Genomic DNA, 47,488 nt, shown 5'->3' on the forward strand with positions numbered 1-47,488 from the left:
CGAGGACCATGAGCACTTCCGGTCCATGGTCGAAGAGTTCGTCCGGCACGAGATCTCCCCGTATGTGGAGGAGTGGGAGCAAGCGGGCCGTATCGAACCGAGTTTGCAGTCCAGGGCGGGCGAGCTGGGACTCCTCGGGCTCTCGGTACCCGAGATGTACGGCGGCGGCGGCGCCCGCGACTACCGGTTCCGCTGTGTGATCATGGATGAACTCGCGCAGGCGGGCGCGGCCGCGGTGAACGCCGCGTTGGGAGGTTTCGACGATCTCGTCGGCCCGTATCTCGTCGATCTCGCCACCGAGGAGCAGAAGAAGAGGTTGCTGCCCCGGCTGTGTTCGGGTGAACTCCGCAGCGCGATCGCCATGACCGAACCGGACGCCGGAAGTGACCTGCGCGGCATCCGCACCAATGCGGTGCGCGACGGCGGCCACTGGGTCCTCAACGGCAGCAAGACCTTCATCACGAGCGGGGGCCGGGCCGATGTGGTGGTGACCTTCGCCCGGACCGGCGAGCGGGAGTTCAGCCTGTTCCTCGTGGAGAACGGGACACCGGGTTTCGTGCGCGGCCGCCACCTGGACAAGCTGGGGCAGCGGGGTGAGGACGTGTCCGAGATGTTCTTCGACGACGTACGTCTCCCTGCGGACAACCTCCTGGGCGTGGAGGGAGCCGGATTGCGGCACCTGATGGAACGGCTGCCGAAGGAACGTATGTCCATCGCGTACTACGGCCTGGCCGCGGCCGAGGCCGCCCTCTCCTGGACACTCGCGTACACCAAGGAGCGGAGGGCTTTCGGCCGGCGCGTGGCCGACTTCCAGAACACCAGGTTCGCGCTCGCCGAGCTGTCGACGGAGATCGACGTGACCCGCGCCTATGTGGACCGTTGTGTGCTCGCCCTCAACGAGGAGACGTTGACCGCCGTCGATGCGGCCAAGGCGAAGTGGTGGGCCACCGAACTGCAGAACCGCACCATCGACCGCTGTCTCCAACTCCACGGCGGCTACGGCTATATGCGGGAGTACCCGATCGCCCGCGCGTACGCGGACGCCCGTGTCACCACCATCTACGGGGGCACCACGGAGATCATGAAAGAGATCGTGGGCCGGGACCTCGTCGGCGAGGACGTTCCGGTACTTCACTGATCGTGCCCGCCGCCGCCATCATTCACCCCTGTTTTCCCCACGCTGCCGCATGCGGGCCCACCCGGCGGCCGGGCCCGCATGCGGCAGGCGCGTCAGGACCGGCCGATCACCAGGCCGGTCCTGACCCGCTCCTGACCGGCGTCCGCCTCGCATGCTCTGCCCCGGCTTCGGGCACTGCGAAGTTGCCCGAATCGAGACGCCGGTGCGCGACGGTGAGGCGACCCGGTAGCGGGCGCGACCCTTTGCCGTGCAGGTACATCCACCCGCGGCGGACTCGATACGGGAGCGCTTCACACGGCCCGCCCGACGACCCCGGGGGCGCCGGCGGACTGCCGGATGCCTGGCCGGCCGGCCCGAACGTCCGGGTGCGGAGCGGAGCGGAGCGGTGCAGTCGCAGGCCCGAGGGCCCGCCGGATCAGCGATACGGTCGACCGCCGCGACACGCCCGGCTCCTCGGCCATTGCCCGGGTGGACCAGTGTGTGGCGCGCTTCGGCGTCGACTCCGGCGCCCTGATGGCCACCGCGGCGACCTGCTCATCCGTGAACGTTCCGGGCCGCCGGGCCGTGGCATGTCACCCGGCCCGGCGAACCCGTTCCTCGTCCGACAGGATCAACTCGGCCTTCGGCCGCCCCATACGCGCCATCCCACAAGCCCGAGCCGGGTCGGCATCGGCAGATGGTCTCGGGCCTGTCCTCGAAGTCCCGCCTGCCCGGCGGCACCCGGCACGCACGCGCGGCTTCGAGGACAGGCCCCGGCACCATCGCCCGGCGGGGCGGTGGTGCGCTCGCGTCAGGTGTTGTTGAGCCTGCGGCGCAGGACCTTCCCGGCTGGTGACTTCGGGATCGCGTCGATGAACTCGACGGCCCTGACGCGTTTGTAGGGAGCGACACGGGCGGCCACCCAGTCCAGCAGGTCCTGGGGGTCGATCGGTCGCTTGGCCACAACGAACGCCTTCGGTGCCTCGCCGCCGGTCGGATGCGGCATCCGGACGACGGCGGTGTCGGCGATGTCGGGGTGGGTGCGCAGTACGGCCTCAAGTTCCGCGGGCGCGATCTGGTAGCCCTTGTACTTGATCAGTTCTTTGAGCCGGTCGACGATGAAGAAGCGGCCCTGTTCGTCGATCCGGGCGATGTCGCCGGTGTGCAGCCAGTCGTCGGTGAAAGTCGCCGCGGTCGCTTCCGGGTCGGCCAGGTATCCGGCCATCACCTGCGGGCCACGTATCCACAATTCCCCGGCTTCTCCGGGCAGTGCGTCCTCGCCACTGAGCGGGTCGACCAGCCGGGCTTCGGTCGCCGGCAGCAGTCGGCCGACGGAGCCGGGGGGCGTCTCCGCGAAGTCCTCGTCGTACGCGCAGTGCGTGGCGGGGCTGGTTTCGGTCATTCCATACCCCTGGCGGATCAGGCATCCGATGCGCTCCTCGGCGGCGGCTGCCAGACCTTCGTCCAGGGGAGCGGCTCCGGACACGGCTCCCCGCATGGCGGACAGGTCGTACTCGTCGACTTCGGCCGCCTGGGCGAGATCGAGAATCATCGGCGGGGCGAGGTGGCCCCGGGTGACGCCGTAGCGCTGGACGGCGCCCAGGTAGGCACGGAGCCGATAGCGCGGCAGGGTGACAACGGTCGCGCCGACGCGTAGTGCGGCGCCGAGGAGGACGGTCAGGGCGTAGACGTGGAAGAAGGGGAGTACGGCGCACAGCACGTCGTCCTCGTTCGTACGCCAACTGAGCCTGAGCTGTTCGAGATTGGCGACTACGTTGCGGTGCGTCAGCATCACACCCTTCGACGTGCCCGTGGTCCCGCTGGAGTACGGGAGGAAGGCGAGCGCGTGAGCGGGATCGCAGGTGAACGCCGGTGGTGTCGGCCGGGCGTCTGCCACGAGATCGTCCCAGGATCCGCGGTGCGGATGGGAGCCGAGGACGAAGACCATGTCCACCCCGGCTTGTTGAGCCGCCTCGATCCCCTTCTCGGCGAAGGCCTGCGCGACGATGAGCACGCGCGTCCGCGAATCCTTGAGCTGTCTGACGATCTCTTCCGTCGTCAGCACAGGATTGAGCGGCGAGACCACCGCCCCGGCCCGGAGCACGGAGTGGAGGGCCACAGCGAATCTGGGCTGGTTGTGGCTCATGACCGCGACGACGTCACCCGGCAGAACGCCTGCCGCGCTGAGACCGTTCGCGCCGCGGTCCGTGTGCCGTACGAGTTCGCCGTAGGTGAGTTCTTCGCCGGTGTCCGCGTCGATGAGCGCGGTCTTGTCCTCTCGGGAGAACGCACCGGCAAGCACATGGTCAGAGAGGTGCGCACTCGGGACGCTGAGTCCGGAGATGTGACTGCGATAGATCACGTCGGCTCCTGAGAGAGAGGAGGATGAAAAGAAAGCTAGACACTTACTTCACGCGCGTCAATGAAGTGTTAACTATTTCCCTCGAAGTCTTCCGTGGCACAGTGCATCCGACGGGATCACTGCCGGGCGGCGGAAGGGTGCGTTCATGGCGGGCACGGGGGCCGAGGCGATGGCCGGGCATCGAAGGCGCCCGCAGCAGTTACTGCTGGCCCTCCTGGGCACGTTTGTCGTGGACCGGCGGGACGAGCCGGTGGCGTCCCGGGTCTTCATCCACCTCCTGGGGAATCTCGGGGTCGGCGAGATGGCGACGCGCGCGACGCTGAGCCGCATGGTCGACAAGGACCTGCTGGAGAAGCGGAAGGAGGGGCGGACGGCGCTCTTCGGCCTGACCGGCAGCGCGGAGCGGATGCTCCGCGACGCGGGCGAGCGGGTGCGCTCACGGACTCCGTTCACACCTTCCGAGGACACCTGGACGCTGTTCACCTTCTCCCTGCCCGAGTCCCGCCGCGAGGTGCGGGATCAGCTGCGGGCCCGCCTGGTGTGGGCCGGCTTCGGCTGTCTGCGCGACGGGCTGTGGATCGCACCGGGCCGCGCCGACCTCGACCGGGTGGTGTCAGGGACCCCTTTGGCCGAGGCCGTGGCCGAGTCGGGCGGATTCCTCGCCCAGCCCCTTCCCTCCACACCCATGGCGGCCTTCGTGGAACGCGCCTGGGACCTGACGGCTCTGCGTGCCGAGCACGACCACTTCCAGCGGAGGTGGAGCACGAGCCGGACACCGGAAGGGAACGCGGCCACACAGCTCACCTCCCTGACCGCCGACTGGCTGCACCTGCTCCGCACCGATCCCGGTCTGCCCGCCCGGCACCTGCCCGCGGACTGGCCGTCGGCGAAGTCCTCGGACATCTACCGGCAGCTCCGGGGCCGGCTGGAGAAGGCCGCGTACACGGCGTTCGACGAGCTGGTGGCTTCCGCGACGCCACCGAGCGGATCGCGGGCCTCACGCGCCTGAGCCGACGAGCGAGCCGATGCGAGGAGCGCCGACCCCATCTTATGCAACAAGTTGCAAAAAAGCGGGTGGGCCTCTAGAACTGATGGCACACAGCGATGAAGGAGCCGTACCGATGAACGAGTTCCCGCACCTGCTGAGCCCGCTCGATCTCGGGTTCACCGTGCTTCCCAACCGTGTGCTCATGGGCTCGATGCACCTCGGCCTGGAGGAGGCCGAGCGTGGCTTCGAGCGGATGGCCGCCTTCTACGCCGAGCGGGCCCGGGGCGGAGTCGGGCTCATCGTCACCGGCGGGATCTCGCCGGACGAACGAGGCGGGTCCGCTCTCGGCAGCGCGAAGCTCACGACCGAGGCCGAAGCCGAGCAGCACACACTCATCACCGAGGCGGTGCACAAGGAGGGCGGCCGGGTCGCGCTCCAGTTGCTGCACGTCGGCCGATACGCCCACCATGCCGAGCTGGTCGCCCCAAGCGCGATCCGTGCCCCGATCAGCCCGTACACGCCGCGCGCGCTGGCCGACGACGAGGTCGAGGAGACGATCGAGGGATTCGTCCGGGCGGCTGGACTCGCCAAGGCGGCCGGCTACGACGGCCTTGAGATCATGGGCTCCGAAGGCTATTTGATCAATGAGTTCATCGCCGCCGCGACCAACCACCGCACCGACCGCTGGGGCGGCTCCTACAAGAACCGGATACGCTTCCCGGTGGAAATCGTGCGCAGGGTGCGCGAACGCGTCGGATCCGAGTTCATCCTGGTCTACCGGCTGTCGATGCTCGACCTCATGCCCGGTGGCAGCACCCTGGACGAGGTTGTGACGCTCGCCAAGGCGGTGGAGGCCGCGGGCGCCACGATCATCAACACGGGGATCGGCTGGCACGAGGCCCGCGTTCCCACCATCGCCACCCTGGTACCCCGCGCCGCCTTCTCCTGGGTCACCAAGGAACTCATGGGCGCGGTCTCCGTCCCACTGGTGACCAGCAACCGCATCAACACCCCCGAAGTCGCGGAGCGGCTTCTCGCCGACGGCTGCGCGGACATGGTCTCGATGGCCCGGCCGTTCCTCGCGGACCCGCACTTCCTCACCAAGACGCGCTCAGGACACACCGACACCATCAACACCTGCATCGCCTGCAACCAGGCATGCATCGATCACACACTCAGCAAGAAGGTCACCTCCTGCCTGGTCAACCCGCGGGCCTGCCATGAGACAGAACTGGTACTCACCCCCGTCCGCCGCCGCAAGAGACTGGCGGTGATCGGGGCCGGGCCCGCCGGTCTGGCGCTGTCGGTGGCCGCCGCCGAACGCGGCCACGACGTCACACTGTTCGAGGCCGCTGACGAGATCGGTGGCCAGCTCAACCTCGCCCGGCGGGTTCCCGGCAAGGAGGAGTTCGACGAAACCCTGCGCTACTTCCGCGTCCAGCTCGCCGCACACAGAGTGAACGTCCGTCTGGGCACGCACGTCACCGCCGAGAACCTCAAGGCCGGCTCCTACGACGAGATCGTGATCGCGACGGGTGTGACCCCCCGCGTTCCGGAGATACCGGGCGGCGACCGCCGGGAGGTCGTCAGCTACTGGGACGTGCTGCACGGGCGGACCCCGGTGGGACGACGGGTGGCGATCATCGGAGCAGGCGGCATCGGCTTCGACATCGCGGCATACCTCACTGATCCAGGAGACAAGGCGAGCCTCCGTCCGGACGCCTACTTCCAGCGCTGGGGTGTCGACACCGCGTACCGCACCGGTGGGGGCCTGCGCTCCCCTCGGCAGTCAGCCACGCGTCGAGCGGTCCACCTCCTCCAGCGCAAGCCCGGCAAGGTCGGCGCCAACCTCGGCACCACCACCGGATGGATCCACCGAGCCGAGCTGAGGCACCGCGGCGTCACCGTGATCGCGGGGGTGACGTACCGGCGCATCGACGACGAGGGACTGCACATCACGGTCGACGGGGACGAGCGCGTCATCCCCGTCGACACCGTGGTGCTGTGCGCGGGCCAGAACGCGAACCGGGCCCTGTACGAGGAACTGCGCGACGCGGGATTTCCGGTCCATGTCATCGGAGGCGCGGACGTGGCCGCCGAGCTCGACGCCAAGCGAGCGATCCGCCAGGGAACGGAGCTGGCGGCGGCGCTGTGAGAGTCTTGCCGGGCGCTTCTAGGATTCCGCCATGTCCCTGAAACACGCGATCCTCGCCGCCTTGATGGAACGTCCCTCCTCCGGGCTGGAGCTGGCCCGGAGGTTCGACCGGTCCATCGGCTTCTTCTGGACGGCGACTCACCAGCAGATCTACCGTGAGCTGGCGCGCCTGGAGGACCACGGCCTGATCCGCGCCATACCGACAGAGCGCCCAGGCCAGGGGCAACGCAAGGAGTACGAGGTGCTCTCCGGGGGGCGCGAGGAACTGACGGCATGGGTGGCCCTCACCGATGCCCCCAGACCCTCCCGCGAACCGCTGATGCTGCGGCTGCGCGCGGCCGCCGTCCTCGGGCCGGGCTCCGGAGACACTCTGGTTCTCGAACTGGAACGCCATCTCGAACTCCACCGACAACAACTGTCGGAGTACGAGGACATCGAGAAGCGCGACTTCCCTGAGCCGATGGTGGCCGCCGCGGAATCCGATCGCCTGCGCCACCTCGTCCTCCAGGCCGGTATCGGCATGGAGAGGTTCTGGGTCGCGTGGCTGGACCAGGCCCTGACGAGCCTGCGGGAGTAGTCCTCGTCGGCGGCCGGCATCCCCGCACATTCCCAGGTCCGGGGGGCAAGCTGCGGCCGAGCCTCCCGGACCCGCCGTGCCGGCACCCGCACACGGTGCGGATGATCACGGCAGCTACCCGCCACACGACCGGCGCCGGGAGGCCCCCTCCCCCGCTCCCCGAGGGATCCACGGGACAGCGGAACCCGTGGTTCCGACGGCTCGAGAAGCCGCCGTCATACATATTGTGCAACTAGTTGCAACCGTGGGACTGTGGCCGGACTCTTCTCCCCCCGGAGCGAAAGGTGCAGCGCCATGTCCCAAGCCGATCCAGGTCCACGCCCCCGAGCCACAACCAACTCCAACCGTCGCCGCTTCACCATAGGAGGCGTGGCCACGGCCGCGCTGGCGCTCGGACCGTCCGCCCCGGCCCACACAGATACCGGCAACGGCCGGGGTCAGTCGTCTCCCTCGCCGGTCGAGGGCACATGTGAGCCGGGGTTCGCGCGCGTCCGCAAGGCATTCGAAGAGAACTTTCGCCGCCGCGGCGAGGTGGGCGCCTCCGTCTGCGTCTACCACGACGGAAAGAAGGTCGTCGACCTCTGGGGCGGGGTGGCCGACCCCGCGGCAAAGCGCGCCTGGTACCGCGACACGACCGTGGGCATGATGTCGGTCGGCAAGAGCATGGCCGCTCTCTGCGTCTTCATGCTCGCCCACCAGGGCAAGTTGGACCTCGACAAGCCCGTGGCGGCCTACTGGCCAGAATTCGCCCAGGCCGGCAAGGCGGAGATCACCGTGCGGACCCTGCTGCAGAGCAAGGCGGGTCTGCTCTACGCGGACGCGGCACCCGACGGCTCCGGCTACGACTGGAAAACCATGATCCACGCCTTCGAGGTCCAGGAACCCGTGTGGAGGCCCGGGACCAAGGGCGGCTACCACTCGATGAGCATGGGCTTCCTGCTGGGCGAACTCATCCGCCGCGTGGACGGACGCCACCTCGACCGCTTCTTCGACGACGAGGTCGCCGGGCCTCTCGGGGTCGACTACCGCTACGGCCTCCGGAGGGCGGACTTCCAGCGGACGGCGAAGATCATTCCGAACCCCGACAACGGGTCCCTCGGGCAGATCATGACACCCGGTACGAAGATGTACCGTGCCTGGCGCGTCCGCCCCTACGCCAAGGACCCGAACAACGATCCGGGCTACCTCATGGCCCGGTTCCCGTCGTCCAACGGTCAGGGCAATGCCCGCTCGGTCGCCCGCGTCTACGCCGTGCTCGCCAATTGGGGCGAACTGGACGGCGTGAAGCTGGTCTCCCGCGACATGGTCGAACAGGCCAGGACCGTGAGCTGGGAGGGCACCTGCCAGATGACGGACCGCTACACGCGGTACGGCTGCGGCTTCCTGCTGCCCGAGAAGACGTTGATGCCCTGGCCCGGAAAGCATGCCTTCGGACACCCAGGGCTCGGAGGTTCCGTCGGCATCGCCGACCCGGAGTCCGGCCTCGCCTTCAGCTACAGCCCCAACTACCTCGCCGGCGGCGCGGGCCTGGGCGAGCGTTGTACCGCGCTGATCCAGGCCCTCTGGGATACCAGGAGCCACTAGCGTCCCCCCGGGTGCGGCCGTCGGTCCTGGCAGGTCCGGTGTCGGTGCCGGCGGCCGCGCGCGGGCGGGGGCGTTCGGCTCATGGGCGGAGCGCTCCTTCGAGTTCTGCCAGTACACGGTTGGCGATGGCGAAGGCCGAGTTGGCCGCCGGGACGCCGCAGTAGATCGCGGCCTGCAGCAGCACCTCTCCGATCTCCGCCGCGGACAGTCCGTTGGAGCGGGCCGCTCGGACGTGCATGGCCAGTTCCTCGTGGTGGCCGAGGGCGACCAGGGCGGTGAGGGTGAGGCAGCTGCGCGTGCGCCGGTCCAGCCCCGGGCGGGTCCAGATCTCGCCCCAGGCGTAGCGAGTGATCAGATCCTGGAACGGCTCGGTGAACGCGGTGGTACCGGCCACCGCGCGGTCCACGTGTGTGTCGCCGAGGACGGCGCGGCGCTCCGCCATACCGGCGGCGTGCGTCTCCTCGCGTGTCACTCCCGCCGTGTCCGGGGCCGGGTCGAGGTGGTCGAGCAGCGCGGCGAGCACGCGCCGCGGCTGCTCGGCGGGGGCGAGGTGTGCGGCCCCGGGGATCTCCAGCAGGGTCGCGCCACGAATGCCGTCGGCGAGTTCCCGGGCCTTGACCGGTGGAGTGGCCAGGTCGTCGCGTCCGGCCACGACGAGTGTGGGCGCGCTGATCCGCCGCAGTTCGGCGCGCAGATCGAATCCGGCCAGGGCGTCACAGCAGGCGGCGTAGCCGTCCCGGTCGCAGGCTCTGAGGTCCTCGACCAGGGCGCCGGCGGTCGGCGTCCCGGCGAAGGCCGGGGTGAACCAGCGCGCGGGCGCGTCGGCGGCAAGCTGGTCCAGGCCCTCCGTACGCACCAGCGTGGCCCGCGCCTGCCAGGTCGCCGGCTCGGCGAAGTGGGCCGCGGAGCAGACGACCGCCAGCGATGCCACCCGGTCGGGGTGGTGGACGGCCAGCCAGGTGCCGACCGCACCGCCGAGCGAGACCCCCGCGTAGGCGAACCGGTCGACGCCGAGCGCGTCGGCGAGGGCGAGCACCAGCGCGCCGAGGTCGGCGACGGTGGTGTGCCCGGGTTCGAGGTCCGGCAGCACGGAAGCGGGCGTGCCGCCCTGGCCCGGGAGGTCCCAGCGGATCACCCGGTGTCGCCGCGACAGCGCGGGGCCGAGTGCGTCCCAGAGTCTCAGGGAGGTGCCCAGGGACGGGCCGAGAAGCAGCGGGGCAGCATTGTCGCGCCCGTCGACACGGTGGTGGAGCAGCGTGGTCGACGTCTTCGGTGACGTCATGACAAGTCCTCCGAGTGGTCGTGAGGGTGCCCCGGGCCACGGCGCAGGGCTCGGTCGGTGAGCGGCGCCGCGGCGCCGAGGTAGCCGGTCGGATCGAGCAGATGCCGCAGCCGTTTGGGGGCGAGCAGGCCGGCGAGCGCAGGATCCTCCTCCAGTGCCTCGTCCAGACCCAGGCCCTCAGCCGCGGCCGCCCGGGAGACACGGGTGAGCAGGCTGCGCGCCTCGGTCCGGCCGACCATCGGTTCGAAGGCCGCGACGAGGCGCTCGGAGACGATCAGCCCTTCCGTCAGTTCGAGGTGGGCGCGCATTCGGTAGTCGGCCACCCGCAGCCTGGAGACCATCCGGGCGGCGTCATTGGCCGCTCCGCCGACCAGGCGCAGGGCTTCGCGCAGGGTTTCCCACTCGGCATGCCAGGCGCCGGCCGGGCGCTCGTCCTCGGCGACCATGGAACCGAAGAGCACCGCCGCGAGCTGCGGCAGGCGTCGCGCGGCGGAGGCGATGAGCGTGGCCCGGACCGGATTGGACTTGTGCGGCATGGCCGACGAGCCGCCGCCGCTGCCTTCCGCCACCTCGGCGATCTCCGTGCGGGAGAGCACCAGCACATCGGCGGCGATCTTGCCGAGCGCGCCGCCGACCAGGGCCAGCGCCGCTCCCAGGTCCGCGACCGGCATGCGCAGCACGTGCCATGGCAACAGCGGCTCGGCGAGCCCCAGTTGCCGCGCGTACCGGGCGGAGAGCGGCAGCGCCTGTTCCCCGAAGGCGGCCAGCGTGCCTGCGGCGCCGCCCAATTGGGCGGGCAGTGCAACGGCGGCGAGCCGGTCCCTGGCGTCCAGGACCAGGTGTCGCCAGCCGGCCGCCTTGAGTCCGAAGGTGGTCGGTACGGCGTGCTGGGTGAGCGTGCGGCCGGGCATCGGTGTGTCGCGGTGCGCGGCGGCGAGCCCGGCCAGCGTCTCGGCGGTACGGTCCAGGTCGGCCAGGATCAGCCGACGGGTACGGAAGGCCATCAGCATCAGCGCGGAGTCAAGGATGTCCTGGCTGGTCGCGCCTCGGTGGACGTGGTCGGCGGCGCTCGGGACGGCCGCGGTGAGATCCGCGACCAGCGGGATGACCGGATTGCCCACGCCCCTGGCCCGCAGCGCGAGCGAGCGGGCGTCGAAGCGCTCGGCGTGCGCGGCGGCGGTGACGGCGTCGGCCGCCTCGGCGGGTACGAGGCCGAGTTCGGCCTGCGCCCGCGTCAGTGCCGCCTCGGCGTCGAGCATGGCCTGGAGGAAGCCGTGGTCGCCGGTCGCGGCCTCGGCCGGCGAACCCGCCTTGCCGGGCGCCAACAGGCCGATGTCGGCGGGGATGTCAGCGGAACTCAAGGAAGACCGTCTCCTCTCCTGGGCTCCCTTGCAGACGGATGTCGAAGCGGTAGACACCGTCGCGTTCCGGAACGGCCAGCAGCGTCGTGCGCCGGTCGGCCGGGAGACCGCGGAGCAGCATGTCGTCCTCGTGGCCCGGCAGGTAGGCGCGGGTGTGCAGATGGTGCGTCAGGCCGCGGGCGAAGACGACGACGCCGAGGTAGGGCGCGTCGGCGGGTGGTGGCAGCGTACGCAGCGTGTAGTGGCCGTCGGCGTCCACGGCAACGCGGCCGAAGCCGGTGAAGTCCACCCCGTGACGGCCGAGGACCGCGCCGGTGACGGGGTCGCGGCGCATCGAGCCCGGCGCACCGGCCCGTGAACCCTCCGGGCTCGCCTGCCAGAACTCCACCAGCGCGTCGGGAACCGGCCGCTCCTCGCCGTCCAGCACGCGTCCGTGCAGGGTCATGGCACGCGGGTCGCCGACCGGTGCGACGTCCCCGCCGCCCGCGAAGGGCAGTGCGTAGCCGAAGAAGGGGCCCACGGTCTGAGAGGGGGTGATGTCCCTCGCGGTCACGTTGCCTCATCCTCCCGCTGCTCGGTCCAGGTGGCTCCGGGGCCGTCGAGGACGATGTCGAAGCGGTAGCCCAGCGACCATTCGGGCTGGGACAGGTCGTGGACGAATGCGGCGATCAGCCGCTCGCGGGCCGCCGGGTCGGTGATGGACTGGTAGATCGGGTCATGTGGGAAGAGCGGATCGCCCGGGAAGTACATCTGGGTGATCAGGCGCTGTGTGAACGCGGTACCGAAGAGCGAGAAGTGGATGTGTGCCGGACGCCAGGCGTTGTGGTGGTTGCGCCACGGATACGCGCCCGGCTTGATGGTGGTGAACGCGTAGCCTCCCTGGTCGTCCGTCAGGCAGCGTCCGAGGCCTGTGAAGTTGGGGTCGAGCGGCGCCGGGTGCTGGTCACGCTGGTGGGCGTAGCGGCCGGAGGCGTTGGCCTGCCAGATCTCGACGAGTTGGTGGCGCACGGGGCGCCCGTCGCGGTCGAGCACCCGGCCGGTGACGGTGATGCGCTCGCCCAGCGGCTCGCCGGAGTGCCGGCGGGTCAGATCGCTGTCCAGCGCGGTCACGTCGGTGCGGCCGAAGACCGGGCCGGTCAGCTCGACTGCCTCCGGGTCCTTGATCAGGACCAGCGGCTGGGTGGGGTGACGCAGTTGTGAGCTGCGATAGGGGGCGTAGGAGCGGGACGGGTGGACGCGGCCGTCCGGTCGGATCGCCGCCATCTCCGTGTCGATCACGCTCTGGTCGGTGAGTTCGCTCATCTGCTTGTCCTTTCTGCGGTTCAGCGCTCAAGCACGAGGGCGAGGCCCTGCCCGACGCCGATACACAGCGTGGCAAGGCCGGTGCCCGCGCCGCGGGCCGCGAGTTGGTGGGCGACGGAGCCGACGAGGCGGGCACCGGAGGCTCCGAGGGGGTGGCCCACGGCAATCGCGCCGCCGCGCGGGTTGACCTTGGCCGGATCCAGCTCGGGCAGTTCCGCCAGGCAGCCGAGGGCCTGGGCGGCGAACGCCTCGTTCAGCTCCACGGTGAGCAGGTCGTCGAAGCCGATGCCGGCCCGCTCCAGGGCGCGGCGGCCGGCCTCGACCGGTCCGAGGCCGAACCACTGGGGCTCGACCGCGCTGACCGCTCCCGCGCGGATCCGCGCCAGCGGTTCGCGGCCGAGTTCGCCCAGCGCGCGCTCGCCGACCAGGAGCAGAGCCGCGGCGCCGTCGTTGAGCGGGGAGGCGTTGCCCGCGGTCACTGTGCCGTCGGGGAGGAAAGCAGGCTTCAGACGCGCCATCGACTCGGGTGTGCCACCGTCACGGACGCACTCGTCGCGCGGCAGGTCCACCCAGTCGACCGGGACGATCTCGGCGTCGAGCAGGCCGTCCCGCCAGGCGCGCGATGCCTTCTCGTGGCTGGCGAGTGCGAAGAGGTCCTGCTCCTCGCGGCTGATCATGTGCTTGGCGGCGATCAGTTCGGCGCTCTCGCCCAGCGGTACGGTCCACTCGGTCGGCATGAGCCGGTTGACCATCCGCCAGCCGAGCGTGGTCGAGTGGAGCTCCTGGTGCCCGGCGGGGAAGCCGCGCTCAGGCTTGGGCAGCACCCAGGGAGCTCGGCTCATGGACTCGACACCGCCGGCCACGACGATGTCCGCGTCACCGACACGGATGGCGCGGGTTGCCTGGATCACCGCCTCCAAGCCGGAGCCGCAGAGCCGGTTGACGGTCACGCCGGGCACGCTGACGGGCAGCCCGGCCAGCAGTACGGCCATCCGGGCGACGTTGCGGTTGTCCTCCCCCGCGCCGTTGGCGTTGCCGAGCACGACGTCGCCGATCCGGCCGGGGTCCAGCCGCGGGGTGCGTGCCAGCAGCGCCGCGATCACGCCGGCGGCCAGGTCGTCGGGGCGGACGCCCGACAGGGCCCCGGCGTATCTGCCGAACGGGGTGCGCACGGCGTCGACCACGTAGACGTCACTGCTTTGCTCGTACATGCTCACGCCTCCCTCGGGCGCAGCACCACGGCGGCGGTACGTTCTCGGATCTTGTCGGCCGTGACACCCGGGGCGAGCTCGACCAGGTGCAGCCCTTCCTCGGTGACGTCGAGGACGCCGAGGTCGGTAATGACGCGGTCGACGCAGCGGCGGCCGGTCAGCGGCAGGGTGCAGTCGGCGACGATCTTCGCGCTGCCGTCCTTGGCGGTGTGCTCCATCACGACGATGACCTTGCGGGCGCCGTGGACCAAGTCCATCGCGCCGCCCATGCCCTTGATCATCTTGCCGGGGACGGCCCAGTTCGCCAGGTCCCCGCGGGCGGAGACCTGCATCGCGCCCAGCACGGCTACGTCGATGTGGCCCCCGCGGATCATGCCGAAGGAGAGGGCGGAATCGAAGAAGGCCGCCCCGGGGACGACGGTGACGGTCTCCTTGCCCGCGTTGATCAGGTCGGGGTCGACGCGGTCCTCGGTCGGGTAGGGGCCGACGCCGAGTATGCCGTTCTCGGACTGCAGCATGACGTCAACGCCCTCGGGCAGGTGATTCGGGATCAGCGTCGGCAGGCCGATGCCGAGGTTGACATAGGAGCCGTCGGGCAGTTCGCGGGCGGCTCGGGCGGCCATCTCGTCGCGGGTCCAGCTCATCGGGCCGTCGCTCCCGTCTCGCGCACGGTCTTCTTCTCGATCCCCTTGGCCGCCGCCTGCTCCGGCGTGAGCTCCACCAGCCGCTGCACGAATACACCGGGCAGGTGCACCTCGTCCGGGTCGATCGCGCCGGGCTCGACCAGCTCCTCCACCTCGGCGATCGTGGTCCTGCCCGCCATCGCGGCGAGCGGGTTGAAGTTGCGCGAGGCCTTGTGGAAGACGAGGTTGCCGTGCCGGTCGCCCTTCGCGGCGCGCACCAGTGCGAAGTCGGTCGTGATGCCGCGCTCCAGGACGTAGTCGCGGCCGTCGTAGTCGCGTACCTCCTTGGCGGGCGACGCCACCGCGACGCTGCCGTCCGGGTGGTAGTGCCAGGGCATCCCGCCCTCGGCGACCAGAGTGCCGACGCCGGTGGGGGTGAAGAACGCGGGGATGCCCGCGCCACCCGCTCGCAACCGCTCGGCCAGCGTGCCCTGCGGAGTGAGCTCCAGCTCCAGCTCACCGGAGAGGTAGCGGCGGGCGAACTCCTTGTTCTCACCGATGTACGAACCGGTGACCCGGACGATCCGGCCGGCCGCGAGCAGGGTGCCGAGCCCGCCGGCGTCCACGCCGCAATTGTTGGAGACCACGCTCAGGCCCCCGGTGCCCTGCTGGTACAGGGTCTGGATGAGCACGTCGGGGACGCCGCTCAGCCCGAAACCGCCTACCGCCAGCGATGAGCCGTGACCGATGTCGGCCACAGCCTCGTCGGCCGATCGCACCACCTTGTCCATGTCTTCGCCCTTGTCCTTGTCAACCTTGCCGCGGCCCGCCCACACAGAGCGTGTTCGCCTGATGAACTATTCTTCATCTTCTGCCGTGCAGTGAGTGTCGAGTCGGCCATCGCGCCTGTCAAGGCCCCCTCCCCGATCGGCGCGCCTGAAGGGCGCCGATCGAAGGTACGGTTCGGAGTTGAGGAGGGACCATGCCGTCGACCACCGCCGACCCGCTCGTCGGTCCGCTCGAACGCGGACTCGCGGTCCTGCGTGCGCTCGCCCGCGCCCCCGGGGGACGGTTGCGGCCCAGCGAGCTGGTCACGCTGACCGGTCTGGCCCGGTCGCCCGTCGACCGGATCGCGACCACCCTGGTCCGGCTCGGGTACTTGCGCGAGGACGACCGTGAACTGGAGCTCGCACCCCGGCTGGCAGAACTCGGCCTGGCCTATCTGCGCAGCAGCGGCTTCCTCGACGGGCTCGGGCCGATGACCGAAGCGCTCGCCGACGAGCTGGAGGAGTCCGTCTCCCTGGCTGTCCCCGACGGCGACGCGGTGCGCTTCGTCGTGCAGAGCAACCGCCGACGCACGCTCTCCGTCTCCTTCCGCGTCGGCGACGCGCTGCCCGCCGAGCGCTGCGCCCCCGGCGAACTCTTCGCCGCCGACTGGGACGCCCAGCAGTATGCGCAGTGGCAGGATCGAGTCCGGGCCGACCCTTATGACGCGGGCTTCCCGGCCGTGCTGCCGCCCCGCGCCCGGCCGGCGGAGGCGGAGCTGCGCGCCCGCGCGGCCGAGGCGCGCGAGAACGGCTGGGCGCTCGACGACCAGCGGGTCGAACCCGGGCTGGTCGCCGTCGCCGTCCCCGTGCGCGACCAGGAGGGGCGCGTGGTCTGCGCGTTGAGCGTCGTCAGCCACACCAGCCGCCGTTCGGCGGAGGGGCTGCGCGACTTCGCGCTGGACCGGATGCGCGAGACAGCCGAGCGGATTAGCCGCGCGCTCACCGAACTCGGCGTCACGCCACCGGCTCGGGTCCCGGACGCGGATCACTCCCTGGACGCCAAGAGGGAGTTGGGGCCGGAGTACCTGCAGTCCCTGGCCCGAGGTCTGTCCGTGCTGGCCGTTCTCGACCGTCCGGCCGGAATGACGCTCTCCGCCGTGGCCGAAGCCACCGCCCTGCCTCGTGCCACGGCCCGGCGCTCACTGCTGACACTGCAACAGCTCGGTTACGTCGCCCTCGACGCGGGCGGCCGGTTCGCGCCGCTGCCCCGGGTGCTCGACCTCGGTTACTCGCCCCTGTCCACACTCTCGCTCGCGGAGTTGGCGCAGCCTCACCTGGCCGCGCTGGTCCGTGAGTTGCACGAGTCCGCCTCGGTCGCCGTGCTGGACGGCGACGACGTGCGCTACATCGCCCGCGTCGCCGCCGGGCGGATCATGAGTGTGTCGATCACGGTCGGTACGCGCTTCCCCGCGCACGCGACCTCGCTCGGCCGGGTGCTGCTCGCCGGACTCCCGAGCGAACGCCGCGCCCAGTGGTTGCGCGACGCGCACCTCAAGCCGTTCACCGACCGCACCGTCACCGGCGCGGACCGTCTCACCTCGGTCCTGGAGCAGGTGGCACACGACGGCTTCGCGCTGGTGGACCAGGAGTTGGAGGAAGGGCTGCGCTCGATCGCCGTCCCGCTCGTGGGACGCGACGGGCAGGTGATCGCCGCAGCCAATGTCTCCCTCCAGGCCGGCCGCACCTCCGCCGACGAGGCGCGCGGGACCGTCCTGCCCGCCCTGCGCGCCGCAGCCGGTCGGATCAGCGCCGATGCCGCGCTGGTCTCCGACGTGCATCTGCTGCCATTCGCCTGAGTCCGACTCTGCCGGTGGTCCTGGCCGTTGCCGCCGGGCCGCGGTCGGTCTCGCGCGCGGCAACGAACAGCACGGGGTGCTTCCTCTCGGTGTCGGAGCGGGTGTCGGCGTACTTCTGTGAGTGGCTCCGGCAAGATTTTCGTAACGGGAGATCATTTCGATGGCACGGTCGGCCGGTCCGGACAGTGGGCAGTCCCGACGTTCCTTGCCCGGCGGTGGTGATCCGGCATCGGGCGGCGATGCTTCATGATCTGTGCGCGTCAGCGCAGAGACACCGTCAGCCCGCCGCCGGCGTTCGGTTCGGCGTCGATGAGACGCTCGTGGGCCTGGGCGATCGCGGCGACGATGGACAGGCCGAGTCCCGCCCCCTCGCCCGGGGCCTGGTGCCGCTCGTTCAAACGACGGAAGGGCTCGAAGAGTCCTTGTACCGAGCCGGCTGGAACGACCGGGCCACTATTGGCGACGGCGAGTCCGTCCGGGCCCGTGCGCACGTGGACCCATCCGCCGGGCATGTTGTAGCGGATCGCGTTGCTCACGAGGTTGTGGACCAGTCGCTCGAGCAGGAGGGGGTCGCCATCGATGGTGCAGGGCTGCGTCTCCAGGTCGATCGTGAGCCCGTTCCGGGTGAGCTCGTCGGCGAGCCGGTGTACGACGGTGGCGGCGACCTCGTCCAGAGCGACCGGCTGTTGCCGCTCCAGACCGCGTTCCGACCTGGCGAGCAGCAGGAGTCCGTCGATCATGGCCTGACTGTGCTCGCTGGATTCGATCAGCCGGCCGCGGATGTAGGCGACCTGCTCGGGCCCGGGCCGGCCCGCCAGGCCGATCTCGGCCGCCGCTCGCTGCTTGGCGACGGAGGTGCGCAGTTCGTGCGCGGCGTTGGCCGCGAACCGGCTCTGGGCGGATAGGAGCTGCTCGATGCGGTCCAGCATGGCGTCGAAGGTGTCGGCCAGGTCCTTCAGCTCGCCCGGGGGCGCATCGAGAGCGATCCGTTCGTGAAGCGTCGTGCGGGAGAGACTGCGGGCGGTGCGAGTGATGACAGAGACGGGCTCCAGGACGCGTCCTGCCATCCACCACGCGAGGCCGACGGAGATGAGTGCGAAGACGGTCAGGGCTGCGAGCGAGACGAGAAGGAGCCGATGCAGGGCTGCCTGCTCGATGCTGGAGGTGAGGTGCATCGCCTCCGCTGAGCCCGGCCGGTCAATGATCGGCGCTCGTGAAGGCTGCGGGTCGGGAAGGTTCTTGATGTCGCGGGCGACCACGCCGCTGATGGACGCGTACAGGCCCTGCCGCAGCAGGAGGTAGACCAAGGCGATGAGTCCGCCGCCCGCGAGGAGTAGCAGCGTGGCGTACAGGGCGGTGAGGCGTCCGCGTTCGCCTCCCGGGAAGTGTATGGCGGTGCCGCGCGCGAGCTTCACGCGCGGAAGGCGACGTCGATGCGGTACCCCTCGCCGGGCACTGTCTCGATGACCGGCGGCTCTCCCAGTTTGTTGCGCAGGCGCGAGAGAGTGACTCGAGTGGCGTTGCTCTGGTAACTGATCTCCTCGGGCCACACGGCTTCGATCAGGTCATCCCGGGAGACGACGCCGCCGCCGGCGCGCATGAGTGTCTCGAGGACGGCGAACTCCTTGCGGGTGAGGGGGAGGGCCATGCCGTCGCGGGTGGCCTTGCGGCTGGTGGTGTCCAGCCGGATGCCGGCATGGGTCAGTACTGGCGGGAGAGCGGGCTGGGTACGGCGTCCGAGGGCGAGGACCCGGGCGAGGAGTTCGTCGTAGGCGAAGGGCTTGCCGAGGTAGTCGTCGGCGCCGAGCCCGAACCCCCGTACCTTCTCGTGCAGGTCCACGGAGGCGGTGAGCATGAGGATGCGTGTGGTGAGCTGCTGGGCGACGACACGGCGGCAGACCTCGTCGCCGTGAAGCCGCGGGAGGTCTCTGTCCAGGACCATGACGTCGTAGGCGCCGAACCGGAGCCTTTCCAGCGCTTCGACGCCGTCGGCGGCTGTGTCGACGGCGAGTGCGTCACGCCGCAGGCCCTCGGAGATCATCGTGGCCAGGAAAGCATCGTCCTCGACTACCAGCACGCGCATACGAGCCTCCCTGGGCAGCGACAGTGATTGCCCCCGCACCTGGACTCACGATCTTGTGACGATATCACCGCAGGTCAGAGTCTCCACGGTAGGTGTGTCGAGGGGCGGGCCGACACTCCAGATCTACCCCCTCTCGGTGTTTCGCCGCCGTAACGTCGGCCGTTAGAGCGGTGAGACGTCCGTTCGGGCGAGGGTCTGGAGGTCAAGTCCCGTACGACCCGAGGAGTCTTTCGTGAAGAAGAGCCAACGTGCTCAGATGTTCGCCGTAGCGGCACTGTCCGTTCTGGCCCTGGCAGTGGCGGGGTGTTCGCAGGGCGGCGAGGGCGGCAGTTCCGCGAACGACGCCTCCGCCGGTCAGTCGGCTGGTGGCAATGAGCAGGATCAGCAGCTCAAAGTCGAGGAATGCCTGCAGAAGCACGGAGTGACCATCAATGACGCCGAGTCCGGGAAGGGGCCGTCCGGTATCGACTACAACGACATGTCCGAGACCGAGATCAACGAGGTGAACAAGACATGCGGGGCGGACCAGATGTCCAGGCCCGACGAGCACACGCAGGTCGACCAGAAGACGAAGGACAAGATCCTGGACTACGCCCAGTGCATGCGGGACCAGGGGCTCGACTTCCCGGATCCCACGTTCGAGAACGGTGGGGCGATGATGCCGATGAACCCGTCGGACAACCCTGAGATCGTGGATCAGGACGCCAAGTGCCAGTCGAAGCTCGAAGGCTGAGGTGGCAGTCATGAGGCGCAGACTGGTAATCACCGCGATGGCGGTCGGGATACTCACCACGGTCGGCGGCGTCGGGGCCGTCGCCCTTCACGGTGACGACGGCAAGGCGAGCAGTGAGGGGAGCGCGGGTCTGCCGCCCGCGACGGCAGTGGTGACTCAGGGCGACCTGCAGGTCACTTCACAGGTGTCCGGAACGCTTGGGTTCACCGGAGAACGCACGCTCAACGCGGCAGGTACGGGCGTGGTGACATGGCTCCCTTCCGCAGGCACCGAGATCGGCCGGAACAAGAAGGTGTACGAGATCGGTAACGAGCCGGTCTACCTTCTCTACGGGCAGCGGCCCATGTCCCGCACTCTGGAGCAGGGAGACAAGGGCCCCGACGTTGCCCAGCTCAAGCAGAACCTCATCGCTCTGGGGTTCGGTGACGGGATCGCCGCTGACGACGAGTTCACCCCTGGCACCGCGGCGGCAGTGAATGCCTGGCAGGAATCGCACGGGCTGAAGGAGACGGGGAAGGTCACACCGCAGAACGTGACCTTCGCGCCTGGAGCGCTGCGTGTGGCGGGCGCGAAGACGTCGACCGGTGCGATGCTGCAGCCCGGCACACCGGTTCTGCAGACCAGCGGGGCACGCAAGGTCGTCACCTTCGAGGTGAAGGTGGAAGTCGCCACGCGTGTCGAAGCCGGTGACACCGTCACGGTGGATCTTCCTGACAGGACCGCGGTCAAGGGACGCGTCGCGACGATCGGGAAGACCGCGAGCAAGACCGACGAGGACCAGGCCGCGAAGGTAAGCATCACCGTCGAATTCGACAAGGACGCGAAGGCGAACGGCATCGACGAGGCCCCCGTCACCGTGCACCTGGGGGGAGAGAAGCGGGAAAACGTCCTGTCCGTGCCTGTCGAGGCGCTGATCGCCCTCTCGTCGGGAGGGTTCGGGGTCCAGACCGTGGAGAACGGCCGGGTACGGGAGCTCCCCGTCAGGCTGGGACTGTTCGCGGACGGCCGGGTACAGGTCGACGGCAAGGGGCTGCGGGCCGGGATGAAGGTCGGGGTGCCCAAGAAATGACACTCGAGACAGAACCCGTCGTCGACCTCCGCGGCGTCGCCAAACGCTACTCCGGCGACGTGACCGCGCTCCAGGGCATCGACCTCACCGTGCGCCGAGCCGAACTGCTCGCGATCGTGGGTCCCTCAGGATCGGGAAAGTCGACGCTTCTGCACCTCGTCGGCACGCTGGACCAGCCGACCTCTGGAACAGTGCGCATCGCCGGACACGACATCAGCACGCTGAGGGACCGAGAGCTGTCGGCCCTGCGGTCACGGCACATCGGATTCGTCTTCCAGGCATTCCACCTAGTTCCGGCTCTGACAGCACTGGGCAACGTGATGGAGGGCCTCAGGTACTCGGGACTGGCCCGCAGGGCCCGGCGTGAACGTGCCGCGCGGGCCCTGGAGCGGGTCGGGCTCGCCGACCGGACGGGACACCGTCCTCACGAACTGTCCGGCGGGCAGAAGCAGCGCGTCGCGATCGCCCGGGCGGTCGCAGGCGAACCGGACCTGTTGCTCGCGGACGAACCGACCGGAGCCCTGGACTCACGTTCCGGCGATCAAGTGATGAAGTTGCTGCACGAACTCCACCAGGACGGCGCGACCATCGCCGTCATCACCCACGACCGGGATCTCGCCGCGAGCCTGCCGCGTCAGGTCGCCCTCCACGACGGCCGGATCGTCACGGACACAGCACGTGCGAGCGCTCAGTGAGGGGCCGTCAGCTGTCACCCGCACGCCTGTCGGGACCGGACGCCTGGGAGGTCGGCTCGGCGGGACTGCGGGGACGCCCGATCCGCGTCATCCTGTCCGCTCTCGGAATCGCTCTCGGTATCGCCACGATGATCAGCGTCGTCGGGATATCCGAATCCTCGAAGGCCGACCTCATGCGGCAACTGGACAGGATCGGCACCAACATGCTCCAGATCACGCCCGGCCAGTCATTCGGGGCGGGAGAGGAGCCCAGGCTTCCCGAACAGGCCCCCGCAATGATCGGCCAGCTCAAGGGGGTCGATCATGTCGGCGCGGTCGGCAAGACCAAGGCGTCCATTTACCGGAGCGAGCACATAGATTCCGGCGTGACCTCGGGAATCGATGTCCTGGCGGCGAGCGAACCACTGCTGGACACACTCCGCGCGACAATGGCCTCCGGGACATGGCTCAACGGCGCCACTGGGCAGTACCCGGCCGTCGTGCTCGGACATGTCTCCGCCGAGCGTCTCGGCGTCGCCACTGCCGGGCAGAACGTGTTCATCGAAGGCCGGTACTTCACAGTGATCGGCATCCTTGACCCCCTGCCGCTGGCGCCGGACATCGAGCGCTCGGCGATGGTGGGCTGGGAGGCGGCCGAGACCCTTCTGGGCTTCGACGGGCACCCGACGATGATCTTTGAACGCTCGGCGGACGACAAGGTCAGCGAGATCCAGAAGCTGCTCGCCCGCACCGCGAACCCGGCGGCGCCCGGCAAGGTCACCGTGTCGAACCCGTCCGACGCGTTGGCCGCCAAGGCCTCCTCAGAAGCGGCCTTCACGAACCTGCTGCTCGGACTCGGGGCGGTCGCTCTGCTGGTCGGCGGCGTGGGCGTCGCCAACACCATGATCATCAGCGTGCTGGAGCGGCGCCACGAGATCGGCCTCCGCCGCTCCCTCGGCGCCACCCGGGGGCAGATCAGACTGCAGTTCGTCACCGAGGCACTCATGCTGTCGGGGCTCGGCGGCCTCGCGGGCGTCGTTCTCGGATCGGCCGCGACGTGGATCTACGCGGCCTCGACGGGCATCCCCTGGGTGGTTCCGCCATGGGCGATGGGTAGCGGATTCGTGGCCACCCTCTTCATCGGCTCCGCCGCAGGCCTCTACCCCGCAGTGCGCGCCGCCCGCCTCTCTCCCACCCTCGCCCTTCAGGCGGCGTGACGCCCGCTCGGTCTCTCCTCTCCGCCGCGCGGTGGAGAGGAGAGACCGAGCGCCCCTCACAGACAACCGCGCCCTTTCGGCGGGTCGAGTACCTGGAATTCGTTCAGCGTTTCCGTGACGGCAATGGGGCCGGTCGAATGTCTGGTTCTCGCAGCGAAGAGACGGACCCTGTACGGTCCGGCCGGCCGTCGCGGCGCCGTCGCGGCGGGCACGGCAACGGTATGCGCCAGGGGCAGGGAACCCAGGCGGCGCGCGGCGTTCGCCCGTGCGGTCAGGGACCCGGCAGCGAGGCGTGCGCACTCGTAGCGGGACTTCGAGCGGGCGCGGTACACCACGGCGCCAGTGTCGACGGCGGCCGGCGCTATGCCGGCCGACCGTTACCCGCACCCGGCGACGTGGGTACCGAGACGTCCGGTGATCCGGGCCCGTGCACGGGGACACCGCGCCCTGGGGACCGGACCGGACCGGCGAGGCGCCTTGCAGTGCGTCGCACAAGACGCCTCGCCCCGCCGCTCCGCGTACGGGAACCCGCACGCCGGCAGCCCGGTCAAGAGGTAGCCGACGCGCCGACTACCCTCCCATGAGGGGGCCTTGGGGAAGAACGGGCCCGTGACCGACGTCCGTTGCGGTCCGGCCACGAACCCAACCACGCTGCCCCGGCCCCGACCATGCCCTTCGGTCTTCGGCATTCCGGGCGCGGGGCTTTCACGGGGTGTCACCCTTCTGCCAGGGGGTGTGATCGGGCGTCAGAGCTGGCCGGACGCCTCGATGGTGACGTTGGACTTGGTGCGTCCACTCTGGCTGCCGAGCTTTTCGATCTTCGCAACCAGGTCGAGCCCGGCTTGGTCGGTGACCTCGCCGAAGACCACGTGCTTGCCGTCGAGCCACGGCGTCACCACGGTGGTGATGAAGAACTGCGAGCCATTGCTGTGAGGACCGCTGTTGGCCATCGACAGCAGCCCCGGCTTGGTGTGCTTGAGAGTGAAGTTCTCGTCGGCAAACTTCTCGCCGTAGATGCTCTTGCCGCCGGTGCCGTCACCACGGGTGAAGTCACCGCCCTGCAGCATGAACGCGGGGATGACCCGGTGGAAGCTGGATCCGGCGTAGCCGAAACCCTTCTCGCCGGTGGCAAGAGCGCGGAAGTTCTCGGCGGTCTTGGGGACCACGTCGTCGAACAGGTCGAAGTTGATGCGCCCGGCGGGCACGCCGTCAATGGAGATATCGAAGTAGACCTTTGTCGTCATGAAGCCATCCTGACACCTCCCACCGCCCCGCCTGATCAGCAGGACCCTCATGCGCGGCCGCGCCGTGCTCAGCACGGAGGAGTGACGTCCGTCAATGGGCGGGCGGCCGGCCCTCGCGCAGTGGGTGAGCGAGAAAGGCGTAGACGGTCCCGTACCGCACGGCCACACGGCCACACGGCCACACGGCCACACGGCCACACGGAAATCATCACAGTCGACAGCGAGGCGCGATGTCGGCCATCGGGGTGCGGGACCCGCCCCCGGTCCAGGCGGCACCGCAGAACCGCGTCGTACCGGAGCCTCTCCTCATCCTGCCGACCGCCGTGCGGCAGGATGAGGCCATGAGCGTAGTCAAGATCAACGTATTGACCGTCCCCGCCGAGCAGCGGGAGACGCTGGAGAAGCGCTTCGCTTCCCGTTCCCAGGCGGTGGAGAACTCCGACGGGTTCGAGTGGTTCGAACTCCTCCGTCCCGTCGAAGGCACCGACAGCTACCTCGTCTACACGCGGTGGCGCGACGAAGAGTCCTTCCAAGCCTGGATGGAGGGCCCCATGAAGGCAGCCCACCAGAGCGGTGGCACGGAGAACGGCGAGCGCCCCAAGCCGGCCGCGAGCGGGTCCACGCTGTGGTCCTTCGAGGTCGTACTGCAAGCGGCGCCGAGAAACGCGTAGACAAGACCTCGGGCCGGACAGCTTCGGCGGCGCCTTCGGATCACGGTCGGGAACACGACAACAGCGGATGGAGGACTTGAGGCGACCTGGTCCGGTGGCGCCGAGCAGGCCGGGACGCGTTCAGCGGTGGGTTGCGCGGGGATCACTGGTCGTCTCCGTTGGCCGCGTCGCTACGCTCCCTGTCAGACGGTCGGCTCCCCCGGCAGGCATGGCGAAGCCGGGACCGGAGCGACCGTCGATCAACGGCTTTTCGTGCAAGGGATGTGCCGGTAGGCCGAACGTCGGGCGTGCCTCTTACGGGTCTTTCGGAGAAGCCCTGTCAGCCGACCCGCGCAGCCGCCTGGTTCGAGCAATCACCCCTCTGGCTGCGGAGCAGAGGCCGACTCGGGCGTCTTCCCATACTTTCTCCATAGTTGATCATTCCGGGGAAGGATGCCTGATGGATCTCCAGTTGAGCGGTAGGGTCGCCGTCGTCACGGGGGCCAGCAAGGGCATCGGGCTGGCCATCGTCGAGGCGTTCGGTCGTGAAGGCGTACGCGTCATTGCCGGCAGCCGCACCACCACACCCGAGCTCGAGGCGCTGCGTGGCAGCTACGACGTCACCATCGTGAACGTCGACCTGTCTCGAACGGAGGGGCCGGCCGCACTCGTGCAGCAGGCGGTCGACCAGCACGGCACGATCGACATTCTGGTCAACAACGTAGGCGTCGCCGGTCCCCGTTCCGGCTTCTTGGATGTGGACGATGCCGAGTGGCAGCGCGTCTTCGACCTCAATCTGTTCAGTGCGGTCCGTGCCAGCCGGGCAGCACTGCCCCATCTGCTCAAAACTGGCGATGGCTCAATCGTCAACATCACTTCCATCAACGCCCGTCTCCCCTTCCCCATGGTCGTGGACTACTCGGCTGCCAAGGCCGGCCTGGCCTGTCTGACCAAGTGCCTTTCCGAGGAGTTCGCACCCCGCGGCGTACGCGTCAACGCTGTCGCCCCCGGCCCTGTCCGGACTCCTTTCTGGACCGCTCCGGGTGGTTTCGCCGACGCCACAGCGTCCGCGGCCGGCACCACTGCTCAGGAAGCCATCGACGAGGTCGTTCCCCGCAGCATGGGCATCTCCACCGGGCGCTTCACCGAGGCCCACGAAGTCGCCGACCTGACCGCCTTCCTTGCCTCACCGCGAGCCGCAAACATCACTGGCTCCGAATTCGCTGTCAACGGCGGCCAGCTCAAGACCGTCTGAGCCGTCCGAAGGACACCTCCCGCTTCGTCGTCCCGCCCCGCCGCTGGGCCGTCGAGAGCAGACTCGCGTGGATGGGGCACACCCGGCACCCCGCGAGGGACCAGGAACGCCTCGTCCAGCAGAGCGCAGGCTGAAGGACCTTCCACTTGCTGAGCAGGGCTTTGTGATCCGGCGGACGGTCCGGCGCTTTATCTGCGGGTCACCCGCCTCCACAGCGAACTCGTTGCCCACAACGCGCCCGTCGCCTACCAGATGGTCCGCAGCCACGTCGCCACCCTCCGCGGGGCTCCGGCCGGCGCGCCGCCCCGGCCGCCGCCGGTGCGGCAGGTGACCGGGTGGCTCACCCGTCACCCCACGTCCCTGACCGAGGAGGACCGGTCCGGTCTGAAGGATGTCTTGGCCCGATGCACCGAACTGGACACGGCAGCCGGACATGTCCGCGACTTCGGCGAGATACTCACCGACCGCCTCGGCTCGACACTTCCCACCTGGATCGACGCGGTCGATGCCGGCCAGCTACCCGGCCTCACTGGCTTCGCACTCCACCTGCTCGAGATCTCGATGCCGTGACAGCTGGGCTCACCCTGGACGGGAGCTCCGGCAGCATCGAGGGCGCCGTGAACCGCATCAAGAAGATCAAGCGGCAGCTCTACGGTCGGGCCGGATTCGAACTGCTCCACAAAATGATCTTGCTCCAATAGCTTTTCGCGACGGTGCTGTTCCGTCGCTGGCGGCGGGGTCAGAGTTCGGTCGTCCAGATCCCGACAGGGTGCTCACTCGGTGGCAGCCACAACTGAGGCTGTGACTCCCGATGCCTCACCTCAGTCTGTTCGTCCCAGTGGAATCGGTCATGCGCGTCGGGCCACGCAACTTGCAGCACAGGGAAAGGAGGCCGCCGGTAGAACCAGATGGCCTGTCCGAAGAAGGTCCGGTACCAGCGCAGATCAACCTGCCTGAGCGCGACTTCGTGACCGTCGACAACGTCAGGATGTCTCTGGCCGTCGGCCAGTACACCGCCCGCGGCGGACTTCTCTCCCAGCCTGTTGAGAATGCGGTGCATGACGTGGACATCGAGTCCGAACATGGCGAGCTCAGGTGAGTTGTGAGCGTGCGCGAGGCCGATCGTGTAGGCGAATCCAGGACCGATGTCGTCCTCGGGAACCATCACGACATGCCATCCGTGCCGCTGCACGTTCTCGATGATCGTCAGATCCATGCGGTCCGCTTCGTCTCGGTCACCGTAGTCGTGGCAGAGGACGCAGCGGCACTGGAACGGATCGGCAGTCATACGCGGAGGCTACGAGGTGAGTGTTTGAGCCGGGCCGGCCGGGCTCGTGATCGCCCTACAATCGAACGACACTGTCACCCTCTGCGATCAGTCCTCACGATCTGTGCCAGAACCGAGTTCTGACAGCGCTGGACCGCTGGTCAGGACACCTGTCAGGCTCCGCCTCATGGAGATCCTCGATGTCCTGACCAACATGGCGAAGACGGGCCGGCTGGGCCCGGTGTTCAGCGGAGCCGAGTGGAGTGATGTGACCGCGGCTCTCGGCGAGCCGTGGGACATCGGAACGATGAGCCGGAACAGAAAGTGGCCGAGGCTCTTCGCCTACGGAGACCTTGAGCTGAGTGTCTGCCGCTGCCGCAAGGTGTCTCTCATCTGCGTCCAGACCTGGCGCGACGTCGTCGAACTCCCCCCGTCGGTCGTCGGGGGGACGGACACCTTCCCGGCAGGACTCAGCCACGTGGACGTCGTTTCCGCCTTGGACAAGGCCGGCTGTCCCTGGGAGCCCTATCCGCCGCTGACCTTCGGCAACCAGCGCTCGCTCGTGGCGATCCCGACAAAAGCGAACTTCACCTTCGAGATCCCCGAGGGCGAGGAACCCGTGTTGAACGTCATGGGACTGCCTGGCGACGGACACGACTGCAACGTGAAGCGCCGTCAGAACTCGTGAACATTCATCGATCCAGTGATCGTCAACCGCTGCTCGAACTCGTCGACAAACGCTGTCGCTGAACGTGAACGAAGCCACGAAGTTCCTCTCCGCGTTCGCCGCCCTGCACGATCCCCCCTCCCGCACCTGCCACGACAAATGCCGGGCCCGGGGGAAGGCCCACACACAGGCCCTTCTCCGCCTCACCCGGCAACGGATCAACGTGCTGTTCGCGATGCCGCGCGACGGCACCTTCCACAAACCCCGTGTCGCGCCAGGCAACGGCTGCATGGAACCAACCCGCGGGAAGGCCGACGCAGATCAGCACCTTGGGTCGTCTGCCCATGCCGCGATATCCGCGGCCCCCTGACGGACAGCTTCTTCCGGGTCCCGGGCGAGCTCTCCGCAGGCCGCTGCCACGTCCGGCGCGCCGCCCGGTCCCACGAGCGCGTCATGCATCCCGGTCTGAAGCCAGTCGGCCCGGTTGTCGTCGGCCTCGGCAGTCGCGAGAGCGATGAGCCTTATGGCGGCCACTGTCCCCACCCGGGTCAAAGCCTCTGCCGTCTGCCGCGTCACCGCCATGTCATCGACGTCCAGCAGCAGACCCACCAACACCTCCGCAGCCTCAGGAACATCGGCGCAGGAAGCAAGGTCACGCCCGGCACGAACACGTTGCGTCCACGCAGGAGACGACGCCTCGGCCAAGGCCGCCTCCAACCCCCTCGCTATCTCTCGCACGACCGGACAGTCTCATGCCCCACAGAGAAGATCGAGTCCCTGGCAGAAGCCGCCCACTTGACGAGGAACATAGAGGCACCCCCCGGGGCCTGGTCAGTCGGGTACGAGCACGGCGGCGCCGTTGACGCGGTCGGCCGCGAGGTCGGCCAGCGCCTGGTCCGCCCGGCCCATCGGATAGGGACTTGACGTGACCTGAATGCCGATCCGTTCGGCGAGGGCCAGGAAATCGCGTCCGTCCTGGCGTGTGTTGGACGTGACGCTGCGCAGGTCTCGCTCCTGGAAGAGATGGCGCTGGTAGTTCAACGAGGGGATGTCGGAGAGGTGGATGCCCGCGACCGCGAGCGTGCCGGACCGGTCGAGCGCCTCCAGAGCCACCGGGACCAGGTCGCCCACGGGAGCGAACAGGATGGCCGAGTCCAGTGGTTCGGGCGGGCGCTCGTACGCGCCGCCTGACGAAGCGGCGCCCAAGCTCAGTGCCAGTTCACGTGCCCGCGCCGACCTGGTCAGCACATGGACGGTGGCCCCCTCGGACAAGGCGACCTGGGCCGCCAGATGGGCCGAAGCGCCGAAGCCGTAGATGCCGAGACGCCCGCCCTCGGGAAGCGCACTGCGGCGCAGCGCGCGGTAGCCGATGATCCCGGCGCACAGGAGGGGCGCGAGCGAAGCGGCGTCGCGGGCTTCCGGGAGGGGGTAAGCGAAATCCGCCGGGACCAGCGCCATCTCGGCGAAGCCGCCGTCCGCGTCCCAGCCCGTGTAGGTGGACCGGGGGCAGAGGTTCTCCCGCTCGGCCAGGCAGTAGCGGCACTGGCCGCAGGTGCCGCGCAGCCAGGCGCCGCCGGCGCGGTCGCCGGTACGGAACGAGGTCACCGCCTCGCCGACGGCGACGACGCGGCCGACGATCTCGTGGCCGGGGACGATCGAGGGCCGCCGGGGCGCGAGGTCCCCTTCGGCCAGGTGCAGATCGGTGCGGCAGACGCCGCACGCCTCCACCCGCAGCAGCAGATCACCGGGGCCCGGGGCGAGTTGGCGCCGGACCCGGGTCAGGGGGCCGGTGCCGATGGGGCCGGGTCTCTCGACGGCCCAGCCGTGCGTCGTCTCCGCGGAGACTGCGGACGTCATGCTTCAACCATGCGGCGGGTGCTCCGCCGGGGCAACCGGATCCGGGGCCGCACCGTGCCAGGAGGCGCCTACGGTCGGTGGCATCCGGTTCACGCGGAGGCCGCGCCCTGGCTGGCGGCGAGGCGGGCAGCGTCACGGTGAACACGGTGCGGCCGGGTCGGCTCCCGACGTCCACCGTGCCTCCGTGGGCCGTGACCACCGCGTGGACGATCGCCAGGCCCGGTCCGGTACTGCTGCCCGTCGTACACGAGCGGGCGTGGTCGGCGCGTACGAAGCGGCCGAAGACCTCGGGCAGCAGATCCTCCTCGAACCGGGACCGTCGTCCGTCACCGTCACCGTCACCGTCAGCCTGATGCGGCTGCTGTCGGCGGACAACCGGACGGTGACTTCGGTGCCCGCCGGAGTGTGGGTGCGGGCCTTGGCGAGCAGATTTCCGATGGGCTCACCGTGCTCCGCCGCCGCGCGAACGGCGAGACCGTCGAGGACATCCAGCCCGACCCGCTCATCCCCACCGGCCGCCGCGAAGGACAGAGCCCCAGCCTCTCCAGCACCTGCCGGGCGCCGGCCGAGCACGAGAAGACCCAGGCGTACCCGGAGGCCGGCGAAACGGCGCACGCCGACTTCGCCGCCCTCCAGCAGCGCGACCGCACCGCAAGCAGTTACTCAGCGCTACACACCACCTGGCGGTAGCGTGACGAGAACAGGGCCTTGAAGTACGGCAACCGGCGGGGGAGTTACCACCGGCTTCACATGCGGGCAGTCGACGGAACCTGGGAGCGGGTGTCCACCGCGCCCATGGACCAGGCGGACGCCGACGAGGACCTGAACTGGGCCGCCTCGGTGGGGCAGGCTAGTTGCTCAGCCAGTCCCCTCGTAAACCTCCAGCTCCCCGTCGAGTTCGAGAGCGAGCACGGTGGCTTCGGTGTCCACGTCGGAGGTGTGTGGGGCGTCGATCCACAGCACGCCCGGCACGTCGTGCAGTCCGCCGACGACGCGATGTGCGAGCTGAGTGCCCGTGCCGAGGACGCTCACCCGCTTGACCGGCGTACGCAGTCCTCGCACCGCCACCGTCTCCCGGGGCGGGTCGAAGCAGACCAGGTAGAGGGTGCGCCGGTCCGCCGAGAGTGTGCTGGGGCCGTAGTGATGACCCGCGGGCAGTCCGGTGACGGTGCTGTACACCGCCTCCTTGTGCCGGCCTATCCATGCCCCGAGCCCTTCGAGGCGCTCGGTCTGCTCCGGTGTGACGGTGCCGTCCTCGCGCGGTCCGACGTCCAGCAGGAGGTTGCCTCCCATGCCGATGGTCTCGGTGAAGTAACGCACCAACTGGCGCGCCGACTTGTGGTGGTGGTCGTCGGGCTGAAAGCCCCAGGAGTCATTGACGGTCAGACACAGCTCCCAGGGCCCGTCGGGGGCGCGGAGCGGAACTCCTTGTTCGGGAGTGGCGTAGTCGCCGTGGCTGAGCATCCGGGCGTTGAGGACCGTGTCCGGGTTTCCCGCGTGGATCCGGGCTGCCAGCGCATCCATCCGCCACTGCTCCTCGGTGCGTTCCCACTCGCCGTCGAACCACAGCAGATCAGGTGCGAAGCGGTCGACGAGTTCGCCCACCTGGGCGTCGCGGTAGCCCAGGAAGCGGCTCCAGGCCTCAAGGTCCTCGACACCGTCCGAGGGGGCACTGAACGGGTTGGTGTTGATACCCGGGTTGTGGTGCGGCGGATCGGGGTGCAGCACGCTCGCGTAATCGGGATGGTTCCAGTCGGAGTGTGAGTAGTAGAGGCCGACCTTGAGGCCGCGGGCGCGCAGGGCGTCTACGTACGGTGCCACCAGGTCGCGGCCCGCCGGCGAGTGCCTTACCACGTTCAGATCACCCTGGGCGGTGTCCCACAGGGCGACACCGTCGTGGTGACGGGCCGTCAGTACGGCGTATCCGGCACCCGCGCGGGCGAACAGGTCGGCCCAGGCGACGGGGTCGTACTTCGAGGCGGTGAAGCCGTCGAGCTGATTCATGTACCGGGCGTGCGGCACCTGGCCGCGGTAGAAGGACCAGGACTCGGGGACGCCGTCGACGGAGTAGATCCCGTAGTGGACGAAGATGCCGAGCTTGGCATCGGGGAACCAGGGTTGCATGACCATGAAGCCACGCTAACTCGACTCTGTCGGTGATCTTGTAAATGTCGGAGTCCGCTGCCGGCGGCCCGCCAGGACTCATGCCGGGGGAATCCGTGCCGGTCCAGGAAGTTCCGGAAGGCCGTCGGTCGTCGCAGCGCCAGGCGGCGGCACTTGGGCGGCCGGTGGCCGCAGCGCTCCGCGACGTGCGCGGCGATCTCGCCGATGAACCGCACCCGGGGCCGGCCTTCGGCCCGACGTACTCCTCGCCGGGCCCCGCGACGGGCGCGGCGAGAGGTTCGGCCCACCGAGCACGCCGGGGCCCTATCTCTTTGGTCAAGGAGGTCGGGTGCTGGTTGGGGCGTCTGGAACGATGTGCCTGTGCATGCTGATGATCAGGTTGGCGAGGGCGTCTCCGCGGACCTCGCGGCGTTTCTCCGGAACGCCGATGACGGCCGTCCGGTGAAGATCGTTCCTGCTGTCTGTGGCGGGTGTGGCGGGCGCGTGTTCTTCGTGCTCGTTGACGATGTCGAGGGCGGAGCCGAGCGGGTGTGCGCTGGTTGCGGTGTCCGCGCGTTCATCGCGGATAGCGAGGAGTTCTGGGAGGACGCGGATCCTGGCGAGGCCGGCTGCCCGTGCGGGAGCGAGGAGTTCGAGATCGCGGTCGCGTTCTCGCTCGCAGGCGACGAATCGGTCCGCTGGGTGACCGTCGGGCTGCGGTGCCAGGAGGACGGCGCCGCTGGGGTCTATGCCGACTGGAAGGTCGACTACGGCCCCACGGATCACCTCCTGACCATGGTCTGAGTCTGCGGAGGGACGGCCCTAACGGGCTGCGGTTCGTGGAAGGTTCCGTCCCGGAGCATCGCGAGAAGCACGTCGGCTCGTCGCCGGTGTCGATCACGGACCCGAAGGCCGGAGGCTCCATTGCGGAGCCACGAAGACGGTAATGGGGGGAACAACAACCCGCCCCGCGAAAGGACTTGAGGGAACGGGGCACACCCGGCACCGGAGAACCCGCCCCTTCCCGGGACACGGCGAACTCGCCGTCGGCCACCGCGAGCCGATCGACGCCGCGCATACAAGAGAACCGAGGCCGCGGCCGGCATGCGTACGAGTCCGACGCGCACGCCGACTCCGCGGTCCGACCCCTCACCCCCGGGCAGCCCGCACCGCCGGAGCACTTCTCAACTCCGGGCGCGGCCGCAGCCGTCAACTCGGGCGGGTCGCGGGCGGATTGCGAGCGGCCACCCGGTCCACCCCTCCTCGTCAGGTCATCAATGCGCCTGAGATGTCCGTGTTTTCGGCATGCGCAACCGGGGGTTGACCGTTTCGGGAAGTGGCTCTAAGTTTCTCGCAGCCCACTGGTACATCGATTAACCACATGGTTAACGTCCTGGTTGGAGACATCCCGCTGTGCGCTCATCCCCGAGTCGGCGCGGTTTCCTCGCAGCAGGCTCCGGCCTCGCCGCCGCTACCGCGCTTCCCGCTCTGTCCGGCTGCTCCACGCTCGCCTCGGCCGATTCCGACCCCGGCACCCTGCTCGTGCACACCCAGCTCGGCACCACCGCGCCGGGCTCCCCCACCTACGAGGCCGTCGTCAAAGCCTTCCAGAAGGAGAACCCCGGGCTGCGGATCAAGAACCTCGTCAACGGCGACGACCTTCCCCAGGTGTACGAGACCTCCCGGCTGGCCCGCAAGGAGCCGGACGTCGTCATGGTCAACCTCTACGACAAGACGCTGGCCTGGACCGACGTCGGTGCCACCGTCGACGTGAAGGGGTATCTCGACGACTGGGGGCTGCGTGAGCGCGTACTGCCCGCCGCCCTGGAGGAGTGGACCGACAGCAAGGGCAGGCTGCGCGCCTTCCCCTACTTCGCCACCAACTGGCCCGTCGCCTACAACACCGCCCTGCTGGAGCGGGCCGGCGTCGACTCCGTACCCACCACCGGGGACCAGCTGATCGGCGCCGCGCGCAAGCTGCGCGCCAAGGGCATCGCCCCGGTCACCGTCGGCGGCAACGACTGGACCGGCCAGAAGCTGCTGGCCCAGATCATCCAGACCTTCCTCACCCCCGACGAGGCCAGGAACGTCTACTCGACCGGTGACTTCAGCGGCAGCAGGGGCGTCCGTGAAGGCATCGACTACTTCGTCCAGCTGCGCGACGCCGGTGTCTTCGCCGACAAGGCGCAGGGACTGACCTCCGACACGATGACGACGCAGTACAACACCGAGGCTGCGGCCATCCAGTCCGCGATGTCCTCGGCGCTGGCGAAGGTCGCCCCGAAGCCTGCCGGACACACCGCGATCGGTGGCTGGCCGCTGGCCCCCGGCGCCTCGCACGGCAAACCGACGATCCTGCGCTCGTACACCCTCATCGGCTTCTGGATCAGCCCCAACGGCGTCAAGAAGCTGCCCTCGGTCGAGAAGTTCCTGCGCTTCATGTACCGGCCCGAGGTGGTCTCCCGCTTCATCACCGAGAGCGGACGGGACATGGCCCTCGTGACGGACACCGTCAGCAAGGGGTTCCCGCTGGTGGCCGAGGCGCAGCGGCTCGGTGAGCGGGTCAGCCAGGTCCTCCTGCCCGATCTGTACGTCCCTCCGACGGCGACCCAGCCGCTGATCACGGCGACCAGCACCGCCTTCACCCCGGGGACGAGCGCGGCCGCCGTGCGCTCCGCCCTCGAATCCGCCTACCGCACGGCCTGATCCGCGCGCCCGAGCCCTCTGCGAGTCCCCTCATGACGTTGCTCTCGTCCGCCCCGGGCGGCGCCCCGGTCCGCCGGCCGGACCCCACGCCGCCGTCCCCCGCCGCTCCCTCGCGCCGCAAACAGGGCGGGGTCGTCCTGGCCGTACCCGCGCTGATCTGGTACCTCGTCTTCATGGTCGGCCCGCTGGTCGCCATCTTCGTCATCGCCGCCCTGCACTGGCCGGGCATGCTCCAGCCGGTGTCGTTCGCCGGTTCCGGCAACGTCCGCGCCGTCCTCGACGACCCGGTCTTCTGGGACGCGGTGGGCAACACCGCCGTACAGCTCGTCGTCGCGCTGCCCGTGATGATCGTGGGCGCGTACATGCTCGGGTACTACGTCGCGCAGAGGCCGCCGGGCCACCGCGCCCTGCGGTACCTGCTCTTCATCCCCGGTCTGATCTCCACCCCGGCCAAGGCGATGGTCTTCTACGCGATCCTCTCGCCGGACGGGCTGCTCAACGGCGGTCTGGACAAGGTCGGTCTGGGTTCGCTGACGGACGCCTGGCTCGCCTCGCCGTCCACCGCCCTGTACTGCCTGATCGTCCTCGACGTGTGGAGCGGCATCGGCTTCACGGCCGTGCTGTTCGCGGCCCGGCTGGGCAGCGTGCCGGATGAGATCGGGGAGGCCGCCCAGCTGGACGGCGCCGGGCACTGGCGCGCCATGTGGCGCATCCACTTCCCCGTCATCCGGGACTTCGTCGGTGTCGTGACGATGCTTCAGTTCCTGTGGACCCTGTTCGGCTCCGCGCAGAACGTGCTGCTGCTGACCCAGGGCGGTCCGGGAAGTTCGTCGACAACGTTGTCCTTCCTCGTGTACCAGAAGGCGTTCATCGCGGCCGATCTGGGCTACAGCCAGACCGTCGGTGTGGTCCTGTTCCTGGTCGGTCTGGCCGGGCTGCTGACCATCCGTCGCGTCTTCCGCCAGAACTACTGATCGGAGCGGTTCCATGAAGTTCGGAAGGTCCTGGCTGCCGGCCCATATCCTCGCCTGGCTGTACGCGGCACTGCTGGTGGTCCCGCTCTACTACCTGCTGGTCTCGGCGTTCAAGACGAACGACCAGATCTTCGGGAGCCCGTTCTCCCTGCCGGCCTCGCTGTCCTGGCACAACTTCGGGGAGGCGTTCTCCTCCGCGGACCTGGGCACGGCCATCGTCAACTCGGTGCTGGTCACGGTGCTCGCGCTGGTTCTCACCCTGGCGCTCGCCATTCCGGCGGCCTTCGCCATCGCGCGCAGCGAGGGGCGCCTCGGCGCGTTCGTGGAACGGGTGTTCTCGCTGGGTTTCCTGGTCCCGACGTTCGCCGCGCTGTTTCCCACGTTCCTGCTCGCCGCCGCGACCGGGCTGTTCCACACCCGGATGTTCATGGTGCTGTTCCTGCCGGCCACGGCGATGCCGCTCTCGGTCGTGATCCTGGTGCAGTTCATGCGGACGATCCCGCACGAGATGGAGGAGGCGGCACGCCTGGACGGCGCGTCCACCTTCGCCGTCCTGCGGCACATCTACACGCCGATGTGCATGCCGGGGATCGCGACGATCCTCCTGCTGAACTTCCTGACCTTCTGGAACGAGTACCTCTACTCGCTCGTCATCGTCGGCCCCGACCCCGAGCAGCGCACCGTGCAGGTGGCCCTGCCCACCCTGAAGTCCCTGACCGGCACCGACTACGGCATTCTGACCGCGGGCACGGTTCTGACGCTGGTCCCGGTCTGGGTGGTGTACACCGTGCTCCAGAAGCGGATGCAGCAGGCTCTCGTCAGCGGGGCGGTGAAGATGTGAAGGTACGTTTCGAGGAGCGTCCCGAGGAGGCGGGGAGCGGCGCGGGCACGTCGCCGGGGTCACGGACCCCGGCCGCGAGCCCGGACCGGATCCCGGACGGCGCTCCCGGCGGGCGCCGGACCCGGGCGGGATCCGGGGGAGCCGCCCGGCCCACGATCAAGGCCGTGGCCGCCGCGGCCGGGGTCTCCACCGCCGCGGTCTCCCAGGCCGTCAACGGCACCGGCCGGATCTCGGAGGCCACCCGGCGCCGGGTCCTGGACGCGGCCGCCGAACTGGGCTGGTCGCCGAGCGCGTCGGCGTCGGCCCTGCGCCGGGCGCGCACCCGTACGATCGCGCTCGTCGTGCGGCGGCCCACGGATGTGCTCGGCGCGGACCCGCACTTCAGTGAGCTGATCACCGGTCTGGAGGGTGAACTGGCCCCCCGGGGCTACGGTCTGCTCCTCCATCTGGTCGCCGATATGGCCCAGGAGAGCGCGCTGTACGAACGGCTGGCCTCGGAGGGCCGGATCGACGGTGCGGTGCTGACCGACGCGCGGGCGGACGACCCCCGCCCGCGGCTGCTGCGGGGCCTCGGGCTGCCCGCCGTCCTGCTGGGCGCCCCGGACCCGGCGTCGCCGGTGCCCGGCGTCGGCCTCGGGCAGCAGGACGCGGGTGTCCGGGAGGCCGTCGCGCATCTGCTGGAGCTCGGCCACCGGCGTCTCGCGTACATCGCGGGCCCGTCCGACCTGGTGCACACCGGGCTGCGCCGGGCCGCGTTCGAGGACGCCCTCGCCGGTGCGGGGCTGCGGCCCGTCGCCGTCCGGCACACCGACTTCACCGAGCGGGCGGCCGTCGCCGTCACCGAGGAACTGCTCGCCCTGACCGACCGGCCGACCGCGCTGGTGTTCTCCAACGATTCCATGGCCGTCTGCGGTATCGGTACGGCCCAGCGCGGCGGGCTCCGGGTGCCCGCGGACGTGTCGGTGGTGGGGTACGACAACCTGCCGCTCGGCCGTTGGCTGCACCCCCGGCTCACCACCGTGGACCAGCAGGTGCAGCGGGTCGGCGCGGCCGCAGCCCGTGCGCTGCTCGTCCGGTGCGGCGAGGACGTACTCCCACCGGTCCTCGACGGACGCCCGCGCCTGGTCGTACGGGAGTCCACCGGTCCCGTACCGTCCGCGCCCTGACGCATGGGCCCGCTTCTCCGTACCGCACGCGGCCCGCCGGGGCACGGCCCCGCCCTGCCGCGCGGCTCACCCGGCCCGGCCCGAACGGCCCCACGCCGGCCGCACCGGCCCCACCCCCGCACTTCGAAGAGGTCAGAGAAAGACCATGCGACGCCACAGCGCCCAGCTCACCCATGACTCCGCCGTCCTCCCCTGGCTCGGCGCCAACTTCTGGTCCCGCACCGGTGGTCCGCTGATGTGGCGGAACTACGAGCCGAAGACGGTCCGCGAGGAGTTGGCCGTCCTGCGGGACCACGGGCTGAACATGACCCGGTCCTTCTTCTACTGGCCGGACTTCCACCCGGAGCCGGGGCGGATCGACGAGGAACTGTGCGACCGCTTCCGTGACTTCCTGGACGCCCACACCGAGGCGGGGATGGGGACCGTTCCCACCTTCATCGTCGGCCACATGTCGGGCGAGAACTGGGATCCCGCCTGGCGCGGGGACCGTGATCTGTACGAGGACGTGTGGCTCGTCGGGCGGCAGGCGTGGTTCGTCTCCCAGATGACCCGCCGTTTCAAGGACCATCCCGCGGTGACCGGGTGGCTGATCACCAACGAGATGCCGGGCTACGGCCGTATCTACCAGGTCGACCCGCCCTCCAGCGATGTCGTCACCGCCTGGGCGCAGTTCATGTGCGACGCGGTGCGGGCGGCGGGCGGCACCCAGCCCGTGTCGCTCGGGGACGGCGCGTGGGGCATCGAGGTGACGGGCCGCGACAACGGTTTCTCGCTGCGGGACACCGCCGAGTACGTGGACTTCGTGGGGCCGCACGTCTACCGCTCGGACACCGACCGGGCGCGCCAGCACTACCGTGCCGCGTTCGAGTGCGAACTCGCGGCCGTCACCGGCCAGCCGGTCGTGCTGGAGGAGTTCGGGCTGTCGACCGACACGGTGTCGGCGGCGAACGCGGGTGTGTTCTACCGGCAGACCCTCCACAATTCGCTGCTCGGCGGGGCCACGGGCTGGATCGCCTGGAACAACACGGACTACGACGAGCTGTGGGAGCAGTCGCCGTACGACCACCACCCCTTCGAGATGCACTTCGGGATCACCGACCACACCGGCCGACCGAAGGAGCCGCTGCGGGAGCTGGCCGATTTCGCCGAGGTGCTGAAGCGGGTCGACTTCGCCCGCTGCCGCCGGACGGACGCCGACACCGCCCTGGTCGTACCCGCCTTCCTGGAGCGCGGCTACCCCTACAGCCGGCCCGCCGACCGGCCGCTGATCTTCACTTCGCTGCACCAGGGGTACGTGGCCGCGCGCGGCGCGGACCTGCCCGTGGCGTTGGCACGGGAGGCGGACGGGCTGCCGGAGGACGCGGCGCTGTATCTGCTGCCCTCGACACGGCAGTTGACCACCCGTACCCGGCGGGTGCTGGAGCGGCGGGCCCGTGCGGGCGCCACCGTCTACCTGTCGTTCTGCTCGGGCGAGCACCCGGCGACCCGCGGTCCGTGGTTCCACGACCTGGACGGCCTGTTCGGTGTGGAGCTCCAGCTCTCCTACGGGGTGGCGGAGCCGATCGAGGACGACGTCCTGGAGATGACGTTCGCCGAGGACTTCGGCTCGATAGCCGCGGGCGAGACGCTGGTCTTCCCGGTCGCAGGCAACGAGGACAGCCGCGCCTACCTGCCCGTCGTACCGGCCGGTGCGCGAGTCGTCGCCACCGACGCGCACGGCCGCCCGGCGCTGCTGTGCCACGAGACGGGCGAGGGCCGTACGGTCCTGGCCACCTACCCGCTGGAGCACATGGCCGCCCGCACGGCCCGCGCGAACCCGGAGCAGACGCACCGGCTTTACGCGGCGCTCGCCGAACTCGCCGGGGCCGCACGGCCGGTGACGGTCGACACGCCGTACGTCGCCGCCGACACCCTGGTCCGTGAGGACGGCATCCGCTACGTGTGGCTGGTGAGCCAGTCGGGCGAGGAGCTGACTGTCCGCCCGTCGGCGGACGGGGAGTTGCGCGAGCCGGGCGGCGGCGAGCCGGTGCGGGACGTGGTGATCCCCCCGTACGGGGTGCGCGTCCTCGAACTGCGCTGACCCGAACCGCGCCGACCGGCCGGACTGCGCCGATGCGCCGCGTTCGCGCCGGGCCCGAGGCCACGGCCACGTGTCGACGGGCCCGGCGCGAACCGGTCTGCCCACCAGGTGTGTTGCCGTACCGGCGCACCCACCCCTCCTGTCACGTGAAAGTGAGACGTCCGATGTCCGAGCCGATCTTCCGAGATCCCACGGCGCCCGTCGCCGGCCGGGTGCGTGACCTGCTGGCGCGGATGACGCTCACCGAGAAGGTGGGCCAGGTCAACCAGCGGATGTACGGGTGGGACGCGTACGAACGCACCTCCTCGGGCCACCGGCTGACCGAGGCGTTCCGGACGGAAGTGGCCGCGTACGACGGGATGGGCGCGCTCTACGGGTTGCAGCGCGCCGACCCCTGGTCGGGCGTCACGGCGGCCACGGGCATCGGCGCGGCGGACGGTGCCCGGGTCTCCGACGACGTGCAGCGGCACGTCGTGGAGAGCACCCGTCTCGGCATTCCCGTCCTGCTGGTCGAGGAGATGCCGCACGGCCTCCAGGCGCTGGACGGCACGCTGCTGCCGGTCAATCTGGCGGTCGGCGCCACCTGGAACCCGGAGCTGTACGAGGAGGCCGTCGCCCTCGCCGCCGCGCAACTGCGCTCACGCGGCGGTCATGTGGCGCTGGTGTCCGCGCTCGACCTGGTGCGGGATCCGCGCTGGGGCCGCGCGGAGGAGTGCTTCGGCGAGGATCCGTACCTGGCGGCACGGTTCACCGAAGCGCTGGTACGCGGCGTCCAGGGTCCGCCGGGTGAGCGCATCGGGCCGGACCGGGCCGCTGTCGTGCTCAAGCATTTCGCCGGGCAGGGTGCCACGGTCGGGGGCCGTAACAGTGCGGCCACCGAGCTGGGCGCCCGCGAGCTGCACGAGATCCACCTGGAGGCCGCTCTGGCGGGGGTCCGTGCCGGGGCGGCGGGGGTGATGGCGGCGTACAACGAGTTCGACGGCGTCCCGTGCGCCGCGAATCGGGAGCTGCTGACCGGGATCCTGCGTGAACGGTGGGGGTTCACCGGTCTGGTGATGGCCGACGGACTCGCGCTCGACCGCCTGGTGCGGCTGGCCGGGGACCCGGTGGCGGCCGGTGCGACGGCCTTGGAGGCGGGGACCGACCTGAGCCTGTGGGACGGCTGCTTCCCTCTGCTGGAGCAGGCCGTACGGCGCGGGCTGGTCGACGAGCGCACCCTGGACGCGGCGGTCGGGCGGGTCCTCGCGCTGAAGTTCCGACTCGGCCTCTTCGAGCACCCGTACACCGGGGAGCGCGCGCCGGCTCCGGGGCCGGAGCAGCTGAGCGAACGCATCGCCCGGGAATCCGTCACCCTGCTCGCGCACGACGGCGTGACCCTCCCGCTGACCGGCGGCGTCCGGCGGGTCGCGGTCATCGGCCCGAACGCCGACTCCGTACCGCAGCAGATCGGCGACTACACCGCGCCCCAGCGGCCCGGCACGGGCATCAGCGTCCTCGACGGGGTCAGGGCCGCGGCTCCGGACGGTGTGGCGGTCGTTCATGCCCGGGGCTGCGATCTCGTGGGCGGCGACTTGTCGGCCCTGCCCGGGGCGGTCGCTCTGGCCGCGGGCGCCGATGTGGCGGTGGTGGTGCTCGGCGGTTCGAGCGCGCGGGAGTCCGGGACGCGCTTCGACGCCAACGGGGCGGCGGTCGTCTCATCGGGCAACCCCGTGGAGATGACCTGCGGGGAGGGCGTGGACCTGGCCGAACTCGGGCTTCCCGAAGGGCAGTCGGCGCTGCTCGACGCGGTCGCCGCGACGGGGACCCCCGTCGTCGTGGTGCTGGTCCAGGGACGTCCGCACGCCCTGCCGGATCTCTCGGACCGGGCCGGGGCGGTGCTGAGCGCCTGGTATCCCGGCCCGTGGGGCGGGCGCGCGGTGGCTGACGTGTTGTTCGGCGCGGCGGAACCCGTGGGCCGGCTGCCCGTCTCGGTCCCCCGGTCGGCGGCGCAGTTGCCCGTGTACTACAACGGCAAGGACCACGGCTACCGCGGCTATGTCGACCAGCCCGCCACCGCACGTCATGCGTTCGGCCACGGGCTGGGCTACACGACGGTCGAGTACGGCGAACCCCGGCTGTCCCGCGCGTCCGTCACAGCGGCGGAGTTCGCCGACGGCTCGTCCGACGGGACAGCGGAGCCGCTGGTGTGCACGGTCGAGGTCCGCAACACGGGCGACCGGTCCACACGGGAGACGGTGCAACTGTACGTACGCCGGGTGGTCGGCGGCACCTCATGGCCTCGCGTGCGGGAACTGCGCGGCTTCGCCCGGGTCGTACTCAAGCCCGGGGAGGCTGCCGAGGTCTGCTTCCGGGTGGGGGCGCGGACCCTGGAGTCCGTCACTCGCGGGTGGGAACGTGCGGTGGAGCCGGGCGAGTTCGCGATCGAGACGGGCCCGTCCTCGGACCGGACCCGCGGCGCCCGGCTCCTCGTGACCGTACCGGCGACCGGCGGGTAGCGGTAGTTGGCGGCCTGTCAGCGCCCGGCAACCGCCGGGCGCTTCGTCGTGCCGCGCGAAGGAGACGGCTGGACAGGGCAACGCCGGGGCTGACGGGGTCGAAGATGACGAATCGCGGTGGACCTCGCCCTCGAAGAGGTCACCGACGGCATCTGGGGCGAGAACCCGGCGTCGCAACCGCAGCCGCAGCCGAGAACGCAACGCGTTCCACGTCGCGCACGTTGGGCTCCGTCCGCGAAGACGCCGAAGCCCTCGGGTTCACCGGCCCCACGCCGGACTTCGCACAACCCTCGCGGCCCGTCGGGAGTCAGAGACGGTGCGATGAGGTGAGGGCCGTCGCGCAATCGGGCCAAGGGAAATGACATACGATGCGCGTGGCCTTATAAAGATCAAATAAGAGGATGTACACGTCATGACAGCCCCTGCTCCGTATCGTTCTCTTCGTGGCATATCAGCCGTTGCCGCCCTGCTCGCGATCGGGGCTGTGGGATGCTCGGACGTCTCCGATGCCATCGACAGCGCCAAGGACACCACTAAGAAGGTGGCTCGCCAGCGCTCGGTGTTCTCGCTGGACACCGGCGACTGCTACAACCCGACCGGCAAGGCCGAGGGGATGGCGTACACCGTCGAGATCGTGCCCTGCGACGAGGCTCACGAGGGCCAGGTCGTCGGTGAGTTCGCGATCGACGAGGGCAAGGAGTACCCGGGCGACGACGGGGTCTCGACGATCGCGGACAGCCGCTGCCCGGTCGAGGCGCAGAAGTACGCCCCGGACACCTGGGCTCTCCCGGCGGGTGTCGCCCTCTTCTACTACACCCCGACCAAGGAGAGCTGGGCGACGGGTGACCGCGCGGTGAGCTGCACCTACACCGCGGAGAAGGGTCCGTTCAGCGGCTCGCTGGACACCGCGAAGTCCCTCAAGCCCGAGCAGAACACCTACCTCAAGGGTTCGAACGCGGTCTACGAGGCCCTGTGGGCACACCAGCCCGAGAAGGAGACCGTCGAGGACGACCTCGACAGCTACAAGGCGCAGGCCAAGGCGGTCGCGGCCGCCCTCGACGCGCACGTCGAGGGCCTGGACGGCATCGAGGGCACCGAGGTCGGCACCCTCCGGGCGACCCTGGCGAAGGCGGCGGGGAACTGGAAGAAGGCCGCGAACGCCGCCGACGCCGACGCGTTCTACCTCACCTACGACCCGGCGTTCACCGACATCGACCCGAACAAGTCGGTCGCCGCCCGCAAGGAACTGGGCCTGGCCACCACCGTTCCGGCCGACGAGGCCGAGGTCTGGGCGGGCTGACGCTCCGTCGGGTGAGCGGGGCCGGGGCCGTCAAGGCCCCGGCCCCGTCTCCCGGGGCCCGGCCGCGCGAACCCCCGAACAGCGCGCGAGCGTTCAGCCGAGTCGCGCCGTCAGTGACGCCGTTCCGGGGCGGGCGGTCAGCAGCGTGCCCTCGGCCGGGGGCCCGGGGAGCTGTACATGCCAGGTGCCCGTGGCGCCCTCGGCCCGTACGGTCAGGACGTCGCCGTCGCGACGGGTGTGGAAGACCGCCGCGGTCGAGCCGTCGGGGGCGGGGATCCGCGTGGTCACGTCTTCCCCGTCCGCCGGCGCGTGGACCCGCAGCGTGACTCCGTCCGCCCAGTCGTAGACCGCGCCGTCGGTGCCCTCCCCGAAGGGGACGACGGAGCCCGGCCGGGCGAACAGGGGCAGGCTGTCGAAGCCGTACGTCTCGCGGCGCCAGACCGGGCCGCGCACCCGTTCGCCGGTGAGGACGTGGGTCCAGACGCCTTCGGGCAGGTAGTACTCCACCGTGCCGTCCTCGCTGAACACCGGCGCCACCAGCAGATCGCCCCCCAGCATGTACTGCCGGTCCAGGGTGTGGCACGACGGGTCCTCGGGGAATTCCAGCACCATCGCGCGCATCACCGGTGTGCCGTGCCCGGCCGCCTGCCGGGCCGCCTCGTAGAGATAGGGCATCAGCCGGTGCTTGAGCAGGGTGAAGTCGCGGGTGACCGCGACGGCTTCCTCGTCGTAGTCCCAGGGCACCCGGTAGGACTTGCTGCCGTGCAGTCTGCTGTGCGAGGAGAGCAGGCCGAATTGCGCCCACCGCTTGAAGACGGCCGGTGTCGGCGTCCCCTCGAAGCCCCCGATGTCGTGGCTCCAGAAGCCGAACCCGGACAGCCCGAGGGACAGGCCCCCGCGCAGCGACTCGGCCATCGCGCTGAACGTGGACTCGCAGTCGCCGCCCCAGTGCACGGGGAACTGCTGTCCGCCGGCGGTGGCGGAGCGGGCGAAGAGGACGGCCTCGTTCTCGCCGCGTTCCTCGGTGAGCACCTGGAAGACGGTCTCGTTGTAGAGCTGGGTGTAGTAGTTGTGCATCAGCTCCGGGTCCGAGCCGTCGTGCCAGACCACATCGGTCGGCACGCGCTCGCCGAAGTCCGTCTTGAAGCAGTCCACGCCCTGCCGGGTGAGAGCGCGCAGTTTCTCGGCGTACCAGTCCCTGGCGCCGGGGTGGGTGAAGTCCACCAGTCCCATGCCGGCCTGCCACAGGTCCCACTGCCAGACGTCGCCGTCGGTCTTGCGCAGCAGGAATCCGCGCTCGCGCGCCTCCTCGAACAGCGGGGACTTCTGCGCGATGTACGGATTGATCCACACCGAGACCCGCAGGCCCCGCTCCTTCAGCCGGCGCAGCATCCCCTCCGGGTCGGGGAACACCTCGGGGTCCCAGGTGAAGTCGCACCACTGGTACTGACGCATCCAGAAGCAGTCGAAGTGGAACACCCCGAGGGGGATGTCGCGTTCGGCCATGCCGCTGACGAACCGGTTCACCGTCTCCTCGTCGTAGGAGGTGGTGAAGGACGTCGACAGCCAGAGCCCCAGGGACCAGGCGGGGGGCAGCGCGGGGCGGCCGGTGAGCGCGGTGTAGCGGTCGAGGATCTCCTTGGGCGTCGGCCCGTGGATGATGAAGTACTCGACCGACTGGCCACGGACGCTGAACTGCACCTGGCCGACGGACTCGGAGCCGATCTCGTAGCTGACCAGGCCGGGGTGGTTGACGAAGACGCCGTAGCCGCGGTTGGTCAGATGGAAGGGGACGTTCTTGTACGCCTGCTCGCTGGCGGTGCCGCCGTCGGCCTGCCAGATGTCGACCGTCTGGCCGTTCTTGACGAACGGCGTGAAGCGCTCTCCGAGCCCGTAGACCAGTTCGCCCACGTCCAGGGCGAGTTGGCCCACCGAGTGGTGCTGTCCGTCGGCGGTGGTGGCGAAGCCCGTGCCACGTCTGCCCACCGAGGTCAGCGGCCGGCCGTCGGCGTGGAAGTCGAGTCGCCACGGCGCTTCGGTGTCCACCCGCAGGGACAACGCGCCGCTGGTCAGTTCCACCGTCGAGTCGTCCCGGGTGATCCTGGGGGTGTGCTCGGTGCCGGGGTGGAGTGTGAAGTGGGGGCCGCGGTCGACACCGCCGGTGTGGTGGCTGGATCGGACGCCGATCACGCCTTCGGCGGGTGACCAGCATTCGACGGTCAGCAGGGGGCTGTTGAGGGTGTGGCCCCTTGTCTCGACGTGCCGGACGGGGGCGTAGAGGGTGAGGCGGTCGTCCTCCACGCGGGTCTCGGCGACCTCGGTGGCGTACGAGGCGTTGACGCCGTCGCGCATGAGCCAGTAGCCGTCGGTGAACTTCATCGGGGGTGCGGCTCCTGACCGGTGGTGCGGGCGTGGTCGTGGTCACTGGCGCGTTCGTGGTCGCCGGCGCGGTCGCGGTGGGCGGCGATCAGGTCCCGGTACCAGCGGTAGCTGTCCTTCGGGACGCGTTCCAGGGTGTCGTAGTCGACCCGGACGATGCCGAAGCGTTTGCTGTAGCCGCGGGCCCACTCGAAGTTGTCCAGCAGCGACCAGACGTAGTAGCCGCGTACGTCCACGCCCTGGTCCATGGCGTCGGCGAGCGCCGCGAGGTGGTCGCGCAGATAGGCCACGCGGTCGGTGTCGTGGACCTGGCCGTCGGCGTCGACCCGGTCGTCCTCGGACGAGCCGTTCTCGGTGATCAGCAGCGGTGGCAGGGCGGGGTAGCGGCGCCGCAGTCCGACCAGCAGATCGGTGAAGGCGTGCGGTACCACGGGCCAGCCCATCGTGGTGCGGCGGACGTCCTGGCGCCAGGACTCCTCGGCGCGGATGTCCACGGCGCTGCGGGTGGCCGGGTCCGGGTCCCGGTGGGGAACCGCGGAGATGGTGATCGGCCGGTAGTAGTTGATGCCGATGAAGTCCAACGGGGCCCCGATGAGGGCGAGATCACCGTCGCGCCGGTACGTCCCGTCCGCCAGTTCGCCCCACGTCCGCGCCTCGTGCGCGGGGTAGCGGCCCGCCAGCAGGGGTTCCAGCCAGACGTCGTTGTGCATCGTCTCCGCGCGCCGCACCGCCGCCAGGTCGGCCTCGCTGTCCGTGGCGGGCAGCAGGACGTCGGGGTTGAGCGTGATGCCGACGTCGGTGGCGCCCGTCTCGCGCAGGGCGCGGACGGCGAGCCCGTGGCCCACCAGCAGGTGGTGCGCGGCGGCGAGCGCGCCGCGGCCCTCCCGGGCGCCGGGGGCGTGGCCCCCGGAGCCGTAGCCGACGAAGGCGCTGCAGTACGGCTCGTTGAGGGTGATCCAGCGGTCCACGCGGTCGCCGAGCCGCTCGGCGGCGATCCGGGTGTAGTCGGCGAAGCGTTCCGCGGTGTCCCGGACCCGCCAGCCGCCCCGGTCCTCAAGGGCCTGCGGGAGGTCCCAGTGGTAGAGGGTCGCGGCGGGAGAGACACCGGCCGCGAGCAGTTCGTCCACCAGCCGGTCGTAGAAGTCGAGCCCTTCGGGGTTGCCGGGGCCGGCGCCGTCCGGCTGGACGCGGGGCCAGGAGATCGAGAACCGGTAGCTGTCGACGCCCAGGCCGCTGAGCAGGCCGACGTCCTCGCGGTAGCGGTGGTAGTGGTCGCAGGCGATGTCGCCGGTGGCGCCGTCGGCGACCCGGCCGGGCTCACGGCTGTAGGTGTCCCAGATGGAGGGGGTGCGTCCGCCCACATCGTGGGCGCCCTCGATCTGGTAGCTCGCCGTGGCGGCTCCGAAGAGGAAGCCGCTCGGGAATCGGGTGGATACGGAGGTGTCGGGGCCGGCCGGGGCGCTGTGCGTCCGGCGGTCGTCGGTGGAACTCATCAGAGGGAGACGCCTTCTTCTTTCCGGTCGGTGAGGGTGCCGGGTGGGAA

General features: G+C 70.0%; 42 protein-coding genes and 1 pseudogene. 25 read left to right on the top strand and 18 right to left on the bottom strand.

Annotation, left to right across the window (positions count from 1 at the left end; genetic code table 11):
* On the top strand, positions 1-1,138 hold a 1,138-nt coding region (locus P3L51_RS11985; protein ID WP_354605123.1), incomplete at its 5' end, for an acyl-CoA dehydrogenase family protein.
* A gap of 790 nt (positions 1,139-1,928) precedes the next feature.
* On the opposite strand, the gene P3L51_RS11990 is transcribed toward P3L51_RS11985, so the two are convergent.
* Positions 1,929-3,479, bottom strand: a complete 1,551-nt coding sequence (locus P3L51_RS11990) for an AMP-binding protein (RefSeq protein WP_354605124.1) — start codon at positions 3,477-3,479, stop codon at positions 1,929-1,931.
* A gap of 145 nt (positions 3,480-3,624) precedes the next feature.
* Here P3L51_RS11990 and P3L51_RS11995 point away from each other — a divergent pair, with 145 nt between their 5' ends.
* The 4 genes from P3L51_RS11995 to P3L51_RS12010 all read left to right on the top strand — a co-directional run bounded on the left by P3L51_RS11995 (position 3,625) and on the right by P3L51_RS12010 (position 8,783).
* The gene (locus tag P3L51_RS11995) at positions 3,625-4,488 is read left to right on the top strand and encodes a PaaX family transcriptional regulator (RefSeq protein WP_354605125.1); all 864 of its coding nucleotides are present in this window, start codon (positions 3,625-3,627) and stop codon (positions 4,486-4,488) included.
* 112 nt (positions 4,489-4,600) lie between these two features.
* Positions 4,601-6,622 (top strand): oxidoreductase, encoded by a 2,022-nt coding sequence (locus P3L51_RS12000; RefSeq protein ID WP_354605126.1) that lies wholly within the window; start codon positions 4,601-4,603, stop codon positions 6,620-6,622.
* Between the two features lie 31 nt (positions 6,623-6,653).
* Positions 6,654-7,199, top strand: a complete 546-nt coding sequence (locus tag P3L51_RS12005; protein WP_354605127.1) for a PadR family transcriptional regulator — start codon at positions 6,654-6,656, stop codon at positions 7,197-7,199.
* Between the two features lie 369 nt (positions 7,200-7,568).
* Positions 7,569-8,783, top strand: a complete 1,215-nt coding sequence (locus P3L51_RS12010; protein ID WP_354605128.1) for a serine hydrolase domain-containing protein — start codon at positions 7,569-7,571, stop codon at positions 8,781-8,783.
* Positions 8,784-8,862: 79 nt separating this feature from the next.
* Here P3L51_RS12010 and pcaDC read toward each other — a convergent pair whose 3' ends face one another.
* Genes pcaDC through P3L51_RS12045 form a run of 7 tightly spaced genes read right to left on the bottom strand, consistent with a single transcriptional unit; the run spans position 8,863 to position 15,353 of the window.
* Positions 8,863-10,065 carry a bifunctional 3-oxoadipate enol-lactonase/4-carboxymuconolactone decarboxylase PcaDC gene (gene pcaDC / locus P3L51_RS12015; protein ID WP_354605129.1) on the bottom strand — a complete coding sequence of 401 codons (1,203 nt, stop codon included), beginning with the start codon at positions 10,063-10,065 and terminating at the stop codon, positions 8,863-8,865.
* Positions 10,062-11,426, bottom strand: coding sequence for a 3-carboxy-cis,cis-muconate cycloisomerase (gene pcaB, locus P3L51_RS12020; protein WP_354605130.1), 1,365 nt, complete (start codon positions 11,424-11,426; stop codon positions 10,062-10,064). Before pcaB ends, pcaDC begins: the two co-directional genes overlap by 4 nt.
* A complete protein-coding gene (pcaG, locus tag P3L51_RS12025; protein WP_354605131.1) occupies positions 11,413-11,979 on the bottom strand; it encodes a protocatechuate 3,4-dioxygenase subunit alpha in 567 nt (188 codons plus the stop codon). The genes pcaB and pcaG overlap by 14 nt, the downstream gene beginning before the upstream one ends.
* Positions 11,976-12,728 (bottom strand): protocatechuate 3,4-dioxygenase subunit beta, encoded by a 753-nt coding sequence (gene pcaH / locus P3L51_RS12030; RefSeq protein ID WP_435594435.1) that lies wholly within the window; start codon positions 12,726-12,728, stop codon positions 11,976-11,978. The genes pcaG and pcaH overlap by 4 nt, the downstream gene beginning before the upstream one ends.
* Before the next feature lie 20 nt (positions 12,729-12,748).
* The gene (locus tag P3L51_RS12035; protein WP_354605132.1) at positions 12,749-13,939 is read right to left on the bottom strand and encodes a thiolase family protein; all 1,191 of its coding nucleotides are present in this window, start codon (positions 13,937-13,939) and stop codon (positions 12,749-12,751) included.
* Between the two features lie 2 nt (positions 13,940-13,941).
* Positions 13,942-14,583 (bottom strand): CoA transferase subunit B, encoded by a 642-nt coding sequence (locus P3L51_RS12040; protein WP_354605133.1) that lies wholly within the window; start codon positions 14,581-14,583, stop codon positions 13,942-13,944.
* Entirely contained in the window at positions 14,580-15,353 is a 774-nt protein-coding gene (locus tag P3L51_RS12045) for a CoA transferase subunit A (RefSeq protein WP_354605134.1), read from the bottom strand. The genes P3L51_RS12040 and P3L51_RS12045 overlap by 4 nt, the downstream gene beginning before the upstream one ends.
* Positions 15,354-15,544: 191 nt before the next feature.
* On the opposite strand from P3L51_RS12045, the gene P3L51_RS12050 reads away from it, so the two are divergent.
* Positions 15,545-17,185 (top strand): IclR family transcriptional regulator domain-containing protein, encoded by a 1,641-nt coding sequence (locus P3L51_RS12050; RefSeq protein ID WP_354605135.1) that lies wholly within the window; start codon positions 15,545-15,547, stop codon positions 17,183-17,185.
* 260 nt (positions 17,186-17,445) lie between these two features.
* Here the strand turns inward: P3L51_RS12050 and P3L51_RS12055 are convergent, their stop codons facing one another.
* Both P3L51_RS12055 and P3L51_RS12060 read right to left on the bottom strand, forming a co-directional pair.
* Positions 17,446-18,600, bottom strand: coding sequence for a sensor histidine kinase (locus P3L51_RS12055; RefSeq protein WP_354605136.1), 1,155 nt, complete (start codon positions 18,598-18,600; stop codon positions 17,446-17,448).
* A complete protein-coding gene (locus P3L51_RS12060; RefSeq protein WP_354605137.1) occupies positions 18,597-19,268 on the bottom strand; it encodes a response regulator transcription factor in 672 nt (223 codons plus the stop codon). The genes P3L51_RS12055 and P3L51_RS12060 overlap by 4 nt, the downstream gene beginning before the upstream one ends.
* A 232-nt stretch (positions 19,269-19,500) precedes the next feature.
* Between P3L51_RS12060 and P3L51_RS12065 the strand changes: the two genes are divergently transcribed.
* The 4 genes from P3L51_RS12065 to P3L51_RS12080 are packed head-to-tail and all read left to right on the top strand — an operon-like array spanning position 19,501 to position 22,961.
* Positions 19,501-20,001: a hypothetical protein gene (locus P3L51_RS12065; protein ID WP_354605138.1), complete on the top strand. Its 501-nt coding sequence runs from the start codon at positions 19,501-19,503 to the stop codon at positions 19,999-20,001.
* Between the two features lie 10 nt (positions 20,002-20,011).
* Positions 20,012-21,070 carry a peptidoglycan-binding protein gene (locus P3L51_RS12070; RefSeq protein WP_354605139.1) on the top strand — a complete coding sequence of 353 codons (1,059 nt, stop codon included), beginning with the start codon at positions 20,012-20,014 and terminating at the stop codon, positions 21,068-21,070.
* The gene (locus P3L51_RS12075; protein ID WP_354605140.1) at positions 21,067-21,765 is read left to right on the top strand and encodes an ABC transporter ATP-binding protein; all 699 of its coding nucleotides are present in this window, start codon (positions 21,067-21,069) and stop codon (positions 21,763-21,765) included. The genes P3L51_RS12070 and P3L51_RS12075 overlap by 4 nt, the downstream gene beginning before the upstream one ends.
* Positions 21,762-22,961, top strand: a complete 1,200-nt coding sequence (locus P3L51_RS12080) for an ABC transporter permease (protein WP_354605141.1) — start codon at positions 21,762-21,764, stop codon at positions 22,959-22,961. Before P3L51_RS12075 ends, P3L51_RS12080 begins: the two co-directional genes overlap by 4 nt.
* A gap of 746 nt (positions 22,962-23,707) precedes the next feature.
* On the opposite strand, the gene P3L51_RS12085 is transcribed toward P3L51_RS12080, so the two are convergent.
* Positions 23,708-24,205, bottom strand: a complete 498-nt coding sequence (locus tag P3L51_RS12085; protein WP_354605142.1) for a peptidylprolyl isomerase — start codon at positions 24,203-24,205, stop codon at positions 23,708-23,710.
* A gap of 341 nt (positions 24,206-24,546) precedes the next feature.
* Here P3L51_RS12085 and P3L51_RS12090 point away from each other — a divergent pair, with 341 nt between their 5' ends.
* From P3L51_RS12090 to P3L51_RS12105, 4 genes are all read left to right on the top strand, one after another.
* On the top strand, positions 24,547-24,876 hold the full coding sequence (locus P3L51_RS12090; protein WP_354605143.1) for an antibiotic biosynthesis monooxygenase family protein: 330 nt from the start codon (positions 24,547-24,549) through the stop codon (positions 24,874-24,876).
* A gap of 439 nt (positions 24,877-25,315) precedes the next feature.
* Positions 25,316-26,110: an SDR family NAD(P)-dependent oxidoreductase gene (locus P3L51_RS12095; protein ID WP_354605144.1), complete on the top strand. Its 795-nt coding sequence runs from the start codon at positions 25,316-25,318 to the stop codon at positions 26,108-26,110.
* 327 nt (positions 26,111-26,437) lie between these two features.
* Positions 26,438-26,680, top strand: coding sequence for a hypothetical protein (locus P3L51_RS12100; protein ID WP_354605161.1), 243 nt, complete (start codon positions 26,438-26,440; stop codon positions 26,678-26,680).
* Positions 26,677-26,811, top strand: coding sequence for a hypothetical protein (locus P3L51_RS12105; RefSeq protein ID WP_354605162.1), 135 nt, complete (start codon positions 26,677-26,679; stop codon positions 26,809-26,811). The genes P3L51_RS12100 and P3L51_RS12105 overlap by 4 nt, the downstream gene beginning before the upstream one ends.
* A gap of 38 nt (positions 26,812-26,849) precedes the next feature.
* Here the strand turns inward: P3L51_RS12105 and P3L51_RS12110 are convergent, their stop codons facing one another.
* Complete coding sequence (locus tag P3L51_RS12110) at positions 26,850-27,398, bottom strand: DUF4262 domain-containing protein (protein WP_354605145.1); 549 nt, start codon at positions 27,396-27,398, stop codon at positions 26,850-26,852.
* Between the two features lie 166 nt (positions 27,399-27,564).
* Here P3L51_RS12110 and P3L51_RS12115 point away from each other — a divergent pair, with 166 nt between their 5' ends.
* Complete coding sequence (locus P3L51_RS12115; RefSeq protein WP_354605146.1) at positions 27,565-28,065, top strand: hypothetical protein; 501 nt, start codon at positions 27,565-27,567, stop codon at positions 28,063-28,065.
* An 82-nt stretch (positions 28,066-28,147) separates the two neighbouring features.
* A pseudogene (locus tag P3L51_RS35985) lies at positions 28,148-28,312 on the top strand (IS110 family transposase); the annotation flags it as partial.
* Between the two features lie 53 nt (positions 28,313-28,365).
* On the opposite strand, the gene P3L51_RS12125 reads toward P3L51_RS35985, so the two are convergent.
* The 3 genes from P3L51_RS12125 to P3L51_RS12135 all read right to left on the bottom strand — a co-directional run bounded on the left by P3L51_RS12125 (position 28,366) and on the right by P3L51_RS12135 (position 30,199).
* Positions 28,366-28,782 carry a hypothetical protein gene (locus P3L51_RS12125; RefSeq protein WP_354605147.1) on the bottom strand — a complete coding sequence of 139 codons (417 nt, stop codon included), beginning with the start codon at positions 28,780-28,782 and terminating at the stop codon, positions 28,366-28,368.
* A 93-nt stretch (positions 28,783-28,875) separates the two neighbouring features.
* Positions 28,876-29,901, bottom strand: a complete 1,026-nt coding sequence (locus P3L51_RS12130) for a zinc-dependent alcohol dehydrogenase family protein (RefSeq protein ID WP_354605148.1) — start codon at positions 29,899-29,901, stop codon at positions 28,876-28,878.
* Positions 29,786-30,199, bottom strand: coding sequence for an ATP-binding protein (locus tag P3L51_RS12135; protein ID WP_435594436.1), 414 nt, complete (start codon positions 30,197-30,199; stop codon positions 29,786-29,788). The genes P3L51_RS12130 and P3L51_RS12135 overlap by 116 nt, the downstream gene beginning before the upstream one ends.
* Before the next feature lie 149 nt (positions 30,200-30,348).
* Here P3L51_RS12135 and P3L51_RS12140 point away from each other — a divergent pair, with 149 nt between their 5' ends.
* Positions 30,349-30,591, top strand: coding sequence for a hypothetical protein (locus P3L51_RS12140; RefSeq protein ID WP_354605163.1), 243 nt, complete (start codon positions 30,349-30,351; stop codon positions 30,589-30,591).
* A gap of 168 nt (positions 30,592-30,759) precedes the next feature.
* On the opposite strand, the gene P3L51_RS12145 is transcribed toward P3L51_RS12140, so the two are convergent.
* The gene (locus tag P3L51_RS12145) at positions 30,760-32,031 is read right to left on the bottom strand and encodes an alpha-L-fucosidase (protein WP_354605149.1); all 1,272 of its coding nucleotides are present in this window, start codon (positions 32,029-32,031) and stop codon (positions 30,760-30,762) included.
* Positions 32,032-32,385: 354 nt separating this feature from the next.
* Between P3L51_RS12145 and P3L51_RS12150 the strand changes: the two genes are divergently transcribed.
* The 8 genes from P3L51_RS12150 to P3L51_RS12185 all read left to right on the top strand — a co-directional run bounded on the left by P3L51_RS12150 (position 32,386) and on the right by P3L51_RS12185 (position 43,566).
* Positions 32,386-32,808 carry a hypothetical protein gene (locus tag P3L51_RS12150; RefSeq protein ID WP_354605150.1) on the top strand — a complete coding sequence of 141 codons (423 nt, stop codon included), beginning with the start codon at positions 32,386-32,388 and terminating at the stop codon, positions 32,806-32,808.
* Between the two features lie 609 nt (positions 32,809-33,417).
* Positions 33,418-34,710, top strand: a complete 1,293-nt coding sequence (locus tag P3L51_RS12155; protein WP_354605151.1) for an ABC transporter substrate-binding protein — start codon at positions 33,418-33,420, stop codon at positions 34,708-34,710.
* Positions 34,711-34,742: 32 nt separating this feature from the next.
* Complete coding sequence (locus P3L51_RS12160; protein ID WP_354605152.1) at positions 34,743-35,684, top strand: carbohydrate ABC transporter permease; 942 nt, start codon at positions 34,743-34,745, stop codon at positions 35,682-35,684.
* Between the two features lie 13 nt (positions 35,685-35,697).
* On the top strand, positions 35,698-36,525 hold the full coding sequence (locus P3L51_RS12165) for a carbohydrate ABC transporter permease (RefSeq protein WP_354605153.1): 828 nt from the start codon (positions 35,698-35,700) through the stop codon (positions 36,523-36,525).
* Between the two features lie 164 nt (positions 36,526-36,689).
* Positions 36,690-37,691, top strand: a complete 1,002-nt coding sequence (locus P3L51_RS12170) for a LacI family DNA-binding transcriptional regulator (RefSeq protein WP_354605160.1) — start codon at positions 36,690-36,692, stop codon at positions 37,689-37,691.
* Between the two features lie 145 nt (positions 37,692-37,836).
* Positions 37,837-39,771, top strand: coding sequence for a glycoside hydrolase 5 family protein (locus tag P3L51_RS12175; RefSeq protein ID WP_354605154.1), 1,935 nt, complete (start codon positions 37,837-37,839; stop codon positions 39,769-39,771).
* Between the two features lie 164 nt (positions 39,772-39,935).
* Complete coding sequence (locus P3L51_RS12180; RefSeq protein ID WP_354605155.1) at positions 39,936-42,266, top strand: glycoside hydrolase family 3 N-terminal domain-containing protein; 2,331 nt, start codon at positions 39,936-39,938, stop codon at positions 42,264-42,266.
* A gap of 412 nt (positions 42,267-42,678) precedes the next feature.
* On the top strand, positions 42,679-43,566 hold the full coding sequence (locus P3L51_RS12185; protein WP_354605156.1) for a septum formation family protein: 888 nt from the start codon (positions 42,679-42,681) through the stop codon (positions 43,564-43,566).
* Positions 43,567-43,659: 93 nt separating this feature from the next.
* Here P3L51_RS12185 and yicI read toward each other — a convergent pair whose 3' ends face one another.
* A complete protein-coding gene (gene yicI / locus P3L51_RS12190; RefSeq protein WP_354605157.1) occupies positions 43,660-45,945 on the bottom strand; it encodes an alpha-xylosidase in 2,286 nt (761 codons plus the stop codon).
* Complete coding sequence (locus P3L51_RS12195; protein WP_354605158.1) at positions 45,942-47,438, bottom strand: GH1 family beta-glucosidase; 1,497 nt, start codon at positions 47,436-47,438, stop codon at positions 45,942-45,944. Before P3L51_RS12195 ends, yicI begins: the two co-directional genes overlap by 4 nt.
* Between the last annotated feature and the right edge of the window lie 50 nt (positions 47,439-47,488).

The sequence above is a fragment of the Streptomyces panacea genome, from assembly GCF_040560175.1.
Classification (GTDB): Bacteria; Actinomycetota; Actinomycetes; order Streptomycetales; family Streptomycetaceae; genus Streptomyces; species Streptomyces panacea.

Coding starts and splice junctions, on each gene's coding strand:
- P3L51_RS11995 (WP_354605125.1), top strand. CDS start 3,625: ATGGCGGGCACGGGGGCCGAGGCGATGGCCGGGCATCGAAGGCGCCCG.
- P3L51_RS12085 (WP_354605142.1), bottom strand. CDS start 24,205: ATGACGACAAAGGTCTACTTCGATATCTCCATTGACGGCGTGCCCGCC.
- P3L51_RS12165 (WP_354605153.1), top strand. CDS start 35,698: ATGAAGTTCGGAAGGTCCTGGCTGCCGGCCCATATCCTCGCCTGGCTG.
- P3L51_RS12005 (WP_354605127.1), top strand. CDS start 6,654: ATGTCCCTGAAACACGCGATCCTCGCCGCCTTGATGGAACGTCCCTCC.
- pcaDC (WP_354605129.1), bottom strand. CDS start 10,065: ATGACGTCACCGAAGACGTCGACCACGCTGCTCCACCACCGTGTCGAC.
- P3L51_RS12000 (WP_354605126.1), top strand. CDS start 4,601: ATGAACGAGTTCCCGCACCTGCTGAGCCCGCTCGATCTCGGGTTCACC.
- P3L51_RS12075 (WP_354605140.1), top strand. CDS start 21,067: ATGACACTCGAGACAGAACCCGTCGTCGACCTCCGCGGCGTCGCCAAA.
- P3L51_RS12195 (WP_354605158.1), bottom strand. CDS start 47,438: ATGAGTTCCACCGACGACCGCCGGACGCACAGCGCCCCGGCCGGCCCC.
- P3L51_RS12185 (WP_354605156.1), top strand. CDS start 42,679: ATGACAGCCCCTGCTCCGTATCGTTCTCTTCGTGGCATATCAGCCGTT.
- P3L51_RS12035 (WP_354605132.1), bottom strand. CDS start 13,939: ATGTACGAGCAAAGCAGTGACGTCTACGTGGTCGACGCCGTGCGCACC.
- P3L51_RS12060 (WP_354605137.1), bottom strand. CDS start 19,268: ATGCGCGTGCTGGTAGTCGAGGACGATGCTTTCCTGGCCACGATGATC.
- P3L51_RS12145 (WP_354605149.1), bottom strand. CDS start 32,031: ATGGTCATGCAACCCTGGTTCCCCGATGCCAAGCTCGGCATCTTCGTC.
- P3L51_RS12180 (WP_354605155.1), top strand. CDS start 39,936: ATGTCCGAGCCGATCTTCCGAGATCCCACGGCGCCCGTCGCCGGCCGG.
- P3L51_RS12070 (WP_354605139.1), top strand. CDS start 20,012: ATGAGGCGCAGACTGGTAATCACCGCGATGGCGGTCGGGATACTCACC.
- P3L51_RS12130 (WP_354605148.1), bottom strand. CDS start 29,901: ATGACGTCCGCAGTCTCCGCGGAGACGACGCACGGCTGGGCCGTCGAG.
- P3L51_RS12040 (WP_354605133.1), bottom strand. CDS start 14,583: ATGAGCTGGACCCGCGACGAGATGGCCGCCCGAGCCGCCCGCGAACTG.
- P3L51_RS12050 (WP_354605135.1), top strand. CDS start 15,545: ATGCCGTCGACCACCGCCGACCCGCTCGTCGGTCCGCTCGAACGCGGA.
- P3L51_RS12110 (WP_354605145.1), bottom strand. CDS start 27,398: ATGACTGCCGATCCGTTCCAGTGCCGCTGCGTCCTCTGCCACGACTAC.
- pcaH (WP_435594435.1), bottom strand. CDS start 12,728: ATGAGCGAACTCACCGACCAGAGCGTGATCGACACGGAGATGGCGGCG.
- P3L51_RS12115 (WP_354605146.1), top strand. CDS start 27,565: ATGGAGATCCTCGATGTCCTGACCAACATGGCGAAGACGGGCCGGCTG.
- P3L51_RS12045 (WP_354605134.1), bottom strand. CDS start 15,353: ATGGACAAGGTGGTGCGATCGGCCGACGAGGCTGTGGCCGACATCGGT.
- P3L51_RS12095 (WP_354605144.1), top strand. CDS start 25,316: ATGGATCTCCAGTTGAGCGGTAGGGTCGCCGTCGTCACGGGGGCCAGC.
- P3L51_RS12175 (WP_354605154.1), top strand. CDS start 37,837: ATGCGACGCCACAGCGCCCAGCTCACCCATGACTCCGCCGTCCTCCCC.
- P3L51_RS12090 (WP_354605143.1), top strand. CDS start 24,547: ATGAGCGTAGTCAAGATCAACGTATTGACCGTCCCCGCCGAGCAGCGG.
- P3L51_RS12160 (WP_354605152.1), top strand. CDS start 34,743: ATGACGTTGCTCTCGTCCGCCCCGGGCGGCGCCCCGGTCCGCCGGCCG.
- yicI (WP_354605157.1), bottom strand. CDS start 45,945: ATGAAGTTCACCGACGGCTACTGGCTCATGCGCGACGGCGTCAACGCC.